52 protein-coding genes and 2 tRNA genes (1 of these 54 running past the window's edge) are annotated in these 57,671 nt (G+C 47.8%); 26 read left to right on the plus strand and 28 right to left on the minus strand.

From position 1 onward, the window contains the following. Positions 1-538 precede the first annotated feature (538 nt). A complete protein-coding gene (locus tag NDI44_RS18755; RefSeq protein ID WP_190413944.1) occupies positions 539-958 on the minus strand; it encodes a universal stress protein in 420 nt (139 codons plus the stop codon). A 19-nt stretch (positions 959-977) separates the two neighbouring features. After that, positions 978-2,285: a histidinol dehydrogenase gene (gene hisD / locus NDI44_RS18760; protein WP_190413946.1), complete on the minus strand. Its 1,308-nt coding sequence runs from the start codon at positions 2,283-2,285 to the stop codon at positions 978-980. A 204-nt stretch (positions 2,286-2,489) separates the two neighbouring features. Here hisD and rpsT point away from each other — a divergent pair, with 204 nt between their 5' ends. The 5 genes from rpsT to NDI44_RS18785 all read left to right on the plus strand — a co-directional run bounded on the left by rpsT (position 2,490) and on the right by NDI44_RS18785 (position 14,060). Further along, positions 2,490-2,822, plus strand: coding sequence for a 30S ribosomal protein S20 (gene rpsT, locus NDI44_RS18765; RefSeq protein WP_190413948.1), 333 nt, complete (start codon positions 2,490-2,492; stop codon positions 2,820-2,822). Positions 2,823-2,936: 114 nt separating this feature from the next. Then, complete coding sequence (locus NDI44_RS18770) at positions 2,937-3,737, plus strand: YchF/TatD family DNA exonuclease (protein WP_190414142.1); 801 nt, start codon at positions 2,937-2,939, stop codon at positions 3,735-3,737. Between the two features lie 736 nt (positions 3,738-4,473). Beyond that, positions 4,474-7,791, plus strand: coding sequence for a DNA-directed RNA polymerase subunit beta (gene rpoB / locus NDI44_RS18775; RefSeq protein ID WP_190413949.1), 3,318 nt, complete (start codon positions 4,474-4,476; stop codon positions 7,789-7,791). A gap of 92 nt (positions 7,792-7,883) precedes the next feature. Then, positions 7,884-9,761: a DNA-directed RNA polymerase subunit gamma gene (locus NDI44_RS18780; protein ID WP_190413951.1), complete on the plus strand. Its 1,878-nt coding sequence runs from the start codon at positions 7,884-7,886 to the stop codon at positions 9,759-9,761. Positions 9,762-9,986: 225 nt separating this feature from the next. Then, positions 9,987-14,060 (plus strand): DNA-directed RNA polymerase subunit beta', encoded by a 4,074-nt coding sequence (locus NDI44_RS18785; protein ID WP_190413953.1) that lies wholly within the window; start codon positions 9,987-9,989, stop codon positions 14,058-14,060. 244 nt (positions 14,061-14,304) lie between these two features. Here the strand turns inward: NDI44_RS18785 and NDI44_RS18790 are convergent, their stop codons facing one another. Next, positions 14,305-15,528: an HhoA/HhoB/HtrA family serine endopeptidase gene (locus NDI44_RS18790; RefSeq protein WP_190413955.1), complete on the minus strand. Its 1,224-nt coding sequence runs from the start codon at positions 15,526-15,528 to the stop codon at positions 14,305-14,307. Between the two features lie 270 nt (positions 15,529-15,798). Here NDI44_RS18790 and NDI44_RS18795 point away from each other — a divergent pair, with 270 nt between their 5' ends. Then, complete coding sequence (locus tag NDI44_RS18795) at positions 15,799-16,164, plus strand: metal-sensitive transcriptional regulator (protein ID WP_190413957.1); 366 nt, start codon at positions 15,799-15,801, stop codon at positions 16,162-16,164. A gap of 85 nt (positions 16,165-16,249) precedes the next feature. Here NDI44_RS18795 and NDI44_RS18800 read toward each other — a convergent pair whose 3' ends face one another. Beyond that, entirely contained in the window at positions 16,250-16,492 is a 243-nt protein-coding gene (locus tag NDI44_RS18800; protein ID WP_190413959.1) for a hypothetical protein, read from the minus strand. Positions 16,493-17,638: 1,146 nt separating this feature from the next. Beyond that, positions 17,639-17,818 carry a hypothetical protein gene (locus NDI44_RS18805; protein ID WP_190413961.1) on the minus strand — a complete coding sequence of 60 codons (180 nt, stop codon included), beginning with the start codon at positions 17,816-17,818 and terminating at the stop codon, positions 17,639-17,641. A 41-nt stretch (positions 17,819-17,859) separates the two neighbouring features. Here NDI44_RS18805 and menH point away from each other — a divergent pair, with 41 nt between their 5' ends. The 3 genes from menH (at position 17,860) to NDI44_RS18820 (ending at position 19,872) form a co-directional block, all read left to right on the plus strand. Beyond that, positions 17,860-18,669, plus strand: coding sequence for a 2-succinyl-6-hydroxy-2,4-cyclohexadiene-1-carboxylate synthase (gene menH / locus NDI44_RS18810; protein WP_190413963.1), 810 nt, complete (start codon positions 17,860-17,862; stop codon positions 18,667-18,669). A gap of 317 nt (positions 18,670-18,986) precedes the next feature. Next, positions 18,987-19,373 carry a VOC family protein gene (locus NDI44_RS18815; protein WP_190413965.1) on the plus strand — a complete coding sequence of 129 codons (387 nt, stop codon included), beginning with the start codon at positions 18,987-18,989 and terminating at the stop codon, positions 19,371-19,373. A gap of 292 nt (positions 19,374-19,665) precedes the next feature. Continuing rightward, positions 19,666-19,872, plus strand: a complete 207-nt coding sequence (locus NDI44_RS18820) for a hypothetical protein (RefSeq protein WP_190413967.1) — start codon at positions 19,666-19,668, stop codon at positions 19,870-19,872. Positions 19,873-19,990: 118 nt separating this feature from the next. On the opposite strand, the gene NDI44_RS18825 is transcribed toward NDI44_RS18820, so the two are convergent. Beyond that, entirely contained in the window at positions 19,991-20,695 is a 705-nt protein-coding gene (locus tag NDI44_RS18825) for a glycoside hydrolase family protein (protein ID WP_242037113.1), read from the minus strand. A 2-nt stretch (positions 20,696-20,697) separates the two neighbouring features. After that, positions 20,698-21,360: an NAD(P)H-binding protein gene (locus tag NDI44_RS18830; RefSeq protein ID WP_190413968.1), complete on the minus strand. Its 663-nt coding sequence runs from the start codon at positions 21,358-21,360 to the stop codon at positions 20,698-20,700. Positions 21,361-21,665: 305 nt separating this feature from the next. Here NDI44_RS18830 and NDI44_RS18835 point away from each other — a divergent pair, with 305 nt between their 5' ends. After that, positions 21,666-22,289 (plus strand): DUF1997 domain-containing protein, encoded by a 624-nt coding sequence (locus NDI44_RS18835; RefSeq protein WP_347276911.1) that lies wholly within the window; start codon positions 21,666-21,668, stop codon positions 22,287-22,289. Positions 22,290-22,342: 53 nt separating this feature from the next. Here NDI44_RS18835 and NDI44_RS18840 read toward each other — a convergent pair whose 3' ends face one another. Continuing rightward, the gene (locus NDI44_RS18840) at positions 22,343-22,813 is read right to left on the minus strand and encodes a DUF4079 domain-containing protein (protein WP_190413972.1); all 471 of its coding nucleotides are present in this window, start codon (positions 22,811-22,813) and stop codon (positions 22,343-22,345) included. 152 nt (positions 22,814-22,965) lie between these two features. Here NDI44_RS18840 and NDI44_RS18845 point away from each other — a divergent pair, with 152 nt between their 5' ends. Both NDI44_RS18845 and NDI44_RS18850 read left to right on the plus strand, forming a co-directional pair. Further along, a complete protein-coding gene (locus NDI44_RS18845) occupies positions 22,966-23,724 on the plus strand; it encodes a ZIP family metal transporter (RefSeq protein ID WP_190413973.1) in 759 nt (252 codons plus the stop codon). Positions 23,725-23,796: 72 nt separating this feature from the next. Then, entirely contained in the window at positions 23,797-25,275 is a 1,479-nt protein-coding gene (locus NDI44_RS18850) for an ankyrin repeat domain-containing protein (RefSeq protein ID WP_190413975.1), read from the plus strand. Positions 25,276-25,412: 137 nt separating this feature from the next. On the opposite strand, the gene NDI44_RS18855 is transcribed toward NDI44_RS18850, so the two are convergent. Next, a complete protein-coding gene (locus NDI44_RS18855; RefSeq protein WP_190413977.1) occupies positions 25,413-25,583 on the minus strand; it encodes a hypothetical protein in 171 nt (56 codons plus the stop codon). 705 nt (positions 25,584-26,288) lie between these two features. Between NDI44_RS18855 and NDI44_RS18860 the strand changes: the two genes are divergently transcribed. Then, positions 26,289-27,215 carry a PEP-CTERM sorting domain-containing protein gene (locus tag NDI44_RS18860; RefSeq protein ID WP_190413978.1) on the plus strand — a complete coding sequence of 309 codons (927 nt, stop codon included), beginning with the start codon at positions 26,289-26,291 and terminating at the stop codon, positions 27,213-27,215. 197 nt (positions 27,216-27,412) lie between these two features. Then, the gene (locus NDI44_RS18865; RefSeq protein ID WP_190413980.1) at positions 27,413-29,233 is read left to right on the plus strand and encodes an HTTM domain-containing protein; all 1,821 of its coding nucleotides are present in this window, start codon (positions 27,413-27,415) and stop codon (positions 29,231-29,233) included. A 225-nt stretch (positions 29,234-29,458) separates the two neighbouring features. Here the strand turns inward: NDI44_RS18865 and NDI44_RS18870 are convergent, their stop codons facing one another. Then, the gene (locus NDI44_RS18870) at positions 29,459-30,379 is read right to left on the minus strand and encodes a 2OG-Fe(II) oxygenase (protein ID WP_190413982.1); all 921 of its coding nucleotides are present in this window, start codon (positions 30,377-30,379) and stop codon (positions 29,459-29,461) included. Positions 30,380-30,621: 242 nt separating this feature from the next. On the opposite strand from NDI44_RS18870, the gene NDI44_RS18875 reads away from it, so the two are divergent. After that, positions 30,622-32,550 (plus strand): sugar phosphate nucleotidyltransferase, encoded by a 1,929-nt coding sequence (locus tag NDI44_RS18875; protein ID WP_190413984.1) that lies wholly within the window; start codon positions 30,622-30,624, stop codon positions 32,548-32,550. Positions 32,551-32,627: 77 nt separating this feature from the next. Here NDI44_RS18875 and purH read toward each other — a convergent pair whose 3' ends face one another. The 4 genes from purH to NDI44_RS18895 form a co-directional block, all read right to left on the minus strand. Next, positions 32,628-34,181 carry a bifunctional phosphoribosylaminoimidazolecarboxamide formyltransferase/IMP cyclohydrolase gene (gene purH, locus NDI44_RS18880; protein ID WP_190414146.1) on the minus strand — a complete coding sequence of 518 codons (1,554 nt, stop codon included), beginning with the start codon at positions 34,179-34,181 and terminating at the stop codon, positions 32,628-32,630. 298 nt (positions 34,182-34,479) lie between these two features. Continuing rightward, positions 34,480-35,004: a photosystem I reaction center subunit XI gene (locus NDI44_RS18885; RefSeq protein WP_190413986.1), complete on the minus strand. Its 525-nt coding sequence runs from the start codon at positions 35,002-35,004 to the stop codon at positions 34,480-34,482. A 114-nt stretch (positions 35,005-35,118) separates the two neighbouring features. Next, entirely contained in the window at positions 35,119-35,247 is a 129-nt protein-coding gene (locus NDI44_RS18890; protein WP_190413988.1) for a photosystem I reaction center subunit IX, read from the minus strand. Between the two features lie 36 nt (positions 35,248-35,283). Beyond that, the gene (locus NDI44_RS18895) at positions 35,284-35,781 is read right to left on the minus strand and encodes a Photosystem I reaction center subunit III (protein ID WP_190413990.1); all 498 of its coding nucleotides are present in this window, start codon (positions 35,779-35,781) and stop codon (positions 35,284-35,286) included. A 102-nt stretch (positions 35,782-35,883) separates the two neighbouring features. Between NDI44_RS18895 and tsaD the strand changes: the two genes are divergently transcribed. Further along, on the plus strand, positions 35,884-36,933 hold the full coding sequence (tsaD, locus tag NDI44_RS18900; protein WP_190413992.1) for a tRNA (adenosine(37)-N6)-threonylcarbamoyltransferase complex transferase subunit TsaD: 1,050 nt from the start codon (positions 35,884-35,886) through the stop codon (positions 36,931-36,933). Between the two features lie 98 nt (positions 36,934-37,031). On the opposite strand, the gene NDI44_RS18905 is transcribed toward tsaD, so the two are convergent. From NDI44_RS18905 to NDI44_RS18915, 3 genes are all read right to left on the minus strand, one after another. Further along, entirely contained in the window at positions 37,032-37,403 is a 372-nt protein-coding gene (locus NDI44_RS18905; protein ID WP_190413995.1) for a hypothetical protein, read from the minus strand. Between the two features lie 202 nt (positions 37,404-37,605). After that, positions 37,606-38,574: an alpha/beta hydrolase gene (locus NDI44_RS18910; RefSeq protein WP_190413996.1), complete on the minus strand. Its 969-nt coding sequence runs from the start codon at positions 38,572-38,574 to the stop codon at positions 37,606-37,608. Between the two features lie 154 nt (positions 38,575-38,728). Beyond that, entirely contained in the window at positions 38,729-39,454 is a 726-nt protein-coding gene (locus NDI44_RS18915; protein WP_190414000.1) for a hypothetical protein, read from the minus strand. Positions 39,455-40,383: 929 nt separating this feature from the next. On the opposite strand from NDI44_RS18915, the gene NDI44_RS18920 reads away from it, so the two are divergent. Continuing rightward, positions 40,384-40,911, plus strand: a complete 528-nt coding sequence (locus NDI44_RS18920) for a GNAT family N-acetyltransferase (protein ID WP_190414148.1) — start codon at positions 40,384-40,386, stop codon at positions 40,909-40,911. Between the two features lie 126 nt (positions 40,912-41,037). Then, positions 41,038-41,111 (plus strand) — tRNA-Pro (locus tag NDI44_RS18925). 3 nt (positions 41,112-41,114) lie between these two features. On the opposite strand, the gene NDI44_RS18930 is transcribed toward NDI44_RS18925, so the two are convergent. After that, on the minus strand, positions 41,115-41,291 hold the full coding sequence (locus tag NDI44_RS18930; RefSeq protein ID WP_190414004.1) for a hypothetical protein: 177 nt from the start codon (positions 41,289-41,291) through the stop codon (positions 41,115-41,117). 330 nt (positions 41,292-41,621) lie between these two features. Here NDI44_RS18930 and NDI44_RS18935 point away from each other — a divergent pair, with 330 nt between their 5' ends. From NDI44_RS18935 to NDI44_RS18950, 4 genes are all read left to right on the plus strand, one after another. Next, entirely contained in the window at positions 41,622-42,395 is a 774-nt protein-coding gene (locus tag NDI44_RS18935) for a Tic22 family protein (RefSeq protein WP_190414006.1), read from the plus strand. 106 nt (positions 42,396-42,501) lie between these two features. Beyond that, positions 42,502-43,404, plus strand: a complete 903-nt coding sequence (gene prmC / locus NDI44_RS18940; protein WP_190414008.1) for a peptide chain release factor N(5)-glutamine methyltransferase — start codon at positions 42,502-42,504, stop codon at positions 43,402-43,404. A 42-nt stretch (positions 43,405-43,446) separates the two neighbouring features. Next, positions 43,447-44,034, plus strand: coding sequence for an L-threonylcarbamoyladenylate synthase (locus tag NDI44_RS18945; RefSeq protein WP_190414010.1), 588 nt, complete (start codon positions 43,447-43,449; stop codon positions 44,032-44,034). 37 nt (positions 44,035-44,071) lie between these two features. After that, complete coding sequence (locus NDI44_RS18950; protein ID WP_190414012.1) at positions 44,072-44,914, plus strand: sensor histidine kinase; 843 nt, start codon at positions 44,072-44,074, stop codon at positions 44,912-44,914. Here NDI44_RS18950 and NDI44_RS18955 read toward each other — a convergent pair. The 4 genes from NDI44_RS18955 to rplU form a co-directional block, all read right to left on the minus strand. Then, entirely contained in the window at positions 44,898-45,359 is a 462-nt protein-coding gene (locus NDI44_RS18955) for a GNAT family N-acetyltransferase (RefSeq protein ID WP_190414014.1), read from the minus strand. The genes NDI44_RS18950 and NDI44_RS18955 overlap by 17 nt on opposite strands. Positions 45,360-45,629: 270 nt before the next feature. Continuing rightward, positions 45,630-46,607 (minus strand): porphobilinogen synthase, encoded by a 978-nt coding sequence (hemB, locus tag NDI44_RS18960; RefSeq protein WP_190414016.1) that lies wholly within the window; start codon positions 46,605-46,607, stop codon positions 45,630-45,632. 236 nt (positions 46,608-46,843) lie between these two features. Beyond that, entirely contained in the window at positions 46,844-47,149 is a 306-nt protein-coding gene (rpmA, locus tag NDI44_RS18965; RefSeq protein WP_190414018.1) for a 50S ribosomal protein L27, read from the minus strand. A gap of 51 nt (positions 47,150-47,200) precedes the next feature. Continuing rightward, positions 47,201-47,644 carry a 50S ribosomal protein L21 gene (gene rplU / locus NDI44_RS18970; protein ID WP_190414020.1) on the minus strand — a complete coding sequence of 148 codons (444 nt, stop codon included), beginning with the start codon at positions 47,642-47,644 and terminating at the stop codon, positions 47,201-47,203. Between the two features lie 319 nt (positions 47,645-47,963). Here rplU and NDI44_RS18975 point away from each other — a divergent pair, with 319 nt between their 5' ends. Further along, positions 47,964-50,945 (plus strand): pentapeptide repeat-containing protein, encoded by a 2,982-nt coding sequence (locus tag NDI44_RS18975; RefSeq protein ID WP_190414023.1) that lies wholly within the window; start codon positions 47,964-47,966, stop codon positions 50,943-50,945. A 138-nt stretch (positions 50,946-51,083) separates the two neighbouring features. Here NDI44_RS18975 and NDI44_RS18980 read toward each other — a convergent pair whose 3' ends face one another. Both NDI44_RS18980 and NDI44_RS18985 read right to left on the minus strand, forming a co-directional pair. Continuing rightward, positions 51,084-51,677 (minus strand): MarC family protein, encoded by a 594-nt coding sequence (locus NDI44_RS18980; RefSeq protein WP_190414150.1) that lies wholly within the window; start codon positions 51,675-51,677, stop codon positions 51,084-51,086. 361 nt (positions 51,678-52,038) lie between these two features. Next, positions 52,039-52,251 carry a hypothetical protein gene (locus NDI44_RS18985; protein ID WP_190414152.1) on the minus strand — a complete coding sequence of 71 codons (213 nt, stop codon included), beginning with the start codon at positions 52,249-52,251 and terminating at the stop codon, positions 52,039-52,041. 259 nt (positions 52,252-52,510) lie between these two features. Here NDI44_RS18985 and NDI44_RS18990 point away from each other — a divergent pair, with 259 nt between their 5' ends. Beyond that, a complete protein-coding gene (locus NDI44_RS18990) occupies positions 52,511-53,323 on the plus strand; it encodes a carbon-nitrogen hydrolase family protein (protein WP_190414025.1) in 813 nt (270 codons plus the stop codon). A gap of 211 nt (positions 53,324-53,534) precedes the next feature. Here NDI44_RS18990 and NDI44_RS18995 read toward each other — a convergent pair whose 3' ends face one another. From NDI44_RS18995 to NDI44_RS19010, 4 genes are all read right to left on the minus strand, one after another. Continuing rightward, entirely contained in the window at positions 53,535-53,660 is a 126-nt protein-coding gene (locus NDI44_RS18995; protein WP_277877627.1) for a hypothetical protein, read from the minus strand. Positions 53,661-53,838: 178 nt separating this feature from the next. Then, positions 53,839-54,918, minus strand: a complete 1,080-nt coding sequence (fba, locus tag NDI44_RS19000; RefSeq protein WP_190414027.1) for a class II fructose-bisphosphate aldolase — start codon at positions 54,916-54,918, stop codon at positions 53,839-53,841. Between the two features lie 367 nt (positions 54,919-55,285). Further along, a tRNA-Lys gene (locus NDI44_RS19005) sits at positions 55,286-55,357 on the minus strand. An 83-nt stretch (positions 55,358-55,440) separates the two neighbouring features. Further along, complete coding sequence (locus NDI44_RS19010; RefSeq protein ID WP_190414029.1) at positions 55,441-56,310, minus strand: aldose epimerase; 870 nt, start codon at positions 56,308-56,310, stop codon at positions 55,441-55,443. A 350-nt stretch (positions 56,311-56,660) separates the two neighbouring features. Between NDI44_RS19010 and NDI44_RS19015 the strand changes: the two genes are divergently transcribed. Both NDI44_RS19015 and NDI44_RS19020 read left to right on the plus strand, forming a co-directional pair. Next, entirely contained in the window at positions 56,661-56,903 is a 243-nt protein-coding gene (locus tag NDI44_RS19015) for a hypothetical protein (protein ID WP_190414030.1), read from the plus strand. Between the two features lie 726 nt (positions 56,904-57,629). Next, positions 57,630-57,671 carry the 5' end (the start) of a DUF6679 family protein gene (locus NDI44_RS19020; RefSeq protein ID WP_190414032.1) on the plus strand. Its footprint extends 270 nt past the window's final position, so the window shows 42 of its 312 coding nt (coding positions 1-42); its start codon is at positions 57,630-57,632; the stop codon falls past the right edge of the window.

Consider the following 57,671-nt stretch of genomic DNA (forward strand, 5'->3'; position numbering starts at 1 on the left):
TTTCGGACAGCGATGTCTTTCCGTTTTATGGAGTGGGTGAACGCTAATCGAGATGTATTCTCAGCCTATAAAGCTGCTTTGGGTTTTATTTGGGCTTGAAATCTGTTTAAGTCCCGCTAGAAAGTATTAGGGGCTAGGAATTATACAAAGTTCCTCTTAGGCTGAAATTAATGCTAAATCCAGCACTCCAAACTAAGTTAAAGAGGCACGTTTATGGACGGTTTTCAGTATGTAATTCCTGGCTTAGAACAGTTCTTCCAATCAGAACCGCAACCAGTTACTTCAAATTCATCGAAGGAAAAAGAAAAGGGTAAGGCTGACATCAAGGATAATTCAGGGTCTCAGAATATAGAATCTGAGCCTGAATAATTCTCTTAATTAGCATTCAATCTATCCAGCAAATGGAATGCGCGGCTAAATAAAAAAAGTCCGCCTGAACGGACTAAGAATAATTAATCATGCTAAAACCTGCGTAGGCAAGTTTTGTCTGTATAGTCGCGAATTCTATCCGCCAGGGCTTCTTTTTTAATTTTTATGCCTACTTCACCACCAGCACGGAACAAGGGGCATCAGCAACAACTTGGCTGCTGACAGAACCCTCTATAATTCGCTTCAAACCCGTTAAACCCCGACTGCCAATCACAATCAAGTCAGCTTGATAAATATTCGCAAGTCGGATTATTTCTTCAGCGGGGTCGCCAGTGACGATTTCTAGTTCGCTGTGGCAGGGTAGAGCAGCCTGATAAGATTCCATCTGCTTTTCAATCTGCCGATAGGGCAGATCCTCCGGACAGGCATGAGGCTTATCAACAGCAATTTCCACCTCAGACCCCGAAGAAGGAATCACATGGGAAAGGATGATTTTGGTCGTTGGCTGTAGTTGGAGTTCTTCCAGGGACTGAATCACTCCCTCCGAAAGCTCTGAACTGTCGAGAGCCACCAGAATAATTTTTAGCACCCCAAAATCTCCTTATTCGTTATTCGTCAGACCTCTTCTCGATTCGCAGCCGCACGGAGTCAGCGTGGGAAGTCAAACCCTCGGCTTGGGCAAGAATCTGGATAGCGTTGCCAAACTTCTGGAGCGCTGTCGGCGAGTACTGTATCAGACTGGAGTGTTTCAGAAACGTTTCAACTCCCAGTGCTGAAGCGTAACGAGCAGCGCCGGAGGTAGGCAGCGTGTGATTCGGCCCTGCTAAGTAGTCTCCCACAGCTTCGGGCGTTGAGGAACCCAAGAAGATAGCACCCGCGTGGCGAATTTTTTCCAGCAGATCCCAAGGTTCTTGGACTTCCAGTTCCAAGTGTTCGGGGGCGAACTCGTTGGAGAGGTCAGCAGCAACCAACAGAGAGTCAACCACCACAATTAAACCGTAATGAGCGATCGCTTTCTCTGTCAGTAGCCGTCGCGGATGATCTTCCAATTGACGTTCTACTTCTAGCTGTACTTTCTTCGCCAACCCAGCTTCTGTTGTCAGGAGAATTGCTGCTGCCATCGGATCGTGTTCCGCTTGCGCCAACATATCTGCCGCCACATAGACGGGATTGGCGTTTTCATCGGCAATAATCAGTACCTCAGAAGGCCCTGCCAGCGAGTCAATCCCCACGGTGCCATATACGAGCTTTTTCGCCAGGGTGACGTAGATATTACCGGGACCAGTGATGACATCTACCTTAGGAATGGTTTCGGTGCCATAAGCCAAAGCCGCGATCGCTTGAGCGCCGCCAATCCGATAAATTTCTTGCACCCCAGCTTCCTGGGCTGCCACTAGCACCGCGGCATTAATCGTTTTTTCTTGCCCTGGTGGCGTCACCATGACAATTCTCGGCACACCCGCTACCTTCGCAGGGATGGCGTTCATTAATACCGTACTTGGATAGGACGCTCGACCGCCAGGAACGTAAAGCCCTGCTCGATCTACCGGCGTGTAACGCTTCCCCAAAACAATCTCATCGTCCCCAAATTGAACCCAAGATTTCGGGACGCGCTGCCGGTGGAATGCTTCTATTTGTTGACGTGCCAGTTGAATCGCGTTGAGTAACTCCTGGGACACCTGTTGATAGGCAGCATCCAGTTCTGAGCCACTAACGCGCAGCTGTTCGGAATTCAAAGTTTGTCGATCGAATTCAGCCGTGTAGTGCAGCAGAGCTTTGTCGCCCTGGCGCTTCACAGCCTGTAAGACTTCCCGAACAGTTGCCTCTTTATGAACAATCTGGTCGTCATGGGTGCGATCGCAGATACGCCGCAGTTCAGTTCTTGCCTCAGATACCTGAGTAATGATTCGCAGCATGGAGTCGGAATCACCATCTAGGAATTACCCGCCTGAGTTCAGGTATATCACTATCCTCATCCCTTGAGATGAGGAAGCCTATTCCCTATACTCGTTTCTATAGCTTAACCTGGATTTTTCAAGGGATCGCTATAATTTATGGAGAGATGGTATATTAATCTATCTAGTTCTGTTTGTTAACTGTACAGAGTTTTCTTCAAGACTGTGGCCAATACTAAGTCAGCCCTAAAGCGAGTCCAAGTAGCCGAACGCAACCGGCTGCGTAACAAGACCTATAAATCAGCCGTAAAAACGCTGATGAAGAGTTATCTTGCAGCCGTCCAAACCCACGCAGCCAACCCCACTGCGGAATCGCTGCAAGAAGTACAGCGGCGGATGTCAGAGGTCTACAGCAAGATTGATAAAGCGGTAAAGCGGGGGGTGTTGCATACCAACAACGGTGCCCGGAAAAAATCCAATCTCGCCAAGGCGCTCAAACGCGCGCAGCCCCAGCTAGAAACTTCAACCCCGGCTTTGTCGGATGCTTCTGCTTCCTAGCTGCTAGCCGCTCGTCAGTAGTCAGCAGTCAGTTGTTTATCGAAAGCGGTGGTAGGTAGAATTCCCACTACCCGTTACCCACTACCCAATGCTTGATGACCAATGACTGAACAGATACAGTTGTTCGATACCCACGTCCATATAAACTTCGATCTCTTCCAGTCCGATCTGGAAGAGATTAAAGCTCGGTGGTGCGAAGCGGGGGTCGTTCGGCTGGTGCATTCGTGCGTGGAACCTACGGAGTTTTCAAGCATTCAATCACTGGCAAACCGATTTCCAGAACTTTACTTCGCCGTGGGGTTACATCCCCTCGATACCGAGAAGTGGGCATCAGAAACTGCCGAACAAATTCGTTCGCTGGCGAGTTCTGACCAGCGAGTGGTAGCAATTGGCGAAATGGGTCTGGATTTTTATAAAGCGGAAGATAGGGAGCGGCAAATAGAAGTATTTGAAGCACAGCTAGCGATCGCGCAGCAACTTGATTTGCCTGTAATTATTCATTGCCGAGATGCTGCTGCGACCATGCACGAACTGTTGCAAGATTTCTGGAAGCGCACGGGTCCTGTGCGGGGCGTCATGCACTGCTGGGGGGGTACTCCGGAAGAAATGCAATGGTTCTTGGATTTGGGTTTCTATATTAGTATCAGCGGCATCGTAACGTTTAAAAACGCCACTCAAGTTCAGGAATCGGCGAGGAGAATCCCCAGCGATCGCCTCCTAATTGAAACCGACTGCCCCTTCCTCGCACCCGTTCCCAAGCGTGGCAAACGTAACGAACCTTCCTACGTCCGATATGTCGCCGAGTGTGTTGCCCATCTGAGGGGGGTCTCTTTAGCGACTCTAGCCACGCAAACCACCCAGAATGCCTGTAATCTGTTTCGACTTTCCGTACCTCAGCCTTGTGCTGCGATTTAGTGCCCAATTCTAAGGGCTTTTATCCATGCCGCGTGCCGCGTACCGTACCCGTTCTGAGTGCTGTAGACACTGGAAAGGCAGGGAGAACCACGACAGAGACATCCATCCCCCGAAGACAATAACTTTTGGTGGAAAATCTCTTTTCTCCCTTCTGGGTTTCATTACCCCAATTTAGAGGTAGGTGTCAACAAAGAAAGTCAATTTGCGACATAATATTTAAAAGACCCTCTATGAACAGAATTCTTGCGAGCAAACTGGGATGGCTGCCTGCTCCACCTAAACAGACTTCATACCCCTGCAATCACTGTCCTTATACCTGGTAAAGAAGCACTAAATATTATCTTTGAGCAAACAAGCCAAAGCGAACTGCTGGTTCGCGTATAAAACCAACGAAAAACAACCCTGAGACGTTTCCTTCCCTGCTAGTGGGGACTAAACGGCTCATTTTGTTCTTGCCAATCGCTTGTCCTTGGGGACGAGTGAGGCATACTTCGCCGCTACTGCTTACTTTGGCACGAATTCCATCCCGCTAGATGGGAAGGATCTAAAGATGAAGGACGAATTCAAAACCATCAAAGATGGAGGACGAATCAATTCAGGATTCATCCTTACTAACGGATGACTTTTGAGTTCTAGACGATCGGGTTGATTGGGAAGTCGGGTCTCCCCACTGGCATTCTTCTTAAACCCCCCCTTACGACAGGTAATTCCTGAATTCTTTTGCAAGAGGAAAAGCATGACTAATCAGACCTCCACTCCAGTTGCTTACATGTTGCCAGACCTGGTAGAAATTCAGCGAGCCAGCTTCCGCTGGTTCCTGGAAGAAGGTCTGATTGAGGAACTTAACAGCTTTTCGCCGATTACCGATTACACCGGCAAGCTGGAGTTGCACTTCTTGGGCAAAGACTACAAACTCAAGCGACCCAAGTACGATGTAGATGAAGCCAAGCGTCGGGATGCAAGCTATGCCGTACAAATGTACGTTCCGACGCGGCTCATTAATAAAGAAGACGGCACGATTAAAGAGCAAGAAGTCTTCATCGGCGATTTGCCCCTAATGACCGACCGAGGCACATTTATTATTAATGGTGCCGAGCGGGTGATCGTTAACCAAATCGTGCGAAGCCCCGGAGTTTATTACAAATCGGAAACCGACAAAAACGGACGCCGTACCTACTCAGCTTCTCTTATTCCCAACCGGGGCGCGTGGCTGAAGTTTGAAACCGATAAAAACGACTTAGTGTGGGTACGAATCGATAAGACGCGCAAACTGTCGGCACAGGTATTACTCAAGAGCTTGGGGCTTTCCGACTCTGAGATTTTTGATGCGTTGCGTCATCCAGAATATTTCCAGAAGACCATTGAGAAAGAAGGGCAGTTTTCCGAAGAAGAAGCGCTCATGGAGCTATATCGGAAACTACGACCCGGTGAACCACCAACGGTTTCTGGCGGACAGCAGTTGTTGGAATCGCGCTTCTTCGATCCGAAGCGTTACGACCTGGGTCGCGTTGGTCGCTATAAGCTGAACAAGAAGCTGCGGCTCTCCGTGCCGGATACAGTGCGCGTGCTGACCCCAACCGATATTCTGGCAGCGGTAGACTACTTGATCAACTTGGAATATGACATCGGGATTACCGATGATATCGACCACTTGGGGAACCGAAGAGTGCGCTCAGTAGGCGAACTATTGCAAAACCAAGTGCGCGTCGGCTTGAACCGCTTAGAGCGGATTATCCGGGAGCGGATGACCGTTTCGGATGCCGAAACCCTAACACCCGCTTCTTTGGTAAACCCGAAGCCTTTGGTAGCGGCGATTAAGGAGTTTTTCGGCTCCTCCCAGTTGTCCCAGTTTATGGATCAGACAAATCCCTTAGCGGAATTGACTCACAAGCGGCGACTCTCAGCGTTAGGTCCGGGAGGACTAACGCGGGAACGCGCAGGGTTCGCCGTGCGGGATATTCATCCGAGCCACTACGGGCGGATTTGCCCGATTGAGACGCCAGAAGGACCGAACGCTGGATTGATCGGCTCTTTGGCAACTCATGCGCGGGTGAATGCCTATGGATTTGTAGAGACGCCGTTCTGGAAGGTAGAAAACGGACGGGTACTCAAGGAACAAGCGCCGGTATATATGACGGCAGATGAAGAAGACGATCTGCAAGTCGCGCCAGGGGACATCCCGATGGATGTGGATGGATGGATCTTGGGAGAATCGGTAGCGGTGAGATATCGCCAAGATTTCACCACCACGACACCCGACATGGTGGATTATGTAGCGGTGTCGCCGGTGCAGATTATTTCGGTTGCCACATCGTTGATTCCCTTTTTGGAACACGACGATGCCAACCGAGCGTTGATGGGATCGAACATGCAGCGGCAGGCAGTGCCGTTATTGAAGCCAGAGCGACCCCTAGTCGGGACTGGCTTGGAAGCCCAGGCGGCGCGGGACTCCGGGATGGTCGTGGTTGCCAAATACGACGGGGAAGTCACCTTTGTGGATGCGACGCGGATCGCAGTGCGGAGTTTCGACGAAACCGGGGAACCCAACGGACCGCAGATCGAGTATGAGTTGCAGAAGTATCAGCGCTCAAACCAAGATACCTGCTTGAATCAGCGACCCTTAGTGTATGAAGGCGATCGCATCGTTGCCGGACAGGTACTTGCCGACGGTTCTGCTACCGAAGGGGGCGAACTGGCTTTGGGGCAGAATATCCTGGTAGCGTATATGCCTTGGGAAGGCTACAACTACGAGGACGCGATCTTAATCAGCGAACGGCTGGTTTACGACGATGTCTACACCAGCATCCACATTGAAAAGTACGAAATCGAGGCGCGGCAAACCAAGCTAGGACCCGAAGAAATTACGCGGGAAATCCCTAACGTCGGGGAAGATAGCTTGCGAAGCCTGGATGAAACCGGGATTATCCGAATTGGAGCCTGGGTAGAAGCTGGGGACATTCTGGTAGGAAAGGTGACGCCCAAAGGGGAATCCGACCAGCCACCGGAAGAGAAACTGCTGCGGGCAATTTTCGGTGAAAAGGCGCGGGATGTACGCGACAACTCCCTGCGAGTGCCCAACGGAGAGAAAGGGCGCGTGGTAGACGTGCGCGTCTTCACCCGCGAACAGGGCGACGAACTGCCCCCCGGAGCGAACATGGTGGTGCGTGTCTACGTCGCGCAGAAGCGCAAAATCCAAGTGGGCGACAAGATGGCGGGACGGCACGGTAATAAGGGAATTATTTCCCGGATATTACCCGCCGAAGATATGCCCTACCTGCCAGATGGAACCCCCGTGGACATCGTGCTCAATCCACTCGGAGTGCCCTCACGGATGAATGTGGGGCAGGTGTTTGAGTGCTTGCTGGGATGGGCTGGTGAGAACTTAAATGTCCGCTTCAAAGTGATTCCCTTTGATGAAATGCACGGAGCGGAAAAAAGCCGCGAGTCGGTGCATGGAAAGTTGGAGGAGGCGAGGAAGAAGACCGGGAAGAACTGGCTGTTTAACCCTGATGAAGCCGGAAAGCTCCGAGTCTTTGATGGGCGTACTGGGGAAGCCTTTGACCGTCCGATTACCGTGGGCAAGGCGTATATGCTGAAGCTAGTACACCTGGTAGACGACAAGATCCACGCCCGTTCTACGGGACCCTACTCTTTGGTGACGCAGCAACCCTTGGGAGGCAAAGCGCAGCAGGGCGGACAGCGATTTGGCGAAATGGAAGTGTGGGCGCTGGAAGCTTTTGGCGCTGCCTACATTTTGCAGGAGTTGCTGACGGTGAAATCCGACGATATGCAGGGGCGAAACGAAGCGCTGAATGCGATCGTCAAAGGCAAGGCGATTCCGCGACCGGGAACACCAGAATCGTTCAAGGTGTTGATGCGAGAACTGCAATCTCTATGTTTAGATATTGCCGTCCATAAGGTGGAGACGACCGAGGACGGAACCACGGGACACGTAGAGGTTGACTTGATGGCGGATGTGTCAAATCGCCGGACGCCGACGCGACCCACCTATGAATCTCTCAGCCGCGAGGAACTGGAAGAAGACGAAGTTTAATCAATGAAAAATGGAAAATTAAAAATTAAAAATTAGGAATTCTTTAATTTTTAATTTTTCATTTTTAATTTTTAATTGGAGCGCAGCGACAGATGAGACATCAGCTAGAACAGCGGTTTGACTACGTCAAAATTGCTCTGGCATCGCCAAAGCGAATTCAGGATTGGGGGCAAAGAAACCTGCCCAATGGTCAAGTGGTGGGTGAGGTTACGAAACCCGAAACGATTAATTACCGGACGCTCAAACCAGAAATGGATGGCCTTTTCTGCGAGCGCATTTTTGGTCCCGCAAAAGATTGGGAATGCCACTGCGGCAAGTACAAGCGGGTGCGCCACAGAGGTATTGTCTGCGAACGCTGCGGCGTAGAAGTGACAGAATCGCGGGTGCGTCGTCACCGTATGGGCTACATTAAGCTAGCGGCACCTGTGGCTCACGTTTGGTATCTCAAGGGCATTCCCAGCTATATGTCGATTCTGCTGGATATGCCCCTGCGGGATGTGGAGCAGATTGTCTATTTCAATGCCTATGTGGTACTCAGTCCTGGCAACGCGGAGAATCTCAGTTACAAGCAGTTGCTGACGGAAGATCAGTGGCTGGAAATTGAGGAGCAGCTCTATAGCGAAGATTCTACCCTGCAAGGTGTCGAGGTGGGAATTGGTGCTGAGGCGCTGCAACGTCTCTTGCAGGACATTAACTTGGAAGCAGAGGCTGAGTCGCAACGAGAGGAAATTGCCAATGCGAAGGGTCAGAAGCGGGCGAAACTGATTAAGCGCCTGAGAGTGATTGACAACTTCATCGCGACTGGTTCTAAGCCAGAGTGGATGGTGCTGTCGGTGATTCCGGTAATTCCGCCAGATTTGCGTCCAATGGTGCAGCTGGATGGCGGCAGATTTGCCACTTCTGACTTGAATGACTTGTATCGTCGGGTAATTAACCGCAACAACCGCTTAGCACGGCTCCAAGAAATCTTGGCACCGGAAATCATTGTTCGCAACGAGAAGCGGATGTTGCAAGAAGCTGTGGATGCGCTTATCGATAATGGTCGTCGGGGACGGACGGTAGTAGGAGCCAATAATCGACCCCTGAAATCTCTGTCAGACATTATTGAAGGTAAGCAGGGACGCTTCCGGCAAAACCTGTTGGGTAAGCGAGTAGACTACTCCGGACGTTCTGTAATTGTGGTGGGACCAAAGCTAAAAATCCACCAATGCGGCTTGCCACGAGAAATGGCAATTGAGTTATTCCAACCGTTTGTAATTCACCGGCTGATTCGCGGCGGACTGGTCAATAATATCAAGGCAGCCAAGAAGCTGATTCAGCGCGGGGATGCCTCTGTGTGGGACGTGCTAGAGGAAGTAATTGCCGGACACCCGGTGATGCTAAACCGGGCACCAACGCTGCACCGTCTAGGGATTCAAGCGTTTGAGCCAATTCTGGTAGAAGGTCGAGCAATTCAGCTGCACCCACTGGTATGTCCGGCGTTCAACGCGGACTTCGATGGCGACCAGATGGCGGTTCACGTACCGCTTTCTTTGGAGGCTCAGGCAGAAGCGCGGTTACTGATGCTGGCTTCTAATAACATTCTCTCTCCAGCGACGGGCCGACCCATTGTAACGCCTAGCCAAGACATGGTATTAGGCTGCTATTACCTAACGGCAGAAAACCCAGCAGCGACCAAGGGTGCTGGAGGTTATTTCGCCAGCTTGGATGATGCGCTCTTAGCCTATGAGCAGTCTGCGGTAGATTTACACGCCTACATCTGGGTGCGCTTTGACGGGGTAGTAGAGAATGATAAACCGGATGCGGAGCCGGAAAAGGTGGAAACCTTAGCTGATGGCACCGTCTGGACAACCTACAACTTCCGTCGAGTGCGGCAAGACAAGGAAGGAAACGTCTTGACCCAATACATTCGGACGACGCCCGGTCGAATTATCTACAATAAGACGATTCAAGAGGCATTGGCAATATAAATCAGTGTTGAGGACGGAGTGATTGAGGATCGGGCAAAGAGTTTTGACTTTCTTCCTCACTCACGTCCTCGCTCCGGTGTTTTGTGTTCGCTTGTTCTGTGTTCGCTCAGTCCGCGAGTTGAATGGCCCTACGCGAATACGCCTCATCGCTCAGTCTTCTTTAAATACTCGTTTTGCGAGTAGAGCGCCGCTACGCTAACAGTCCTTATACCTCAGTCCTAACTTATGGCAGAGCAACCAGAAATCAAAAATATTTTTCATAATCGGATGGTGGACAAAGGGCAACTGAAGAAACTGGTTGCCTGGGCATTTACGCATTTCGGTAGTGCCCGCACCTCCCAAATGGCAGATCGCCTGAAAGATTTGGGCTTCCACTACGCGACTAAAGCGGGTGTCTCGATTAGTGTGGATGACTTGCAGGTGCCGGATTCTAAGCGGCAGTTGCTGGACGCTGCCGAAACTGAAATTCGCTCTACAGAAGCACGCTACACGCGGGGCGAAATCACCGAGGTGGAGCGCTTCCAAAAGGTTATCGATACCTGGAATAGTACCAGCGAAGCCCTAAAGGATGAGGTGGTTCGCAACTTTAGACAAAAAAATCCCCTGAATTCGGTCTATATGATGGCGTTTTCTGGGGCGCGGGGAAATATTTCTCAGGTGCGTCAGCTGGTGGGAATGCGTGGATTGATGGCAAACCCCCAGGGAGAGATTATTGGTCTGCCAATTAAGACGAATTTTCGGGAAGGTTTGACCGTCACGGAATATATTATCTCGTCTTATGGGGCACGGAAGGGATTGGTAGATACCGCTCTACGTACAGCGGATTCCGGCTATCTTACCCGCCGCCTGGTGGATGTGTCTCAGGATGTAATTGTTCGGGAAGTGGACTGCGGCACCCAGCGAGGGATTCGCTTACGCAGCATGACTTCGGACGATCGGGTGCTGATTCCTTTGTCCGATCGCCTGCTGGGTCGCGTTTTAGTAGAAGATGCGGTTCATCCCACCACGGGGGAAGTGGTCATGCCCCGCAATCAGCCGATGTCAGAAGAAATGGGGCTGAACATTGTTAAGGCTGGGATAGAAGAAGTTTTCGTGCGATCGCCCCTGACCTGCGAAGCCGCCCGTTCCGTGTGTCAACATTGTTACGGCTGGAGCCTCGCCCACGGACATCTCGTGGATCTGGGGGAAGCGGTGGGAATTATTGCCGCTCAGTCGATTGGCGAACCAGGCACCCAGCTCACCATGCGGACGTTCCACACTGGCGGCGTCTTCACTGGCGAAGTCGCGCGACAAGTCCGTGCGCCGATGACCGCCAAAGTGCGCTTCAGCCGAGGGATGCGGACGCGGGGACTGCGGACGCGGCACGGGGAAGATGCCTTGCTAGTGGAATCGACCAATGCGGAATTGATTCTCGATCCGGTAGACAGCACTCAGGAGCAAATCTCGATTCCGCTCACTCAAAATTCCACCCTATACTGTGTCAATGGCAGCACGGTAACGGCAGAACAGCTATTGGGTGAAGTTGCGATCGCTTCTTCCACTCGCGCCCATACAGAAAAAGCCGCCAAAGACGTTACCACTGACCTGGCAGGCGAAGTGAAGTTTGAAGGTCTGCTTCCAGAAGAAAAAACCGACCGCCAGGGGAACACCACCCGGATTGCGGCGCGGGGTGGTTTGTTGTGGATTTTGTCTGGAGAAGTTTACAACCTACCTCCAGGTGCCGAAGCCGTCGTGCAGAACGGTAAAGTGGTGGATCGCAACGACGTACTCGCAGAAACCAAGTTGGTGAGCGAGCATGGTGGTGTCGTCCGGCTAAAAGCTGATGACGCTGGTTCGCGGGGACGAGAAATTGAAATTATCACCGCTAGCGTGCTGTTAGACCAAGCACGGGTGCGAATGGAAGCGACTCAAGGCCGCGACCATTATGTAATTTATACCGCCGACAATCAGCGCTTTTCCCTGAAGGCCACCCCAGGGACAAAAGTTCAAAACCACCAGGTAGTAGCCGATTTAATTGACGATCGCTATAACACCCAGACCGGGGGAATTATCAAATACGCCGGTGTGGAAGTTGCCAAAAAAGCCAAGGCAAAACAAGGATACGAAGTCATCAAAGGCGGCACCTTGCTGTGGATTCCAGAAGAATCCCATGAAGTGAACAAGGATATCTCCCTCCTGCAAGTGGAAGACGGTCAATACGTAGAAGCCATGACAGAGGTCGTCAAAGATATCTTCTGTCAAACAGCTGGGATAGTGGAAGTAACCCAGAAAAACGATATCCTACGGGAAATCGTGATTAAGCCCGGTGAACTACATTTGGTCGATGACCCAGAAGCAGTGATGGGAACAGATGGATCGCTGTTCTATCCCGGACAGGAAGTTATGCCAGGGCTGACGGTTAGCGAGTTGCGCTATACCGAATTTGTGGAAACCCCTGAAGGCCCTGCATTGTTGCTGCGTCCGGTGACTGAGTTTCACGTTCCCGATGAGCCGAGCGTACCGTCTCAAGCTTCTATTTCTGGCAGGGGACGTTACAAGATTGAGCTGCGGGCAGTTCAGCGGCTTCCTTATAAAGATGGGGAACGGGTGAAGTCCATCGGAGGGCTGGAACTGCTGCGGACGCAATTGGTTCTGGAAATTGGCTATGGAACTGAAAGTGAGAGCAGTTCTGAGAGCATCGGTGCTTTGGAACTACTAGCGGCGGATATTGAGTTGCTGCCAATTGAAGGAAAGGGAGTTGAAGCAAAAGGCAAGGACGACGAAGAAAGCTCCGCGCTTTCAACCGTAAGTTCTGAACTTTCGCCTCGGACTTCAGAAATGCGTTTACAGCTCTTGGTTTCGGAATCTCTGGTGATTCGTCGGGATACAGCGGCAGATCCACTTTCTGGCAGTACCCATACACGGATTATGGTGACTGACGGTCAGCAGATCGAGCCAGGAGCCGTTGTGGCTCGCACGGAAATTCAGTGCAAGGATGCCGGAGAAGTCCGGGGGATTCGCGCTGGAGAAGCCTCGATTCGCCGGGTGCTGCTGGTTCGGGATACCGATCGGATAAGTGTTGATACGAAAGGCGCTAAACCCACCGTAAAAGTGGGAGCGCTGTTAGTAGCAGGGACTGAGATCGCCTCTGGCGTACTTGCCCCAGAGTCGGGTCAAATTTCCGCCATCTTGGAGGATTCGATCCAGATGCGTCTGGCTCGTCCTTATCGCGTGTCTTCCGGAGCCGTCTTGCATATCGATGATGGAGACTTGGTGCAGCGGGGTGACAACCTAGTGCTGCTAGTCTTTGAGCGGGCGAAAACTGGGGATATCATCCAAGGTTTGCCACGTATTGAAGAACTGCTGGAGGCACGGAAGCCAAAAGAAGCGTGTATTTTGGCACGGCGTTCGGGAACGGCTCAGGTCGTTTACGGACCTCAGCAGGACGCAGAGGAGATTAAAGTCATTGAATCGGACGGCGTCGTGGCTGACTATCCCCTCGGCCCCGGACAGAACGTCATTGTGGGAGATGACATGGTTGTAGAGACTGCGGAGGCGCTAACCGATGGTCCTGCCAACCCCCATGAAATTCTAGAGATTTTCTTTGAGCATTACCGGGAAACGATGGGAGTCTACGAAGCGGCGCTGATGGCGTTGCAGAAGGTTCAGACTTTCCTGGTGAATGAAGTGCAGTCGGTTTATCAATCTCAGGGGATTGATATTTCTGATAAGCATATTGAGGTGATTGTGCGCCAGATGACCTCGAAAGTCCGGGTGGATGATGGCGGCGACACCACGATGCTGCCGGGAGAGTTGGTGGAACTGCGGCAGATTGAGCAAGTGAATGAAGCGATGGCAATTACTGGCGGGGCACCGGCGCAATATACGCCGATGTTGCTGGGGATTACCAAGGCATCGCTGAATACAGATAGCTTTATTTCTGCGGCATCTTTCCAGGAAACGACGCGGGTTCTCACCGAAGCCGCAATTGAAGGCAAATCTGACTGGCTGCGCGGTCTGAAGGAGAATGTGATCATTGGGCGACTGATTCCGGCAGGAACCGGGTTCAATGCCTATGAGGACAGCATCAGCTCAGATGTTGATATGTCAGCATCTGGCTTCGGTTCCGGACTGGATGTTGAGGAGGACGCGCTGGACGTGGTGCTGGATGACCGAACAGCTCGTGCTTACAGCCCAGGTCTTGGATTTGAAGAACGGCCTACTTATGGAATGGGCGGCGCTATCTCTCCAGTTCTTGATGATGACGACGACCTCATTGACGATGTTGAGGATGACGACGACTTTGAGGACGACGACTAGAGAGTAATGAGTACCGAGAACTGAAGAGAGAGTAGAAAGAGGAGATAAAAAGTAGTAAACGCGGTGTGCAACTTTCTGTATTTCTCCCCTTAAAAAGGGCGGTTAAGAAAGTTAAGAAAAAGTTGCAGACGTTAGAAAAGGAATAGAGAAGAGAATATTCTCTTCTCTATTCCTTTTTACTTTTAATTCACTCAATCCTCAGGTCTCAAGCACTCAGTCCTCACCTCTCAGCCCTCAGCACTAATTAAGACTGTTCTTGCAATTCACCAGCGCGGACGCTAATGGATGTCGCTTGGTTGGCGCGCTGCACCTTCATCTGTATAACCTGACCGACACGGCTATTCTCGACAATTCTCTGCAACTCGGCGGCAGTCTTCACGGGTTGCCCATCAATCTCCAAAATCACATCCCCCCGGCGCATTCCACTTTTGGCAGCTGGGGTATTTGGCAACACTCGCACGACTAGGACGCCGTTGATTTCTGGCACCTGTAGGGGAGCATTGGGGTCGCTGTTGTTTTCAGCCGCTACTTGGGGCGTTAGGGTTGCCATTTGAACGCCGAGATAGGGATGAGCGACTCTTTCTCCACGCGCCAGCTGAACAGAAATTGTTTTGGCTTGATTAATCGGAATTGCAAAGCCTATCCCCATTGCGTCAGCACGAATCGCCGTGTTGATGCCAATTACTTCACCCTGTTGATTTAAGAGTGGTCCACCGGAGTTACCTGGATTAATCGCTGCATCGGTTTGAATGAAATCCAATCGCTTGTCAGGAATCCCCACAGCGGCACTGGAGCGTTTAAGGGTACTGATAATTCCCAAGGTGACGGTGTTATCCAATCCTAATGGATTGCCGACTGCGATCGCCCAGTCACCCACTTGCACTTCGTTAGAATCTCCAAGAGGTGCCACGGGTAAGTCGCTACCTCCATCGATTTTGACCACCGCCAAATCCGTTACCGGATCGGCACCTTGTACCTTCCCCTCTATTGTGCGTCCATCCTTAAGGGTGACAGTCACCTTATCCGCCTGATTGACCACATGGGAATTTGTCAAAATAATCCCACTCTTGTCAATAATGAAACCAGAGCCTTGACCGCGTAGGCGCTCTTGCATCGGCCCTCTGGGCAACTCTTCACCAAAAAAACGCCGGAAGAAGGGGTCGTCAAACAACGGATCGATGTTACGGTTGACTGTGCGCTCGGTATCAATTCTGACGACTGCCGCTCCTACCCGATTCACCGCTGCGGTGACAAAACTGCCAGTTGCAGCAGTATTGGGAATTCTAGAAATACTGCTTTGCGCTACCAGCTCTGATGCCCCTGGAGTAAGTGCAACTTCTTTGGGAGCAGGGCCAGCCTGAGACGGCAAGACACGATAAGCGCCAAACGCCAAAATGCCTCCTAGAAAGGTGGCAATTACATAGGTACTGACTTGACGCAGAAACCGAAAAAACTTTGGAAATTGCATAGCATCAATTTTCTAGCTTTGTGATGATCTATCTGGTAACAAAAATATCCCTATAGTTATTTTTACAGGTGAAACGACTGAACTTAGGCTCAAGCACTGATGCGGTTTTCCCTACATCTCAAATTTCTATAAACATAAAGACGCATTCTTTGAGGCGACACATTAGCGTAGGGGCACGAAGTGGAGTGTAGTACAATTTTTCATCTCTAGAAGAGCAGATACTTAAATAGGCTACGATGTGGAATACAAATGCTGCCTTATTGACTCTCCATGATTGGATCGAATCCGCTAACTGACGAAACCTTGCCCGTCCACGGTCGTTCACATACCCACGAGCATGGGGATGAAGAGTCTCCCCATCATCATGTCCACAGCGAAGAATCACTGCGGCGGGTTGTTAATCGCTTGTCTCGGATTGAAGGACACGTCCGAGGCATCAAAAATATGGTGCAGGAAAGCGAATCCTGCCCCAAAGTTCTCGTGCAGATTGCTGCTGTGCGGGGTGCCCTAGATCGGGTGGCGCGGATAATTTTGGATGAACATTTAACTGAGTGTATTGCCCGCGCAGCTGAAGAAGGCAATATTGAAGTTGAAATTGAAAAGCTAAAAGAAGCTTTGGATCGATTTTTGCCTTAGTTTAGTTAGATTACAAAACTGGCTTCCCTTTGCGTGGAAGCCAGAAAAAAACATTGGTATCGAAGACAACGATATAGCTAGGGATTTACTTATGCTTGTGCAGCAACTTATCAACAAGCACCTCTTGGTCGTCTTCACTCAAGCTGTCCCAATCCAGCCCCCGTTCAGCACTCAAGACGCGCATCTGCTGCTCTTTCTCTGTTAACCTATCTGTGCCATTCATCTTTCTTTCCGAGGCGAGGGTGTCCAAGAGTATGGATTTATCCTCCTGTGGCAGTTGTTTAACTAAGTCAATTACCTGCCTAATTGTCAATTCTATCTTTGGCATGATTATTCCCTCGGTAGTTTATGAAATTGATATCTGAAACCACAGCGACAATCATGACGGGGTGGCAGTTGTGGCTGAAATGAAGAAGCGAACATCTACGACACGTCGGGAAGAGCTGATTTGAGATTTTTGCTCAAGAGACGCGAAGACACAAAGGCAACTACTATGAAAAGTTCGCAAATTCTTTCAGCTCAACTATTTGTGAGAGTACCACAAGTAAGAAGCTAGCTGCTGTCTCATCCCTTTGGAAAAGGACTAGCGATCCTTCAATTTTTCTTCTCTCAAGTGCTTGTAAATGCTGATGTCTCAAATTTTCAGAATTCAATGTTTTTGGAGGTATTTTTTAGCACATATAGAAGTACAATTTTCACATTTTTACGACTTTTAATTTTGTTAAAGCTATTTTAATGAAGAGCCTTTAGATAATATATTTTTATTGTTTATTTTACTAAATGTAAAAAAGCGAGCTTGAATTTTTTTGACAATAAAAGCCATACAATTCTAAACATTGTCTGCGTTTTGATTCACCTCCTAAGTTGCTTACACATGGAAAATGTTTAGCTATGCGATAGATTGGCAATTGGCTTTAAACGTAAACCTTTATTTATCACAATATTGTATAAAACTGTGCTTAAATCAGCTTTTACAGGTTGTCGAGTCTACGGGGATCGACTTAAAATGAATTAAGCATGATTATAAACTATCGGCATTAGTTAACATAGACTGCTTTTTTAATTTGTTTAAATTAATAGAACCAACGATTGGTATTAGTAACGACTAAAAATAAAATATATTTTTATATGAATATATTTTGATAAAATTAAAAAATAGAATAATTACTTTGTTTTTTGCTTAAAAAATTTAGCAAAAAATCAACCTTAAAAATAACAATAATCAGTGAATAAAACAATAACATTTAAATATGTACCAAAATATCTTGATTATGTGAATTCACTGAGATAGGAATAGTTAGTATTTTTTGTCATAGTATTGACTTTTATTAGCCTAATATTTACTTTAGAAACGTAGCATAATTACCAATAAAAACAATAAGACAATTTAATGCTTAAGTAAGAAGTAATAAAAAATATTAATGTTTTTAGTGATGGCACTATGTTGGGGAAGTTGGAGGAAGCGATCGCACGGTTAACCTGGTTCGATTGCCTCTGTACACAGGGATAGCAAAACCTTCCTAATTCCGGAGTCGGAATTGCCAACGAATAGAGCAGTATAAATTCTACTGCATTGCTTGTAGCTCCAGTCAGGATAGCGATCGCAACTGATAGTGTTGGTGACAGAGGATGCGATCGCTATCCTGACGTGCATTACGATTAAGCAAATCAGATTTGAGCAAACAGTTGTAGAGGATGACGTTTGATTATCAATTTCACTATTCTTTGAGCGGTAGCGCAGATAAACCGATAATCCTGTTTTTACATGGCTTTATGGGTGACTGCAACGAATTTAATCAAGTTATCTCATTTTTGTCTGACCAATTTTGTTGTCTTGCTGTTGACCTTCCAGGTCATGGACAAACTAAGGTTATGGGTGGAGACGAGTGCTATGAAATGGCAAATACTGCCCAGGCTTTGCTCAACCTGCTAGAACAGTTAAGCATTGAAAAATGTTTTTTGGTTGGCTATTCGATGGGTGGACGATTGGCTTTATATTTGACCCTTCATTTCCCCGAACGTTTTCCTAAAGTTGTCTTGGAATCGGCATCTCCTGGGTTGAAGACCGAAGAGGAACGATGGAAGCGACTCCAGCGGGATCTAGAATTATCGCAGGAATTAGTAACGATTGATTTTTCAGAATTTTTAACAAATTGGTATCATCAGCCGCTTTTTGTTTCTCTCAAAAAACATCCGAAATTTGAGCAAATAATAGAGTCTCGGCTACAAAATAATCCCTTTGAATTGGCTAAGTCCCTAAGTAATTTGAGTACTGGATGCCAACCTTCTTTATGGGAAGCGCTCAAACAAAACCAAAACCCTATGCTTTTGCTAGTGGGTGAATATGATAACAAGTTTAGAATCATTAACTCAGAAATGGCGAAACTGTGTAAAGCAGCTAAGGTTAATTTAATTAGTAATTGTGGGCATAATATTCATGTAGAAAATCCAAGAGTATTTTTTGACAAAATTAGCCAGTTTTTAGCTAAACCTGTATCAATTTAATAATATTTGTTAAGGTAATGCTTACCCTAAATACCATTTGGGTTTTGAGGCGCTGCCTTAACGCTCCCTCAATCGGGCTTAAAAAGGAAAGCTAAGAAATTTATATGTTACAAACAAAATGATAAATACCCCGCCTCCGCTTTTAGGTAGGAGGCTGGGGCGAGATTCTAAATGATAGCTATTTAAACCAATTTTATATTATAAAAAATACGGTAATTTGCAGCTTTAATTAGTTTAAATTATTAATTTGCCTTTTCCGAAGTAAAGTATTATCAGAAATGTAGTTTATTGGTTGCCGTTGTGCGGAATTTCATTTTATGGAAACAATAGGAATTCATCATGCCGCGATTATTTGCTCTAACTATGAAAAATCTAAAAAGTTTTATGTAGAGGTTTTAGGATTCTCAATTATCCAAGAAACCTTTAGAGAAGAAAGAAATTCTTACAAATTAGATTTGAGAGTTGGTCGCGGCGATCAAATTGAGCTTTTTTCATTTCCTAATCCTCCTCAAAGATTAAGTCACCCTGAAGCTTGCGGATTGAGGCATTTAGCGTTTGCTGTCAAAAATATAGATGAAGCTGTTTACTATTTAAAAAACCAAGGAGTGCAGGTAGAAGATATTAGACTTGATGAGATGACTGGCAAGCGGTTTACATTCTTTAGCGATCCAGACGGATTACCTTTAGAAATCTATGAAAAATAGCTTTATAGGCGCTTAAACTTATGTTGGCTAATCAATACTTGGTTTTTCTCTGACATCAAGCTCTTAAGGAGCTTTTAAGCTTAAGAAAATTATCACTGCTTTGGCAAACGTTGTTAAGTTTTTTTCTTAAAAACTTAACAACGTCCGGAAAAAAAGGAGCAAAAGCAAGGGTTTCTACGGAGAAAGGCGATCGCTTTCATCAAAAGTCCCTTAAAAAAACGGTGGGAACAGTCTATTAATTCAACTATCTATAGTAATAGATTGTTCGACCTCACCTCCTTTGGAGTCCGCCATGAATCTCCACCGCCCAGCTTTGTGCTTACTACCCGGTTTCAAAAAAAGTACAAGCAAAGGTTTCACAACCTTTGACTTAATCGCTCATATTTTTCTAATTGGGCTGGTGGTAATGGCTATGCCGATTTTTTTCAACACGTCAGCTCCAGAAGGAGGTGTTGCCTCTTCTAACCGCAAAACGTTGCTGATTCGGATGAATTTCTAGGAAGTCTACGTTACAAACAATGAGGGGAAAGATATCTTAGGGCAAGCTGAAGAGTGTGATGGATACTAAAGTTCACTGAACTAGATTAAATTTGGAAACCCGCACTCGCGTCGGTTTTTTATCCAAAAGTTTGTAGCTCTTCTTTTAGCATTTGCTCATAAATTTCTGGCAACTTCCCACTCATAGAGTTGGTTTCTATCCCATAGCCCAGACTTGTCCAAGTGCCAGATAGCAGCCGCAACACCTTTTTTAGTTTCCCTTGGCGCAGCAACTTGGAAATGTCTACTTTCCAGGCTTTCCGGTCACTCAGCCACGCATAAACTACAGCGTCCTGAAATTGTGGCTCAAAGCTATAAGAGTGCCAAAACATAAATTCTGAAGGCTGCGGGTGATAGCGCTGAGCCTTCTCAAGCCACGTCGTGTTGAGCATCTGATAGCGACCAGCAGCAGTAGAACATTTTCCCGTATTAGGGCCAACACCAATCGGGATGCACATCTGGGGATGCTGGCTGAGGTCTTGGACATACTGACCGCCATAGATGACCCGATAAGGCTGGGCAACATTTGCTTCACTAGCAGAAATTGTCCGCATCAAGGCACGGATATAAGGATCGCCCCCTTGCATTGCCAAGGGAGCGGTACCGTTTCCGTTCAGTGGAGCCACCGACGAGTTTCCGTAGGAGAAGCCGCGATCGCGCAGCTTCTCCCAGTCTTTAAGATAAAGCAACAAGCACAGCACCGCCGTCATGCTCAGCATCCCGATGAGAAAACTCCCGATCGCTGAAAACATCCCGGCGAGAAAACGCCCGATGGCTGAGAACATAATTAGGCCACACTGGCAAACATCTGCTCCCAGCTTTTTTCAGGAGCCTCTGCCTTGGTAATGATTTCAACAATTTTATTGCGAGCCGATGGTTGAAATAGCGCTTCGACACACACTTTCGCGACCTTAGTACGGGGAATGCTGCCACTTAAAGACAGAGTGTCAGCCTTGTACATAGCGATTGGCTCTGAGTTCTCTTCGTTTTTGAGGCCTCCCGGTCGCACAATTGTGTAGGTCAACCCGCTTTTCTGAATATATTCCTCTGCTTGCTTCTTCCACACCAGAACTAGCCAGAATAGATTCAGTGGGTGCAAAACTTGAGAAGCACCAATTGAAGAAACCAGCACAAAATGCTCGATTCCCTTTGCCTTGGCGGCATCCACTAGATTTTTAGTGCCTTCGTAGTCCACCTTGTAGGGTCCAGTCGGGTCAAAGCCAGGGCTAGCACCCGTGGCGCACAGTAGAACCGTACTATCACCTAGGGCAGAAGAGAGGCTTTCTGGCTGTAAAACATCGCCAACTACCAATTCAGCGGCATCTGGTAGAATCTGTCTAGCTTTTTCGATGTCTCGAACTAACGCTCGAACAGGTATATTCCGCTGCACCAGCTCTTGTACAATCCGACGACCTGTCTCCCCCGTTGCCCCTGCTACAAATGCTTTCATTCATTTCTCCGTAAATTACCCGTGTCCAGTCTTTAGAATCGCAAGCTATGCTGAGTGGACAGAGAATTTTTTTTGGTTGGCAGTAAACTCTAACTTTTTAATTGTAGAAACTCAAAGGCGTTGTCGTCTTTTGTTGAAGAATTAGAATTTATGGAAACAATTCAGCCCATTGTGGGAATCCTGTATATAGAAAAACGGCAACCAGCGCAGGAGAGCAGGTGATGCAGTCGCAATTCTACGATCGTCAACCGTTTGAGGTACCGTTTGAGGTTAACTCAGGAATGTTGAATCCAGTATCCAGTCTCATGGATGCCGACAACGCAGCCATAGAAGCCGCGAGTACAAATGAAACGACTCGATTTCATACTCACTTTGAGAGCTGCATGGAGATGTATGCCGATGCCGAAACGGTTGCTAAGTATCTAGATACTCACCACGGTTGGTTCTGCCGCTGCGCTCACCCCATGCAAGTAGAACCCCTAGGAGAGAATGGTTATGCTTTGGTAATCGGGCGTTTTGGTGCGTTTGGTTATGAGGTGGAGCCAAAAATTGGCTTAGAACTGTTGCCACGGGATCAAGGTGTTTATCGAGTTCGGACAGTACCCGTTCCGAATTACGGGACTCCAGGCTATGACGTTGACTATGAGTCGGCGATGACATTAGTGGAAGTACCGGCAGATAGATTCGCCCCACATCAGGTATCTGCGATCACCTATGTTGAGTGGCATCTGGACTTGTCCGTTTATATTCAGTTTCCCAAGTTTATTCACAAGTTGCCTAAGTCTGTGATTCAAAATACGGGCGATCGCCTATTAGCGCAAATTGTGCGACAAGTTTCTAAGTCTCTCACCCCCAAAGTCCAGGAAGACTTTCATACCAGTCTGGGCTTGCCCGTGCCTAAAAAAGCCAAGAAAAGGGCTAATGGCTAAATCCCTAATGGCTAATGGCTAATTGCTATTAGCCATTAGCATCCTCCCAAAGGCTACATCTTGCTGATGATCCTTTGCAAAATTTCCACACCGCTGACAGCTTGCCAGCCAAACAGTCCCAAAAGCACAACATTTAAAAAAATGTGACTGTAACGCGCCCAATTGTGACCTTTTTGCATATAGGGAGAGAGTGCAGCAGAAACTGCTATCATCCCGGTCATGCCTAAGCCTGCCAGCAGGTGCGGTCCGAAAAAGAGTTTTCCATTATTGATATAGGTAACGCCCATGCCAATTAGGGTGCCTATCACCATCAACGCCAACAGCAATGAACCAACTTGGTAGTGCCGGACGTTAAACCTGCCTTTGATTAGCTCTTTTTTGGCTTCCCCTTCAGCATTGCGAGTGCGTCGGACGAGAATGCCCAGATATAGGGCATAGAGGGATGTGCCCAGTAGCACCCACATCAAGGCGGGGTGAATAAAATTAAGCCAGGGTTTAATCGATACGGGGATTTCCAAGCTCATAAGATTCGGCTCATTAAGGAACTTTATAAAACTTATCATAATGGCTGTCTACCTTTGGGTAGTCGTCATTACCGCGCCATAACCTCAGATGATTGAGTAGTAGAAAATCTGCTAAACATTGCAGGACAGGAATTTCTGAAGGAGGGCAGCTGATGTTGCCAGTCTGGTTACAGGCAGGTTTCTGGGGATTGGTGGGTGGATCGGCGTTGCTATTCGGAGCCGGGTTGGGATATTTTGTGCGAATTTCCCCGCAAGCGATCGCAGCCGTGATGGCTTTCGGTGCTGGTGTGCTGATCTCGGCGTTATCTTTTGAGCTAATGGATGAGGCTTATCGGCGGGGTGGCTTCGATTCAACAGCAATTGGTTTCTTAAGTGGTGCTGCTGTCTACACAGGGGCAAACTGGTATCTGAATTATCAGGGTGCCAAGCATCGCAAGCGCTCTGGTAACCAACAAAAATCAGAAGAAGAGGCAAGTGGGAGCGGTTTAGCGATCGCTATCGGTGCCTTGCTGGATGGCATTCCGGAATCAATTGCGATCGGGGTCAGCATGATTCAAGGAGGAGTTGTTAGCTGGGTGACGGTAGCAGCCGTTTTCCTCTCGAATCTTCCCGAAGGACTCTCCAGCGCCGCTAGCATGAAGAAAGCAGGTCGTTCAGCTCGCTATATCTTCGGCGTGTGGGCAGCGATCGCGATTCTTTCTGGTATCGCAGCGCTTTTGGGCGATGTCATCTTCAGTCACTTCTCTGAAGAAATTATCGCCGCAACTACCGCCGTGGCAGCAGGCGCAATTCTGGCAATGATATCAGACACCATGATTCCAGAAGCTTTCGAGCAAGCCCATGATTTTGCTGGACTAATCACCGTTGTTGGCTTCCTCGTCGCCTTTGTCCTCTCCAAGCTTGGGGGTTAAGCGACACCATCCTCTCAAAAGTATAATTTGAGGTGAAGTTGGCAATGCTGCGGAGGGGATCGGGCAACAGCGGTGAGTGCAAATCAAGACTTAATTAGGGCGGCGAAGCGGGGAGAACTTCAGCGGGTAAAAGCGCTAATCGCCGCTGGCGCTGATGTCAGTGCGACAGACCGGGAGGGCACCACTGCTTTGATGTTTGCCGCCCAGAACGGCTACACCGAGATTGTCAGACTTTTACTGGAGGCTGGTGCAAACGTCAATCAACTTAGACAACGATATCGTCTGACGGCTTTGATGATAGCGGCGGCAGCGAATCAGATTGACGTAGTTAGAATGTTAGCTTCCATTGGAGCTGATGTGAATGCCGCTAACGAGGATGGCAGCACAGCGCTGATGGTGGCGGCGCTGAAAGGTCATGTTGAGGTGGTGCAAATCTTGCTGGATGCGGGTGCCCAAGTCAATGTCAAAGACAACGTTGAGGATACAGCTTTGATGTTGGCGGCGCAGGAGGGCAAAACTAGCGTGGTGCAAGCCTTATTAGATGCTGGTGCTGAAGTGAATGGGAGGAGAGAGAATGATGGTGTCTCTCCCTTATTTCTCGCTGCTGGACTCGGACACGCTGAGACGGTGCAGGTTTTGTTAGAGCGAGGGGCAGATGCGAATGCCGAAACCAAAGATGGTAGAAGCCCCCTAAGACACGCTGCTGAGTTTGGTCGTTTAGAAGTGACTCAGCGGTTGTTAGCGAAAGGCGCTAATGTGAATGCGAAAGACAAAGAAGGTGAAACCGCTTTAACTCTAGCAATCGATCGAGTTCATCCGGCTGTGGTGAGAGCATTGCTGGAGGGCGGTGCTGATGTGAATGCTCAAAACTCGGATGGCGGAAGCGCGCTGATGGCTGCGGCAGCGATCGCTAACACGGATATTGTGACGGCGCTACTCGATCGCGGCGCGGATATCAATGCCAAAGATAAAGATGATGAGACCGCTTTAAACTTTGCCGTTGTCGAAGGTCATGCTGATGTTGTAGAAATTCTCCTCAACCGAGGGGCGGATGTCCAGTCGCGAAATAAGCTGGGCGATACCGCTTTGATGGTGGCAGCATTGCATGGTCAGGGGGCGATTGTGGAAGCTCTGTTAAGAAAGGGCGCGAATTCTAACGCGGGGAATCTGGGTGAGACAGCGTTAACCGTGGCAGCATCGCAGGGACACGCTGACACGGTGAAAGTGCTGCTGGAGGGTGGATCTAAGCCCAATACACGAGTCAACGACGGGAAATGTGCCCTCATCAAGGCAGCTGAGCAGGGGCACGCGGGGGTGATGCAAGGGCTACTCTCGTCGGGAGCGGATATCAATCTTCAAGATGATGCGGGTGCAACTGCTTTAATGTGGGCTGTTCAGCGGGGTCATGCGAATGCCGTGCAGGTATTGCTGAAAGCTGGTGCGGATGTGAATTTGAAAAACCGGGGTGGCTACACGGCTTTGGCGATCGCCCAAATGAATCGATACAGAGAGATCGCGCGATCGCTCAAAGCATCTGGGGCTGTAGATTAACGCTTAAAAGCCTGTAGATGGTGCCAAGGAGTAAGGAAGTAGAGTGCAAGGCGGCGACACGCGATCGCGTGCCCAGCACTCTTACAGCATTTGTTGTAGAAATCTCTGCGAATCAATATTAAGCGGTAAATCGCTAATCAATTAGTGTGGAATGCTACTTTTCCATAACGGCTTTCCCTGCAATGCCGCTGAATCAAGACGACACTCCCTGTAGCAAGCTGAGGGATCGTTTTAGCACCCGGATCGGTGTGAGCGATCGCGCGATCTTCGTGTAGTTGTAGGTTGGGTTGAGGAACGAAACCCAACACACAGAAGCATTTGTTAAGCTTCGCTCCTTAATTCAACCTACCTTTGCTCTGAATTTTTAGCTTCTTCGGGAACCGTATTAGAAACTGCCTCGGCAACCGATTGTAAGTAGCCAGAACTGGCTACACAAGAATCATCTGGGCTTAAATAAACAACACGAGTGGGAACTCAAACGAGTCTGCGCTGTTCTATCTGTTTGAGGATGGCGTAAGCGATGAAAACGCTTTAAATTTCGCAGTGAAAAACAGCGATCGCCTTCTTAAAAAGCATCAATCATTTACGTGAAATCCTCATAGATTGTAAAGGAACGATAAAGAAAAATGCCTGTTTATTTAAAGCTATCAATAAGTTACGTATAAACCCTGATATTTAATTTTAAGAAACTATAAACTTAATCTATTTTTATATAAATTTATTATAAAGCCTCAGTATAAACACCTTGCTTTAAATTAGAAGCTAACAAACTGCTTCGTTTTAACTAGGTAAATAAACTAAGTAAAATCTTCATCAGTAGAATCATGAAGTAGCGATAAAGAGCGTTGCCATTTTATTTAAAGATATCGAGAAACTACTGAGAATCTATTGTGGCTTAGAGGAGCCACTGATATATTGCGTACATTAGCTGAGCGTGAAGTATGCAGAGCTAAAGAAAAGGCATTATCTACAAACTCAATTAAACTTGCATCTTAACCAAGGAGATTTCATCAATGAAAGTAACTTCATTTTTACCTTCCGTTTTAGCAGCATCTGGCATTGCTATTACATCCTCTTTTCTAGTACCAAGCTCGGCACAAGCCTTCGGCATATCTTTTGATAGCACAAGTAAATCTTCTAATAACCAAGCCACTGGCGCATCAGCTTTTGTAGACTTCAGTTTTACTAAGGAAGGAGACAACGTTCGGCTTGGGCTGAATATCTCTAACACTACTGGTAAACCTCTTTTTGGAGAAAAAGCCACTAAGTCTAAACTGACAGGTGTTGCGTTCGATCTCCTGCCAGGTTTGTCCGTAGTTAGCAACTCCTACATAGGCGGCACGTTCTTCCCTGTACTGTTACAAAACGTTGATTTTCAGCCTTTTAGTAATAAAGTCGGTAATTTTAGCGTTGGTCTTGCTGATAACGACAACTTTGAAGGTGGCAGTCCTCAGAATGCTCTTCCTGAGGGCAAGAACACGTTTGCCAGCTTTTTATTGAGTGGTACAAACCTCGATGCTGCCACACTTGAAAGCCAGTTCCTGGCTGGATTTCAGAATAAATCCCTTCAGGCGGCAGTTCGCTTCCAAGACGTAAATGCTGGTGCTGGGAGTGACAAATTGCTAGGTGGTACTGTTACCGGAGGCGGCACCACTGGCGGCGGCACCACTGGCGGCGGCACCACTGGCGGCGGCACCACTGGCGGGGAAACCACTGGCGGCGGCACCACTGGCGGGGAAACCACTGGCGGCGGCACCACTGGCGGGGAAACCACTGGCGGCGGCACCACTGGCGGGGAAACCACTGGCGGCACCACTGGCGGGGAAACCACTGGCGGGGACAATGGTGGTTCAACAAAGGTACCAGAACCAGGCACTGTGGCAGCTCTAGCCTTAATGGTTGGAGGACTGAGAGTAGTACGCCGTCGGAAATCTAACTAAACCATTCATTGATTAAATAGTCATTGTTTCGGTAAGCAATGGGGGTTGGAAGTTTAGTTGAACTTCCAACCCTAATTTTTGCTAACAAGGTGTTTCTGTATCGGTGGCACTGTAATTTGGATAATGAATGGCGATTTTGGCGACTTTTATAGAGATTTTAGTTATAACCGAATTGTCAATTAAGGGGCTAACGTTCTATGTTCTCCAAGGAGAAAAAATTTAAAAGTGGCTTTGAGAGGAAGCTAGAGGAACTGTTTGGCTTGGACTTGCGATCGCTCGCGTTGTTTCGCATCGGTCTAGCGTTGCTCGTCGTTACCGATCTGATTAATCGTTCTAAGGATCTCAAAGCTCACTACACTGATTTTGGCATCCTTCCCCGCGCCCCACTGGTTGAACAATTCTTAAATCCTTGGTTCTGGTCAGTACATTTATTCAGCGGACAAGCTTTATTTCAAAGTTTTCTATTCTTATTTGCTGGATTTATTGCCTTTGCACTGTTAATCGGTTATCGGACAAGATTTGTCACTATCGTATCCTGGGCACTCTTAGTTTCCCTTCATAGTCGAAACCCGATGGTACTCAGTGCTGGAGACATCGAATTTCGCTTGTTGCTATTTTGGGCAATGTTTTTGCCGTTAGGGGCGTCTTATTCGGTGGATAGCGCCCTCAATTCATCCTCAAAAGCTTTGTCGGAGCGCATTTTGTCCGGTGCAACGGTCGCCTTGACACTACAAATCTGCTTTGTCTACTGGTTTACATGGGCGCTGAAGTCCGATCCGATCTGGTGGAAAGAAGGCAGCGCCGTTTATTATGCCTTGAACATCGATCAGTTTGCGACCCCCATCGGTCAATTTTTCTTAGGATTTCCGCCGCCACTGCTCGTCTTTTTAACCTACACCACGCTGGGGATTGAGTTATTAGGGCCATTTTTACTGTTCATCCCCATCCGTACCAGCTTTTTCCGCTTGTGTGCGGTGGCGACATTTATCCTGTTACATCTCGGTTTTGGACTAGGACTAACGCTGGGTCTTTTTCCGTTTATTAGCGCGATCGCTTGGCTAATTTTCATCCCTAGCGAGTTTTGGAATGGGATCTCCCAGCGCCTGCAAACTCCGCAACGTCAGGGACTAAAAATCTACTATGACGGAGAGTGCGGTTTCTGCAAAAAGACCGTATACCTGCTCCGCACCTTCTTAGTATTGCCAGGAACGCCACTGCTTTTAGCGCAGGATGACCCGGAAATTTTCGCGGACATGAAAACGCACAATTCCTGGGTAGTGGTCGATTGGCAAGGATACAAGCATTTCAAATTTAAAGCGATCGCCTACGTCTGTCACCTATCACCCTTACTTCGACCTCTGACTCCCTTGTTGGAATGGCGTCCTGTCTTGTCTGTGGGTACGAAAGCCTACGAAATCATTGCCAACAATCGCCGCGCCGCCTCTAAAGTCACGACTCCTTTAAAGTTTCGTCCTCTGGAAGTGCGTTCTTCGTTGTTAACAGATATTATCGCCTTCCTCTTATTGCTTTGCGTCTCTTTGTGGAATCTCAGGACAATTGCTCCCTCTATCTTTAAGCTGCCAAGCGTGGTTAACTGGGTGACGCTTGTGTTGAGATTAGACCAAAAATGGAGTATGTTTGCTCCCTATCCACTTAAAGATGATGGCTGGTATGTCATTCCAGGTCAGCTTAAAGACGGCACTGAAATAGATGTTTTTAAAAATGGCATACCTGTAACTTGGGAAAAGCCGCGTCTTGTGTCTGCGACTTATCCAAACGAGCGTTGGCGCAAATACATGATGAATCTTTGGAGCAAGGACAATTCCAAATATCGTCTTTACTATGGGCGATATCTTTGCCGAAATTGGAATTCTCAGCACCAAGGGTCACAGCAGCTTGATACCTTTTCTATTTACTTTATGCGTGAAAACACCCTACCAAATTATCAAACTCCAACGGTAAAAAAGGTTCGCATTTGGAAGCATTCCTGCTTTAATCCATCCTCAGAAGATAACTAAGCTGATGTGCATTTCCAAATGCACATCAGCCTTATAGTATGCGTTTTTTCGTCGCGTATACACTGGGAGTATTCTACGTTTACCAGAATTTACCTAGACCCTGGAGGATGCAGCTACAAAAACGTAGCCTGACGGAGACAGGCTAATTCTTTAAATGGTCAATTAACCGGACTTGATATTAGACCGCGGAGGCGGTCTTTGTTCGTGTAGCTGCGACTTTAGTCGTTACGCATTATTTACTTGACGACGCACCCAGCCATTAATGGTGAATCGACTGTCTGCGAAAGCTTTAGAAGGACAAACCACAGGCAACACTTCGTGTAAATAGCGGCTCAGGAAAAACACAATGCTGTTGTTTTTCGGTTCAACTGTTTTAAACGAGTCTGATTGTACGTAAAAATTGTTTTCCACCTTACTGTCGTAAATCAGCAACTCTCCGCCAGAAAAGGGCTTCGGTTCGCGATAAAAGTAATAAACATAAGTTAATTCTCTAGTGATAGTTTCAGGGCTGCCATTATCGTTATGAATTTTGAAATAATTCCCGTCATTATGGGAAGTTAACTGACTTTCAATATCGGAAACTTTAAAAGAAGGTATCCCTAGCTTTCTGAAGACATTTGGGAGAATCGCTTTAATTCGATTGACTACCAATTCAGAAAATTCAGGGAAGTAATAGAGAACCATTGAGCGACGATAGTCAGCCTCGTTTGTTGAAGTGCTAGTAGAAACAAAGTTTGACTCTTGTTCCCAAACGTAATTAAGTAAGCGGTTCTTTTCCTCTAAAGTTAAGAAATTATCAATTTGCACATATTCAGAAGGTAAAATATTTGGTAAAAAATCTACAGATTGAGGTGGTGGCTCTTCTATTGGCGGCAAGTTTTGTTGCACGTACAGGGGTGGTTCCGTAACGATACCAACCAAGCGATCGCTCGAAAAAGACAGAGCCGCATGACCCTCATTAATGGGAATCTGAAACAAACAAGAAAATACCGCTTCCTGCTTTTGGGATTGAGCCACAATTGTCTTCAGCAGACTGTGGAGGACGGGTGAATCTGACTTGAGATAAATGGTGTACTCATGCCCTCCCGTTAGGAGAAGCTGAACTTTTACATCCTGGACGTTAGGCTGCTGTGGAGCCGATTGCATAAACGTTTCCTCTTCGATGTTGAAAAATTGAAGAAACTATCTTTGGGCTTTCTCCCTAGCTTCAGAGCAATTTTAACCAGTCGGTGCGATGTATTGACTGGTACCGATACCCAACGGGGTGCAAAAAGCCGAATCATCGCGATAGATAAATCGCGTAGATAAAAAGAGCGATCGCTTCAACGCTTGCTCACCACCCAGAGTAGTTTATTACTAGAGGGTGCGAAGATAGCAGCATGAAATTTATGAAAATTTTTGTTCCAGGTCGCCTGTGTCTGTTTGGCGAACACAGCGATTGGGCGGGAGACTATCGCCGCATCAATCCGAATTTAGAAAAAGGCTATACGCTGATCGTTGGGACTAATCAGGGGCTTTATGCCGAGGTTAAGCCTCATCCTACTCATCTGATTTTTCACGCTTCCCTGAGTGACGGCACCCGGAAAACGCTGACTCTGCCGATGGACGCCGAGGTTTTGCTTGCCGAAGCTGAAAAAGGTGATTTCTTTAGTTATGCCGCTGGCGTTACCTACCAGTTTGTGGCTCGTTACCGAGTGGACGGACTGGAAATCGACAATTATCTGACAGATTTGCCAGTTAAGAAAGGTCTTTCCTCCAGTGCTGCGCTGTGCGTCCTCGTAGCTCGTGCTTTCAATCGCGTGTATGACTTAAAGATGACCCTCCGAGACGAAATGGAGTTGGCTTATCAGGGGGAGATTACCACGCCTTCTCGCTGCGGACGGATGGATCAAGCGTGTGCTTATGGCGATCGCCCGATCCTGATGGTTTTTGATGGCGATCGCTCGGATGTCGTCGAACTAAAAGTGCCCAAAAATCTATTCTTTGTAATCGTGGATCTCGGTGCTGGAAAAAATACCCAGGAAATACTCAGTAACTTGAATCAGTGTTATCCTTTCGCCTGTAACGAATCCCAAGAGAATGTCCAAAAATATCTTGGCTCCATCAGTTCTCAAATTACTCAAGAAGCAGTTAACGCCTTGCAAAAAGGAGATGCTGAAAAAATTGGTATCTTGATGAAGAAGGCACAAACCGAATTTGATAAGCATCTAATTCCCGTCTGTCCTGAGCAATTAACAGCTCCCATCCTGCATAAAATCCTTGATTATGAACCCATTCAGCCCTACATTTGGGGAGGGAAAGGTGTTGGTTCGCAAGGGGATGGTACAGCACAATTTATCGTTAAAGACGAAGAAAGCCAGCAAAAAGTCATTGAAATTATTGAACGGGATTTTCCTCAAATGCAAGGTTTAAAGCTAACACTTCATGCACGCAAAGTTCGCAAAGCTATCATTCCAGCCGGAGGTTTCGGAACTCGTTTATTTCCAGCTACCAAGGCGGTGAAAAAGGAATTTTTCCCGATTATCGATCGAGAGGGTCGTGCCAAGCCGGTAATTCTAGCAATTGTGGAAGAAGCCATCAGCGCTGGTATAGAAGAAATCGGGATTGTAGTGCAACCAGGCGATCGCGCCCTGTTTGAGGAGTTCTTTAAGGTTCCACCTCCCAGCGAACTTTTCAAGAAATTATCGCCGCAAAATCAGGAATATAGCCAGTATCTACAAGATTTAGGCAGCAAAATTACATTTTTGAATCAAGACAAACCAGAAGGCTATGGTTATGCTGTATTCTATGCCAAAGAATGGGTGAAAGATGAGCCATTTCTGCTGATGCTGGGCGATCATGTTTACTCATCGGACACTGAAACATCATGTGCAGGTCAACTTTTAGATGTTTACAAAAAAGTTAATCAAAGTGTTGTTAGTTTGACTAAGCTTCCAGCAGAAAGCCTTTATAAATCTGGCTGTGTTACAGGCATTTGGCAGGACTCAAGCTCAATCCTTTCAGTAACTCAACTTGCAGAAAAGCCCACAATTGAGTATGCACGCCAGCATCTTCGTGTAGAGGGAATGGCAGAAGATCAATTCTTATGTATATTCGGTTTATATGTACTCACACCGAAAATATTTGAATTTCTCGAAAATAATATTAAAAACAACTTCCGCGACGAAAAAGGCGAATTTCAGTTAACATCCTGTCTCGATCAATTGCAACAGCAAGAGGGAATGACCGGATATATTGTCAACGGTAAGTGTTATGACACCGGATTGCCAGATCCCTATCGCCAGACAATGATTGATTTTAGAAATGCACAGCAGTAGTTAAAAGGGTGAGCGATCGCGATAAAGCATCTGAACCCCGGCGATCGCTACCTCCCTCTGATTCTTTCTGTGACTACTTAATGCAAGAAGTGACGGATACCTGTCAACACCATCACTAAACCAAGCTCATTAGCAGCCTTAATCGAATCTTGATCGCGCAGGCTGCCTCCCGGCTGAACAATCGCTACAATTCCCGCCGCCGCTGCTGTCCGCACCGAGTCATCGAAGGGGAAAAAACCATCGCTGGCAAGCGTGGCACCTGAGGATTTTTCTCCAGCTTGTTCTAAGGCAATTTTGACCGAACCGACGCGATTCATTTGCCCAGCACCCACACCTAAAGTAGTGCGATCGCGCGTTACAACAATCGCGTTAGATTTAACGTGTTTGCAAACTTTCCAGGCGAATAGTAATTCTTCCAGTTGTTCTGGCGTTGGTTGCTTTTCTGTGACGACTTGCCACTGGCTGGCGTTTTCCACCACGTCATCAGAAGCTTGGACGAGGAAACCACCGGCAATAACCTTAACTGTATTTTCTGGCCCAGCTGCCAAGTCTGGCAAAGTCAAAACCCGCACCTTAGACTTAGCCGCCAGAATTTCCTGTGCCTCTGGTTCGCATCCCGGTGCCACGACGCATTCTAAAAATGTTTTGGTCAGTGCTGTCGCTGTGGAGGCGTCAATCGGCTGATTTAGCGCCACAATCCCACCGAAAGCCGAAACCGAATCAGCATTAAAAGCTTTTTCATAAGCCTCCGACAAGCTATTTCCTAAACCTACGCCGCAGGGATTATTGTGCTTGATAATCGTCGCGGCTGGGGTATCGGGAAACTCGGCAATAATCCGCCGCGCTGCTTCCAAATCCACTAAGTTGTTATAACTCAGTTCTTTTCCCTGAAGTTTAGTCGCCGCCGCCCATCCAGACGCAACTGCCCCAGTTTGATACCATGCGGCAGGTTGATGGGGGTTTTCCCCATATCGTAGAGATTGCAACTGTTGTCCAGAAAGGTCAAATTGGGTGGGTAGGGGCGATGTATGCGCCTCGACAGGGGATTGATGGGTGAGATAGGTCGCGATCGCCCTGTCATACCCCGCCGTATGCTCAAAAGCCTCTCGTGCCCTAGCCAGACGGAACTCAAAGGACACCTCCCCGCCCTGTTGCTGCAATTCCTGCAAGTAGGCATCGTACTGGGCTGGGTTAGACAAAACTGTTAGATGTTGGAAGTTTTTTGCAGAAGCCCGTATCATCGCTGGGCCACCAATGTCAATCTGCTCAATCGCTTCCGGCAATGTGACTTCGGCTTTCGCAATCGTCTGCTCAAAAGGGTAAAGATTTACTACTACCAAATCAATCGGGCGAATTTGGTTCGCCTCCAAATCTGCCAAATCTTCGGGCACATCCCGACGCGCCAAAATCCCGCCATGAATTCGGGGATGCAGCGTTTTGACTCGCCCCCCCAAAATCTCCGGAGAACCCGTGTAATCTGAAACTTTTGTCACGGGTAGCCCAGCATCTTTAAGGGCTTTAGCCGTTCCACCACTGCTGATTAAATCAAACTCAAATTCTTCAACCAACTGACGGGCAAAATCGATTAGCCCAGTTTTATCAGATACACTCAGCAGTGCTAGACGCGCCATAACTTCTAAAGTCCCTCTTTTTCCAACCTTACTCAGGATAAATGCGATCGCTCTCATGCACAAACAGAGAACCCTGCCCTCACGGCATGGGCAGGGTTCTTGATTCAAAGCGAAGTGAGGAGTTTAAGATAACCGCTTGCCTGGTGGCAAGAAAACGGTTGGTCAGTGGTTTGCCTCAGCCACGACGCCACGCATTTCTGGTTAAACAGATGGGTGGACGCGCAGTGGTAAGCCAGTCGTAACGAACGCTAGAAGACTTGTATAACAGGTGTTTCCAAGCTAGCGATCGCTACTGCTACTACCCAATTTTGAACAGACCTTGAAGCAGTTCCAAATTGGAAATCAGCAGGTAGGCGATTCCCGCACCACCAACTCCACCAATCAGAAAATTACTCGCAAACTCGTTCCAGCCTTCCTGACTATTGAGGGCGTCTGGAGGACGGGGCGTGGTAATCGTTTTAGTGGGGTTGGGGGGATTGCTAGAAGCGTAGAGGGATAGCCCAATCGTCAAAATGATAATCAAGCCAACCGTTGACAGCAAACCTGCCAGGTTCGCGACATCTGTATCGCGCAGAGGACCCAGTTTGGCGAAGGGACCAATCAACCAATAACCATGAGCCATACCAATTTCTAATGCTCGGCGTCCGGGTGACAGCCCTTTGCGATAGGCTGGCAAGTTATTGATGTAAGCCTCTGTGAAACCGGAAGAATTAATCGGCGTTGCTAAATTGCCAATTTGCGGATCGCCAGCTTCATGGACAACTTCCCGATTTCTGGGGTCGTTACGACGATCTTTCGAGTCGCTTATTGCTTGCACTTGCATAATTTCTTCACCTTTTGATGAGCTAGTGCCACTAATTATCGTTGGGTTAAAACTGGAGATGCTTCTATCGTTTGATACAGCATTTTTTAACCAGTCTTGAAAATCCTGCGATCTTTACGGCATTGGATGGAAAAGCAGGTCAGGGAAAATGTAGATAAAGACAGCCAAGAGACTAGCCTGAAGGGATAGCCACACAATAGCCAGAACCGGAGCTAGGGAAAGATACTTGAGGAAATACTGCATGAATCATTCTCCAAAACAGTCAATAATTCAACGTAACTAGCGAATTGAGACAGGAATCTCATCTTCTTTTGCAGTCAATTCACCCGTGAGCAATTCTTTGACTGCTGCCAAAGGCCAAGTGAAGCCACTTAGCATAAAACCAACAGCCCGGGGAACATCCAGTTGGATTTCTTTATACTCTGGGTTTGCCTCTTTTTTCACCGATTGAATATAGGCACGACCAACCCAACCAATCCAACCCGCAATATACAGGAACAGAATGCTGGGAATGATAAAGTCACCGGCACGATCCAGGCGACCATCTACAACCAAGTGGGGTAAACCCTCTGGGCCACACATTGCCTGAGAATAACGTTCAAAACGCTTGCGCCCTGAATCGGGGTCGAAGTTGGTATTGCGGGCGGTTGCAGCACGTTGCTGAAAAGCCTTGGACTGGCTGCATGGCACCAGACCTGATACGTTATCAGCCGATGCCGTTGGGGCAACGCTAAACCAAATACAAAGGGCAAAAATCAAAGCCAACAATCGTTTCATGGGATTGTTTCCTTTTGTTACAAAACGAAAACTTTTATGTACAAAACAAGGTCATTGTTTGTACGGAAGCAATCATGTATCGATATATTAAAGTACCAGTGAATGTCAACAGTATTAGCGATTGAAACAAGTTGTGACGAAACGGCGGTAGCGATCGTAAAGAATCGTCAAATTTGCAGTAGCATCGTCGCCTCACAAATCCCTGTTCATCGGCAGTATGGCGGGGTTGTGCCAGAAATTGCTTCCCGTCAACACGTCGAAATAATTAACAATTGTTTAGACAAAGCACTCGAAGAAGCGCAGATGGAGTGGGCGTCAATTGATGGTATTGCGGCAACCTGCGCCCCTGGTTTGGTGGGGGCATTGTTGGTGGGGCTGACGGCTGCCAAAACTCTTGCGATTGTCCATCGGAAACCGTTTGTCGGAGTCCATCATCTGGAAGGCCACATATACGCTACTTATTTGAGCGAACCTTCTTTACAGCCGCCTTTTTTATGTCTGCTGGTTTCGGGCGGACACACCAGCTTAATTTATGTAAAAGATTGTGGTGTGTACGAGACACTAGGAGAAACTCGCGATGATGCCGCTGGTGAAGCCTTCGATAAGGTGGCGCGGTTGTTAAATCTGGGTTATCCGGGTGGGCCTGTCATTGACCAACTCGCCCAAGTGGGGAATCCGCAAGCCTATCCTTTGCCGGAAGGGAATGTCGGGGTGCCAGGGGGCGGCTATCATCCCTATGACTCTAGTTTTAGTGGCTTAAAAACAGCTGTGCTGAGACTGGTGCAAAAATTGCAGCAGGAATCTCCGTCGCTGCCAGTGAATGACATTGCGGCGAGTTTCCAGGAAAGCGTAGCGCGAAGTCTGACGCGAAGGGCGATCGCCTGCGCCCTCGACTACGGTCTTGACACCATTGCCATCGGTGGCGGTGTCGCCGCCAACAGTGGACTGAGAAAACACCTGCAAGTCGCTACTGCACAGCGAAACCTGCGGGTGCTATTCCCCCCGCTAAAATTCTGCACCGACAACGCCGCCATGATTGCCTGTGCTGCCACCGATCATTTGAATCGGGGTCATACTTCCCGATTGACTTTGGGCGTTCAGTCCCGGCTGCCAATTACTGATGTTATGCAGCTTTACCAAACTTCACAGTAGAAGTTTGCATCCAGTTTTGAGGCGCGAGGATGCAATATTTTTCGGACAAAGCGATCGCGCAATTTCTAAACAGACCTTAAATCAGTCGATTCTCTCGATCATTTTGATGAGTAAGGATGCAATACTTTGGATAGCGCGATCGCCCGGTTTCTGTCTGAAAGCTGCTGCAAATTCAGCTGATTATTCTCATCTAAAAGATTTTCTTTCTGCAAAAGCTCATAAATTGTTAAAGACAGCAGCATTTCTACCTGATTCGCCCGACTGCTGAGCCAATGATGAGTCTCTGCATCCGAGGGAAAGCGCTCAATACACTCATTTGTGTAACGGCGAAACTCTCTGACATCATTTAAAAGCCGAACCAAATAACTAGGACACTCGCAAGCAATTACATCGGCTGCCTCGCAGATAGCCAGCAGATGTTCGTCAGTCAACTCCGAAGAAATTTGAATAGTCTGTTTTGGATCGATCATAATTTCAGCACAAGTATCAGGAAAGCCTTAGATTCATCAGTTGATTGTTCCCTTGCCACTCAGACTAATTACTACTCTTCTGGGAGCGCTCATCGCGATCGCAGTCAAAATCTAAGAAGCGAAAATCAATATCGTTTTTTTGCAGGCACCCCTTTAATCTTAATAAAATTTAAAGATTTATGGTGCCAACAAAACATCTACCTTAAGCGAAGTTGCTAGAATCCGGATAATTAGCTATAATTTTGCGAATTTCGGTAGCAACTGCCTCTGGCTGCTCCACCATCGATAGATGTCCGCAGTCCGGAATTTCCATCACGTTCTCACCACAACCCTGAAATAACGGGTGAAAGCTTGCTAAGTGGCGCACATACTTCGGTTCCATTACCCTATCTTTAGCACCAGCAATAAAATAAACCGGCTGTTTTAGCCGTGACACCACCTGCGGTAAGCGATTGACCTCCGCTTCCGTCGTCGAATCCAGTAAAGTCCCCAGCGCCGCTTCCGGATGAGCAGTAATAAAATCAATCAGTCGCTGTCGTCCCCAGCACCGAGCAATTGGGCGCGCCACTTGCGCCCGTGTAAAAGGCAAATCAATCCCCGGTACATAGCACAGCCAATGGGGACGCCGTTTCAGAAGCTGCTGACCCGCAGCCCGAAATCGCTCGAAAGCCTCCTTCAGATAAATGCCACCTCCAGCATTAATGCAGACAACCCCCTTAACAGAATCAGGTTGCTGGTCTGCCGCCCAAAGGGCAATGCTGCCACCCAACGAATGACCAATCAGCCAAGCACTAGAAATATTCAGCTTCTGCAACAAAATACCGACTTCTTTGGCATAAGCAGCTGGAGTGTAATTCGAGAGGCTCAACGTAAGAGGCTCTGAAGAGCGAAGAAAGTTCTCCTCTGGCTGACTCTCGCGGACGACTTGCCGACTCTGCACCGGCATTTCTTGACGGGTGAACCCATAATTATCTAGAGGCTGAGAATCACCAAACCCCCGCAAGTCGTAAGACAAACACTGATAATCTGGTGCTATCTGCTCAATCAGGGGTTGCCAGTACCGACGGCTGAGGAGCCAGCCGTGGATAAAGACCAAAACAGGGGTAGATGATGCAATGGGAGGCGTCAAATCGTAGGTGTGCCGAACTCCCAGGATTTCGATAGTTGCCATATTTTGATCCTATCCCGAAGTTCTACCAGATTGGTCAAGAAGTCATTGTTATTGGTCATGGCCTACCCCTGCCTTACGAAACGTCTGCTTGTCGGCGCGATCACTTCGAGAAGCGTAAAGTAGGACTATTGGACAAAAGACGAATGGCTAAACATTAAAATCTGCGCCCTAGCAATCGCTGACGCACGCTTTCAGCAATTTTTTGACCTAAATATTCCGGAATCACACTTTCGTTCGGTCCCAACAAGTAAAGAATCAAGCGGGTGCGTCCTCGCCAGACTAGCAAATTGGCATTGACCACCAGCAAATCCTCTTGCCAGATAGCGTACATCACCTTATAAAACAGACCCGGTTGGTTATCCGCCTCAATTAACAGCGCCGGAAGATGGAAAACAGGGTCTACATAAAATTCCGTTTCTACCTGCTCCAAACCGGCATCCAGATTAAATTCCACTGCCAGCATCTCTTCTACTTCAAAGCGCCCAGCCAAAGCTTCCCGAATGGCGCGACAGACATTTTCCGAGGTTTTGTCTGTCAGTGCTTTGCTACCACGAGACACCACCAGTTTGATGAAAACTAGCATCGGAGGAGCGATTTGACCATATAGACTGAGACTGTGAATGGTCAGCCCGTATGCAGCCAGAACCCCAAAAATATCACTTAGCAGAAAAGATTGATTGCGGTAAGCAAAATGTAGGGCGCTTTTATTGCCTTCGGGTTTCAGCTCAATAACCGCTCTGGTGGTTTTATAGAGCCGATAGGCAAGCCTCAAGTTTTGTAGCTGAATCTCACTGCTGACAAACTGCTCGTAGAACTGAGGAAACGCCCGATTAAAGCGCTTCAGAAGTTCTAGTGTGGATGATTTCAAACCCGTGGCCATATATAGGGCTAAGACTCGCTTGCCAGGTTAAAAGCATTTTGGGAGATAGAGCCAAGTGCCCTTCGCCAAAGAACCTTCTCTTATGGTTAATCTCTCACAAATTTTCCTAAAAAAATTATCCACTCGATACCAACTCCCGGTGGAGTTGAGTAGATTGGTGCAAATAAAGATAACCGGTGCAAGTTCTCCCTTGCCCCTTAGTGAAATAACTCAACATTCGTCGTATCATGACTAGCTGCCCGTACATGATTTTCTTTGTTTTTGCTCACCTGTGCCAACGCGATGTGGCATCCAGGAAGTAACCAGTCAAAAGCTGCCTCTGTTTCTCAGTTCTTCTGTTGCTCTTGTCTCCAGTCATCAGCCAAAAACTTGTGCCTAGCTGCACGATGGCTTGGCGAGACGGTAGCTTCTCCCGACCGACAATTCAAGGAAATCGGGATTGCTGTGGAGCTGCGGAGTATTAACCCGTAGAATTCAGTCTAACTAATGTATTGCCAGTATTGCCGAATGCGCCCTAAACCACACAATGCCGCACCCGCTCCAGATCGGGGAGTGCGTGTAATGGTTTAAAAGGTAGCGCAATTGTGTTATCATTTTTTTCGTGATGTTTGGGCTAGATTCGTTGAAATAAGAGGGATGGAGATACTGAGACTGTATCACTCTCCAAGAGTGTACGTGACTCCCCCGCGTCAATTGATTGCACGAGATTGATTCGTTCCTCAGATTGCTTCGTTTCTCGCAACCGAACACCGGAAGTAAATCCTGTAGAGATTAGATATTTGGTACTTGCAGGGAAACCTGAAAGTGTTGGAATTGGTCTCTTCGATCAGGAAGTCTCAGATCGCGTGTTAGCACGCGGTGCGAAGCACGGTTGGGAATTCCCCAGACTGCTGGGAACTGGAGAATGTAAATACCTTAACCACACCTGCATGGGTTTTTGGAAAAGCTTGTTTAGCGGTTCTGATGGTAGCACTGCGTCGAAGCCGACGCTGGGGGAGGGGGATGTTGTAGAAGGTACAGGCGATCGCACGGGCAGCGGCTCTCGGATATTTTTCAGCACCGAACGCGACATTGACCTTTATGAACTCGAAGAACTCTGCGATGCGGTCGGGTGGTCCCGGCGTCCGCTACGCAAGGTCAAGAAAGCAATCGAACATAGTTTTTTAGTCGTTTCGATGTGGGAAGTGCGAGGAACCCAGCGACGGCTAGTAGGTTTTTCCCGCGCCACTTCCGATCATGCCTTCAATGCCACCATTTGGGATGTGGTAGTTCACCCGGATTTTCAAGGGAAAGGACTGGGAAAGGCGTTGATGAAGTACGCGATCAAGAAGCTACGCAGTGAAGACATTAGCAACATTACTCTGTTCGCTGACCCCCAGGTGGTGGATTTCTACCGGGGACTGAATTTTATTGCCGACCCGGAAGGAATTAAAGGGATGTTTTGGTATCCAGATTAGTTCGTGAATTCTTTACTCCAAATATCGGCTAAATAAGCTATAATAACCAGAGGTCGCTGGCAAGGCGTGTCAGGGGGATTAAACACCCAAGACCCGATCGGCTGATAGCCCATCGCTGAATTTCACCGGGATGTAGCGCAGCTTGGTAGCGCGCCTGCTTTGGGAGCAGGATGCCGCAGGTTCAAATCCTGTCATCCCGATTTTTAGTAGTAAAAAGAGTTAGCCCCAAACCAGCCAAGGTTAGAGGGAATCTCAATAATTTTCGGGTGTGATGTCTGACACCCTGCTGAAATTCCCTTGAGGACTTCGGGAGGTGATTCATACAGATTTTTCCCTAGTAAATTGGGAGATAAGTTGGCTGACGATTGCCTGGAACTCATCCTAATCTTACATAGTCATAGAGGGTTACAATTCGCGATTCATTCCCTCAGTAATTTGGGAATTCCATTTCCGAGTATGCAGCATTGAGAATGAATAAATAGCGAGTTCAGGCATCAAATTGACCTTTGGTGCCAGGAATTAGGACATGGGGAGTTAAACAGTTCAAAAATGACAGTCGCAACAAAACAGTAGAATCGATAAAGTTTAGTTGGAAATAAACTTAGACCCATTCATTCGGGTACTGCTAGAGCGAAGAAACATTATCGCCTTGTCTCGACTCTATTATTGGTAAGGCGGGGTATTCAACGAAAAATTTTGAGGGAATTGTAATGAGATCATTAGTTCGATTGAGCGCAACACTGGGTTTAGTGGGAAGTGTTGTACTGGGAGCGCTGCCCGGTTTGGAAACGCTGCGGGCACTGGCATTGCCAGAACAACAGGTTCTAGAAAAGTTGCAAGCTGTGCCCGTGTTTACGATCACCGATCCTCAAGGTTCTCCATTAGTTGCTTCAGTGAATGAGGGCCAAAAGAAGACCGCAGTGGCAGGTGTTTTTATCAGCCAGCAAGATGCCCAAACATTTATCGAACGGTTGAAGAAACAAAATGCTCAACTAGCAAGTACGGTGAAGGTGGTACCCGTATCGCTGGGAGACGTTTACAAACTGGATCAAGCGAATGCAGCCAAGCCAGATGGTCTGGATTTTGCTTTCGTACCCACCCAGCAGCAGGTAGATTCAGCAAAAGCCATCCTGAGTCAAAGCGGCAAACCCGTGCAAAATTTTGATGGGGTTCCTTTGTTTGTGGCAAGAGGCGGAAAGGATAAGGGGTATTTGACCCTACAACGAGACAATAAACCCATCATTCCTTTCTTCTTTAGCAAAGAAGAATTACAGAGTATGCTGGATCGATTCAAACAGCAACAGCCAGCTCTGGCATCTACAGTGGAAATTCAGGTGGTGAATCTGGAGGGTGTAATTGAAACTTTACGCACCAGCAATAATCAGCAGCTGAACAACATTGTACTGGTTCCACCCAAAGCGTCAGTAGACTTTGTGCGATCGCGTGGTCCTGCCCCCGCGAATTCTCAGCAACAACGTCGCTAAAGCGGTAAATAGACAAAAGAATCAAAGATAAAAGATAAAGTATGAAGGATAAACTTCATACTTTATCTTTTATCTTTTTTCCTTGATTCTGGCGTTTTCCTTGGGTATGGTTTCAGGTATAGAACTTTGGAAGTGGCGAAACTGGGCGCGGGATGCTGCCAAATCCGCGGACGTTGACCCAACAGAAGTAGACTGGTTGCTGCGAGAAGTCGCCGCTCTAGATCGGTTGGCGCTGCGGTTGGAGTCTTTCAAAGACAAAACCCAGATAAAATTACCGATGCCGTTGCCGGAGTTAACCCAGATGTGGCAACGGCGTCTGGATGAGCGGTTGCCAGTTCAGTACCTGGCTGGTATTGCTCCCTGGCGTCATTTTTCTCTGTTTGTTTCACCAGCAGTATTGATTCCGCGACCAGAAACAGAATATTTGATTGATTTGGCGGTTACCGCTGCGGCTCAGGGCGGAGCCTCGCCGCCTTTAGAGCAAGGACATTGGGCAGATTTAGGAACTGGCAGTGGCGCGATCGCTCTCGGACTCGCAGATGCCTTTCCATCTGCCACTCTCCACGCGGTTGATTATAGTCCGGCTGCTCTAGCGATCGCCCAACAGAATGCCCAGCGACTGGGTTTAGCGGCTCGCATTCAGTTTTACCAAGGTTCTTGGTGGCAGCCATTGTCCGCCCTAAAAGATCAGCTCAGCGGCATGGTATCAAACCCACCTTATATTCCCAGTCATTTGCTGCCTTCCCTGCAACCGGAAGTAGCGAAACACGAACCACACCTCGCCCTCGACGGCGGCACAGATGGCTTAGATTGCATCCGCCATTTGGTAGAAACAGCGCCAGACTATCTGCGACCGGGCGGTATTTGGTTGATTGAGATGATGGCGGGACAAGCCGATACAGTTGTTCAACTGTTGCAAGATCGAGGCAGTTTCTGCAAAATTCAAATTCACGCCGATTTAGCTGGGATTGAACGCTTTGCCTTAGCCTATCGGAAACCCGATGAGTGATGAATTTGAGGGGATTTATTCAAAACTCAAAACTCTAAAAAAATGACACAAGTTTCAATGGCAGCCTTGATAGAAGGCGCTCGTTCTGGGAGTTTGGTTAGCTTTCCCACCGATACTGTACCAGCACTGGCAGTGCAGCCGGATCGGTCAGAGTTAATTTTTGCAGCAAAGCAGCGGCGGCAAGATAAACCGCTGATTTTAATGGGCGCAAACGCTTTAGATTTGTGGCCTTTTGTCCAGGGAGGTCCGGCTGAATGGCAGATTTGGCAACAAGTTGCTGACCAATATTGGCCTGGTGCTTTGACTTTAGTATTACCAGCCTCAGCGTGCGTTCCCAAATCGATGAATCCATCTGATCCGGCTACGATTGGGTTGCGCGTGCCGAATTCTGGCGTCGCGCTCTCAATTCTGTCGCAAACTGGCCCCTTAGCAACTACTAGCGCCAACCGTTCGGGGGAGCCACCTTTAGAAACGATGGCAGAAATCGCAGCTCAGTTTCCCGATGTCCTGACGCTATTCTCCTCGGAGGAGGAAACAACACCGACGGCTGGCGTTCCTTCCACCGTCGCCAAATGGACGGGCAGCGGCTGGGAAATCTTGAGGCAAGGAGCGGTTAAATTGGTAGTTTAATCGACTCAGCTAATCAGCAAAACTGGTAATTATATTTATGTCCCAAGACGCGAATCCGGACGTGACAGCCATCCTGGAGGAACTCAAGCAAACCCAGATGGCGTACCACATGGCAACAGAAATGAGCCAGTTTAAAGCTGGGTTTTTGGCGAGGACTTCCCATGAATTGCGATCGCCCCTCAACAGTTTGATTGGCTTGCATCAGTTGATTTTGTCTGATTTGTGTGACAACCCAGAAGAAGAACGAGAGTTTATTGCTCAGGCTCACGCCTCCGCGCTGAAGCTGATGCAGCTCATAGACGAAATTATCGCCGTTGCCAAAACTCAACACGGCACCAGTCGGATAGAGATTCAACCCGTCGAGCTTGCCAAGGTTCTAGAGGAAGTCTACAACTTGACTCACCTGCAAGCAGCGAATCGGAGTATCCGCCTTGAGGTATCGCCACCCGATCGAGAGATTTACGTTCTGGCAGATCCGCGACGATTGCAGCAGGTGCTGCTAAATCTGGTCGATACCGCGATCGCTCGCATGAATGAAGGCAACATTCGGGTTTGGGTTCCCTCCTCACCAGCATCTGGGTACATCCACATCTGGATTGATGCCGAGTGCCCCGTCAGCGTCTGGAGCGAGCCAGTTGATTTGCTCAAAGAGCAAAAGACGTCGGAATTGGGAGGGGCACCCAGAAAAGGAGCACCCCGACAAATGCCACAGCTATCCGAGGGGATGAACTTACTGATTGCTCAAACCCTCATCGAAGTGATGCAGGGACGCCTGGAAGTAGTGGCAGCGCAACCAGCAGATGCCTCTAATACTTCAGCCGCCCAGAATCTCACCCGGCTTCAGTTTTCGCTTCCCCTAGTGCCTATTGAGACGACATAACCTGGGCAGGCAGAGGCTCGGTCAGCGGCTGGTTGTTATACAGCACCATCGTCGTACTGGGGTTGCTACATTCAAAACCGATGCGCGTGTAAAAGCCCTGTTGATAAGTCGTCATCAGGTAGACCCGCTCTACCCGACTGACACGAGGATGGCTCAAGACTGTTTCCACCAACTTGCGTCCGAGTCCTGCACCTTGGTATGCCGGATGTACGACCACATCCCAGATAGTGGCACGATAGATACCATCGGAAGTCGCTCTGGCAAATCCAATCAGCTTGTTTTCATCCCAGACGCTAATCACTGGATCGCTATTGGCGATCGCAACTTCTAAATCTTCAATTCGCCGGTTCTGTGCCCAGAAGGCAGCCAAGTGAAACAGCTCTTGCAGTTGTTGAAAGTCGATTTGTGATTTACGGTCACAAAATTGAATATGACTGCAATCCATCGTCATCAATAATTTAGAGTCTCGTACTGGCTCATTCTACTCATCAACAAGCTAGGGATTGGTGTTCAATTGCACCGAATTCCCATAATTTACAGCTTTTTTAGCGAAATCTACCGTTTAGCTTACTCACACCCAAACAGAAATCTGTATCGGCAGAGAGATTTCCTTTGAACACAAGTATCTAATTAATTATGCTCTATAAAGTCTGAAGGATGAAAATGCCTAAGTCTAAGCTAATCTACTGGTTTTTTCATCCTTCATCCTGACTCCCTACAGCCAACGGGCGGCATCCTTTGCGTGGTAGGTGAGAATCAAATCGGCTCCAGCCCGCTTGAAGCTGGTTAAAGTTTCCATCACGACTCGCTGTTCGTCAATCCAACCATTGAGGGCGGCGGCTTTCACCATCGCGTATTCGCCGGAGACATTGTAGGCGGCTACCGGCAAGTTGCTGGCTTCTTTCACCCGCCAGATGATGTCCATATAGGCAAGCGCCGGTTTCACCATCAGCATATCTGCCCCTTCTGCAATATCGAGTTCGATTTCTTTGAGGGCTTCGCGGGCATTCCCGGGGTCCATCTGGTAAGTTCTGCGATCGCCAAACTGCGGTGTTGAATCAGCCGCATCGCGGAAAGGGCCATAATAAGCCGAAGCATATTTGGCAGCGTAAGAAAGAATCGGTGTATCTTGGAATCCTGCTGCATCCAATCCTTCCCGAATCGCCTGCACAAAACCGTCCATCATCCCAGACGGAGCGATAATATCAGCGCCAGCCTTGGCTTGAGAAACTGCTGTTTTCTTGAGCAATTCCAGCGTTGGGTCGTTCAATACCCGCCCCGTCAAGTCGCCCACTTCCAAATAACCACAGTGACCGTGACTGGTATATTCGCACAAGCAAGTATCGGCAATGACAACTAAATCCGGCACCGCTTCTTTCACTGCGGTGGCAGCTTTTTGGACAATTCCGCAATCGTGCCACGCACCTGTAGCATCTACATCCTTATCTGCGGGAATGCCAAAAAGAATGATCGCGGGAATGCCGAGGTCATAGACTTCTTTTGCCTCTTCCACAATTTTGTCTACCGACAGCTGGTAGACCCCTGGCATCGATTTCACTTCCTTAGCAATGCCCTCTCCCGGCACGGCAAACAGAGGGTAGATTAGGTCACTCGTGGCAAGAACCGTTTCACGCACCATCCGGCGCAGCTGGGTTGAGGTACGAAGGCGGCGAGGGCGATGAATGGGAAACATGGCGTCTGTGTAGTGAATAGTTGTTAGTAACTAAAGCAGTCTAAAAAAGTAACAATTTGTCACATTGAGCCAAGCAAAATATTGAGATGAAATTTTTCGCTGGCACTCAGAATCACATATTACGTTTATTTTGACCAACCAGCGCGATCGCTGATAAAAAAATGCCGAATAAAAGGAGGGGCAATTTATAAATTGCCCCTCCTTTCTTAATCTATCCAACTACTAGGTCTGGATACTTATACCTGAGCCGGAACGGGTGCATTCTCAGGGGATGCTTCCGCCGCTGCTGGCACAGCGTAAACGCTTACCTTCTTGCGGCTTCTGTCCTTCCGTTCAAAGGTCACGATGCCATCAATGAGGGCAAACAAGGTATAGTCTTTGCCCACACCGACATTATTGCCAGGGTGAAACGAAGTTCCCCGCTGACGCACCAAAATACTGCCTGCTCTCACGGTCTGACCGCCGAAACGCTTGACGCCTAAGCGTTGAGCATTAGAATCACGACCGTTGCGAGTACTACCTGTACCTTTCTTATGAGCCATAATTTCCTCACTTGTCCTTACTACTTACTATTCTGCTGTAGTCTCAGCGATTTACTCGGTCGCAGCGGTCTCGGTATCTGTCTCATCAACAACCACCGTTGCCACAGCTTCTTGAGCTTCTTCTGATTCGTCAGCGGCGGCGGTTTGGGAAGCCTGTTGTTCGGAAGCTACCACTGAGCCATTGAGGCTGATGGAGTTAATCATCAGCTGGGTGATTTCCTGGCGATGCCCTTTCTTGCGGCGGGTTTTCTTTTTGGGCTTCATCTTGTAGACGATGACCTTCTTACCGCGCCGGTGTCTCATCACCGTGCATTCTACCGTCGCCCCTTCGATGAAAGGTTGACCGATGGTCACATCGCCGTCGTTCTGAACGAACAAAACCTTATCAATGGTAACTTGCGTATCGGGTTCCGAGGGAAGCAGTTCGATGTCGTAAAAGCGACCTGGTTCGACTCTTAGCTGTTTGCCGCCAGTTTCAATAATTGCGTAACTCATGGGATAGTCCTAGGGGTTGCCGTACAGGTAGCTGAATAGGAGATTGTCAGTTGTCTTTTGTCTTTAAATTCAGTCTTTAGATTCGCTTCTATAGACCCATGACTAATGACTTCTTGACCAATGACCAATCAGCTTTTGGAATGTCTCAACCTGATCCGAGCAGGAATAGACAGACAATCTTTCATCATCCATGATTACCTGGAACTGTGTCAAGTGAGCGATCGCGCTTTCTTCAGAAAATATGAGAAATACCCAACTGAGGGCAGATGCTTAATCGTTAAGTTATCTTCGACTCATCAGCACGGAGAATAGCGATCGCATGACGAACCTCAAAGAGATTTGGCAGTTTTTGAACACTGATATTCGGGAACTAGGGAAACCTGGAGATGTCGCTGAGACAGGGACAGAGGTTACTAAATTCGCGCTGGAATTCGGGCTGGCTTTAGGTTTGTTCTCTGCAATTGCGGGTTCTGCGGGAATTCCTATTGCTATAGCAGGGCTATCAGGGACGAAACTAGCGATTCAAGGCGTGAGGCTGTACCGCAAAAAGACGAATCAAGAGCCATCCCTAGAAGAATGGGTAGCGATCGCATCTCCCCTGGCTTATCTAGAAAGCTTTAATGAATTGGTGCAAAGTAATGACTTATTACAGCAAGTCAATTTACAACCAGCCAATCTAGAGCCAGCAAGTGCAACGCCTCCATCAAATATCGCCCAACAGCAAAGCGAAAAGCTGGGAGAATTTCAACTAGATGAGCATCTCGCTAGAAACGTCCTCACCTGCTTCCACGAATCGGAATTAGCCCAAGTTTTAAATCAGGTTTTGTCTAACCAACTGCAACAAGCAAGAATAAATAAGCACGATGCTGAGATTTTAACAAGTTGGGTAGCTTGGAAGACTCATCAACACCTGAAAAAAGCCTTGGAAGATGCTGAGGATTCTGTCAGACAACGGGCAGAATTGTATTTAGCTGGCAGGCGACAAGAATCGGACAAATACTATAGTATCAAAACTTATTTAGCTGAGCAGATTGCTCCAAAGCCGCTAGAGAAAGTATTTGCTGAAAGCTTCACTTTCAAAGATATTTACGTGCCATTGAAAGCACAGCCAGTAAATGCAAATGGTGAACTTGATGAGGATGCGGAACCGTTTGAGATCGAAGGTTGGGCAAAGGCAATGCTAGCAGATGCTCAGAAACAAGACAAAGTGATGTTTATCCAAGGGGGGCCGGGAAGAGGAAAAAGTGTTTTTTGTCGGATGTTTGCCGACTGGGTGCGGCAGCATTTGCATCCAGTTTGGACACCAATCTTGATTCGGTTGCGGGATATCAGGACATTTGAAAAGAGTTTTGAAAAAACTTTGCAAGCAGCAGTAGATTGTAAATTCGCTAAAAATGATGATGGCTGGTTAACCGATAGAAATACCCGATTTTTGTTTCTCTTGGATGGATTTGATGAATTAATGATGGAGAGAGGAACCAGCCAGGAATTAAAGGATTTTCTCTGGCAAGTAGATGATTTCCAAGGTAGCTGTCAGCGGAATTCGGAAAAAGGACATCGGGTGATAATTACAGGCAGACCTTTGGCGCTACAAGGAATCCAAGGAAGAATGCCTCCCAACATGGAACGAGTGGAACTGTTGCCGATGGATGACGAACTCCAACAGCAGTGGTTTAGCAAATGGGAAACTCAAGTTGGAGGTGATAAAAATTCCGCATTTCAGCAATTTTTGCAAGATCAACGCTGTCCGGATAGAGTGAGGGAATTAGCCAAAGAGCCGCTATTGCTTTATCTATTGGCAGCGATGCACCGGGATGGCAAGTTGACGGTAGAGATGTTTGCGGGCGCTAGCGGTGTCAGGGCAAAAATTCTGATTTACGAGCAATCTTTAGAGTGGGTACTGACGGAACAACGTCCAGAATGGCTGAATCGAGAACTAACCGGACAGGAAACGGCAGGACTGCGACGCATTTTGGCAGAGGCGGGGTTGTGCGTCGTGCAGTCGGGCGGGGAATGTGCCGCAGTAAAAACAATCGAGTCACGGTTGAAGGACGATGAGAGCGCGATTGAGTTGATTCAACAAGCCAGAGAAAGACACGGCGAGGATGCGCTAAAAAATGCGTTGGCGGCTTTTTATCTACAGGCGGCGGCGGGTGACAAAGACGGTTATGTGGAGTTTGCCCACAAAAGTTTTGGGGAATTTTTGTGTGCGGAACGACTTAAAGAAAGTTTAGAAGACTGGACGCGACCGGGAATAAAACGAGAGTTTTATATCTCCACCGACCACATGGATCGGGAAATCTACGATTTATTTGGCTACGGCGGACTGACACCAGAAATTGTGGAATATTTAATGGCTTTGTTAGCTGCTAGTACAGAGTTTCAACCCGTAAAATTGTTCAAACGATTGGAGAGTTTTTATCTGCGTTGGTGCGATGGGCAATTCATTGATGCAACTCCAGAAAATCTGCCGCAGAAGAAGATGTTGCAAATGAGGGAGCAAACTTCAGAAACTAAGTGGCTTGGACTGCGACAGGTAGATATTTATGCAGGATTGAATATTACCATCTTACTTTTGGAGTTACACCGCTATGCTCAGTTAAAAGATGACTTAAAAGACAAAATTGCTTTCTTTCCCTGCGGTAAAAAAGACACTGAAAATTTTGATGATTATCGATTGCTTCGCATCATTGGTTACAGCAAATGTATCGGTATTAGAGGCTTTTTAGAAACAGTTGGTAAATTTCTCAGCCGTGCAGACTTAACTGGCGCAAACCTCAGCCGTGCAGACCTCACTGGCGCAAACCTTAGTGGCGCAATCTTCAGTAGCGGAAACCTCAGTGGCGCAAACCTCAGTGGTGCAAACCTCGCCGGGGCAAACCTTAGCGCAAACCTTGGTGGCACAATCTTCAGCGGCGCAGACCTCACTGGCGCAGACCTCACTGGCGCAAACCTCAACGGTGCAATCCTTAGAGATGCAGACCTAAGGGGCGCAAATCTTAGCCGCGCAGACTTCAGTCGCGCCATCCTCAATGATGCAGACTTAAGGGCTGCAAACCTCAATGGCGCTATCCTCAATGGCGTCTACCTCTGGGACGCAAACCTTAGGGGCACCATCCTCAGTCGCGCAGACCTTAGCCGCGCAAACCTCAGGGGTACAGACCTCAGCCGCACCATCGTCAATGATGCAAACCTCGAAAACATTTCTTGGGATGAGTATACGAAGTGGGAGAATGTTCAGAATTTGGCAACAGCCAAGAATGTGCCAAAAGCTTTAAAACAACAGCTAGGGTTGGGGTAAAGTCTTCGATCACTCTTATTTGTCGTGGTGGAAAGGTGATGCGATCGCCTACCTTATCACACAAACGCGATCGCCCTCTCTCCCCTCTTCCTTCGCGCCCTCTGCGTCTTGGCGGTTCGTAAAAAACGCGATCGCATTTTAAGTTAGAAACAGTTCCCGAATCCCAGCACTGCCGATTTCGATTGCCAGCGCTGCTAACAGAAAGCCTAAAAGTTGAGTAATAATCACCGCACCTTCTGCACCGAGCAAGTGGTCGATCCGGTTTGCCAGACGCACAATCAACCATGTCACCAGCATCGCAGAGACAATCCCAACCACCACGCTGAGATGAGCATTTGGAGATTCAGACATCAACAGCATCACCGTCGTTAGCGTTCCTGGCCCAGCTAACAGAGGCAATGCCATCGGAGTAATCGCGATATCGCGCTGCTGCTCGACAATCGGTGTATCTAGTTCTCCACGTAGCATTTGTAGGGCAACTAAGAGTAAAAGCAGTCCCCCAGCAACCCGCAAAGACCCCATACTGATTTCTAAGTAATTTAGAACTGCTTTACCCCCAAAAGCGAATATCAGCAGCACCCCTGTCGCTACAATACTTGCCCGATTCACTACATTGTCTCTTTGCTCCGGTTCCATGCCCTTCGTCAGGACTAAAAAGATCGGTGCATTGCCCAACGCATCTGCCAAGACAAACACAGCTACAAAAGTTTTAACCAGAACAGAGATATCCAGCTCCACAGTTGACCCTTAGAAAATATTTCCTCTAACCGTAACGTGGATGCCTTGCCGTTTCGCCATTCCGAAGGTTGATCTAAAACGAGTCAGCTGTCCCGTGCCAGCAGAAGATTCCAACTCACTCATAGAGTTGTCTTAGTGTCAACCAATAATATTCATTGTTATAATTTAAACCTCAATACAGTGAGAGAGCGATCGCTCAACCTCATCTGAGAAAGCGATCGCCCGGTTTTTCCCTCTTCCTGAAGTGCCTAGATCCAGTGAATACTTTCTTTAAGCTGCGGTGACAAACGCGCAAGTGTTGCGATAGCGCGTCCGCGTGGCGCTCTGCTAATGCAAAATAAGCGATCGCCCCCGTTTAAACTAAGGCAGAAACACGGCTAGAATGCAGCAATTCACGAGACTCTTGACGAACCCGACCTTCCATCGCCTCTTTTTGTAAGGTAATGAAAGCCATAAAGTCATCAAAGTCATACTTGGTTTTTAAAAGCTGACGTAGCTGCTCTTCGGCTTCAACCGTTAGATAGCCGGTTACCAAAGCTTGTTGCACAATTTTATTAATCCGACTCATTGCCATTGCTACCAGAACACACGATGATTTCAAAACAGCATCTTTGTCACTGAAGACGCGCATCCGGATGATTTGTGTCCGCATTCCTACTTAGCTGAGTAAATATCTCTCTAAATAAGTACCTTCGGTATAATCCACAGGATTGCTCGAACCAACCCTTCATCAATGCCTAGACACACAACAAAGGAATAATATATATTCTGATGTTCTCAGCTTCACCAGCATTTAGACTGATTTAGATGAAATTACGAGAGTGATAATGAAGCCCTATCTCGCCGCCGCCATACAAATGACAAGCCTGCCAGATGTGGAAAAAAATCTGGTTCAGGCAGAAGAACTCATCGAGCTTGCTGTGCGTCAGGGTGCTGAGTTAGTAGGCTTGCCAGAAAACTTCTCATTTTTAGGAGAAGAGAAGCAGAAGATAGCCCAATCGGAGGCGATCGCTACCCAGAGCGAAAAATTCCTCCGAACAATGGCTCAGCGCTTCCAAGTCACCATCTTGGGTGGCGGGTTTCCAGTTCCCGTTGACACCAACAAAGTCTACAACACCGCTTTGCTCATCGATCCTTCAGGGGAAGAACTCGCCTGCTACCAAAAAGTACATTTATTTGATGTTAATTTGCCCGACGGCAATACCTATCGAGAATCTAGCACTGTCATGGCTGGGATGCGCCTACCACCCGTTTATCCCTCCAAGCACTTGGGCAGTTTAGGACTCTCGGTGTGCTACGATGTCCGATTCCCAGAACTTTACCGGCACTTGGCGCAGATGGGAGCCGACATTTTATTTGTCCCCGCTGCTTTCACCGCCTACACTGGCAAAGATCACTGGCAAATCTTACTACAAGCCAGAGCGATCGAAAACACCTGCTATGTGATAGCACCGGCTCAGACTGGGCAGCATTACGCCCTGCGTCACACTCACGGACACGCGATGATTATTGACCCTTGGGGCGTTATTTTAGCGGATGCCGGAGATACGCCGGGAGTCGCGATCGCAGAAATTAACCCCTCTCGCCTAGAACAAATCCGCCGCCAAATGCCCTCCCTGCAACATCGGGTTTTTATCTGAGCCTTTTGGGAAAAAAATAGACCGGCGATGGCGCAAACTAATACCATTTTTCAGATTGAAAGATTCTAAATCTTTCAATCTTGTTTTAGCTTTGGTTTTCTAATCAAAAATCCCAAATCTAAAATCCAAAAATGTATAAAAGAAGCCTTCTTGTTAGACATTGCGCCAACCGCCGGTATTACCGAACGGCAAAGAAGCCGCATCGGGCACCTTACTTACCAGTATTCTTGCGCTTGGAAGGACTACTCTTTGGATTGCCAGTGACTTTCGGGGCGCTACCATCGCGTCTGGCGGGCTTACCTAAATCGGGAGAAGGTTTAAATTTATTGTTAGCCATAAGATTGACAAACTCTTAAAAAGCAACGCTATGCATTTATACAAAGCAGCTATTCCCTGTTCCTGAAAGTTTGCCAAAAAACTCTTCTTACACACAAAAAAACGGGTGGCTTGGAAGCCACCCGACAAGAAAAATTTCAAATTTTAGATACTAGATTTATCCAAAACCTAAACTTTTCTTAGACAGTTACAGTCTTCTTGGTAACAGCATTCAACTCGCCTTTGGCATACTTAGCAGCAAACTCATCCAAAGTCATCTGCTTAATCTTGGTACCTTGACCAGCAGCACCGAACTGGTGATAGCGATCGCTACAAACCTTCTGCATATACTTGATGGAAGGCTTGAGGAAGTGGCGGGGGTCAAATTCCTTAGTATTGCTAGCCAAGGCTTCGCGCACCGCCGCGGTAATCGCCAGACGGTTATCCGTGTCAATATTCACCTTACGGACACCGCTCTTAATGCCTTTTTGAATTTCTTCAACGGGTACGCCGTAGGTTTCCGGGATTGTACCGCCGTATTGGTTAATCAGGGCAAGTAAATCTTCGGGCACAGAGGAGGAACCGTGCATCACGAGGTGGGTGTTCGGCAAACGGCTGTGAATTTCTTCAATCCGGCTAATAGCCAGAATTTCGCCAGTCGGCTTGCGGGTGAACTTGTAAGCGCCGTGGCTGGTGCCAATCGCAACTGCCAAAGCATCCACGCCGGTTTGTTCTACGAAGGCAACGGCTTCGTCTGGGTCGGTCAACAGCTGGTCGTGAGAGAGAACTCCTTCTGCACCGTGACCGTCTTCCTTATCACCCATGCCTGTTTCTAGAGAACCCAAGCAACCCAGTTCGCCTTCTACGCTGACGCCAATTGAGTGAGCGACTTCCACCACCTTGCGGGTGACTTCCACGTTGTACTCGAAGCTGGCTGGAGTCTTCGCATCTGCCTCTAAGGAGCCATCCATCATGACGCTGGTGAAACCGTGGCGCATGGCAGAGTAGCAAGTGCTTGGGGCATTACCATGATCCTGGTGCATGGCAATTGGGAGATGAGGGTAAGTTTCAACTGCCGCCAGAATCAGATGGCGTAGGAAATATTCTCCTGCATAGTTCCGAGCGCCACGAGAAGCTTGCAGAATCACGGGGCTATTTGCCTCGTGAGCAGCCTGCATGATGGCCTGGATCTGCTCCATGTTGTTAACGTTATAAGCTGGGATTCCATAATCATTCTCAGCTGCGTGATCCAACATCAGCCGCATGGGTACGAGCGCCATAAATAGTCCTCCTATTGACTCGTCGTCAGTTACTTTGTTCTGGACAGCGAAATTATTACAATAATCTTAAGATAGTTTACCAGTCTCTAGGGAATTATCTTGATAATTCCGAGATAAGCAGCCAATACTGCATTTATAAGATTGCCTGATGGTGGAGGTTTAGCAAGAGCATTAGGCTTTCTAACAGGGTTTTGGTTTTGCTCTCGTTTCCAATTTATGTCTGGGAATGCTTTCTCTAGAAGGCTGTACTCTCAATAACGTAGATTCTCCTGGTTCCAGCTAGAAAATGAGAAAACTAATCGTTTGCCAGAGCGCTTCTCGCTTCTTGTCTTAATTTTCTTTAGGTATTTTTTTGAGTATTTTTTTATGGGTCGCCCGGGATTCGAACCCGGAACTATTCGGTTAAAAGCCGAGTACTCTACCGTTGAGTTAGCGACCCGAAAACTTCAGTTGTTTAGACAACGTTTACAACGGTAACACAGATTACTGGAATTAGGAAAGGGGTTTTGAAAAAAAACTTTTTTATAAAAAAGTTACGGTCAAACGAACTGATGTCTCCAAACTGCCTCCCGGTTCTAGACGCAGTAGCTGCTCTCCGGTATTTAGAGCATTGCGGGGGGCACTCCAAGGCTCCATGCAGTAAAAGTCTTTGCCTTTGACCGTCCAGAAGACAAAGGTGGAATAAGGGTTGTCCCAACTAAGGGTGAGCTGCAACTGTCGGCTGGCGTCGGAGGCAGTGGCTTCTTGACCGCTCAACTGCTTAAAGGCGACATCAATTTCATCTTGGTTAAAGTCAAAGGCACCCGTGAAGGGATGGGTTTGGCGGGTGCGCTGATCTTGGTATTCGGCGGCGGGAATTCCAAACTTGATTCCGGTTTTTTCGGGTGTCCAGAAGTAAGGATGCAGACCCGTGGAGAAGGGCATCGGCTCGGCTGAGTGATTGGTGTAGCGCTGCCGAATCTCTAGCGTGTTACCCAACAGACAGTAAGTAAAGGCGAGTTGAAAGTCAAACGGGTAAACGGCACGTGTCTGGTCGTTGCTGTTAAGGACAAGGGTAAGGCTCACTAGGTCTTGAGTCACTTGGTCGGTGACTTCCCAAGGCATATCGCGTGCAAAGCCGTGTTGCTTGAGGGTGTAGGGCTGACCTTGATAGGTGTATTGACTTTCGGGTAAGTTGCCGCAGATGGGAAACAGAATCGGAATCCCGCCTCTAACGCTCAAGTCTGGATTGGCAAACCGCTCTGCATCTAGGTAGAGGATTTCTTGTCCTTGGATGCGTAGGCTAGTAACGATACCGCCTCGCTCTGGAACGACCTCTAGATGGGACTGAGCGGCTTGGTCTGAGAGGATGTAGGTTTTGTAGAGCTGCTGCTTAGTGGCGATCGCGTACACCCGTCTTTTTCCGTTTCTATTGAGGATTTGCTGATTGTCTCAAACTTTAACAAACATTTCTTGAAATTCCCATATCTACTTTACACATCCTTAACAGTCGCTGCACTAAGCTGTTTTATACGGTCAATCTATCTATAGGATTAAATCGACAGCTTGCTCAATAGAGAAGCAACCGCAGTAAACTCTTCTTTTGTCAAGCCTCCGCTTGGTTTTACCATTTGTGACCTCGATCACCTAAAAATACGGTCTAAAATCACAAAAAATGGCGGATTACCATCAATTCCTAATCTTGGAAAGTATTTCATACTCAAAGATAGATATCTCAGCAAATCAAGGATAAACAGGTCGCCATGATTCGCACACTTGTAAAGTCAGCTTTCCAAACAGGTTGCCTCAGCGTCGCTTCTGAAGGTCTGATTCGCCAAGTGTTAGTGATGAAAGGCTACCAATCGGCGGATTTAGAAGCTCTTGACACCCTACACCAGGCATTGAATGCCGGTAAGATTCAAAGAGAAGCACGGCAGAGCGTAGCGCTGATATCGCCTCGGATACAAGCCCTGAAACCGTTCTTTGATAACTACAAGGCATCGTAATCGCGGCACGGCTGCCAAAACGATAGAAAAACTTTGATCTCAGTAGAATTTTTATTTATTCGCTGCCGACCTGGGCCAAGAATTATTAGAATGATTAATAAGAACACCAATCTCAGCTAGGTGCGCTTCCTAAACAAAGCGAGAGTTAGGATGACTGAATTGACTGCTACAAGGTTGGACTGGTTGCCAGTCAAGGCTTTTTGTCACCAGTTGCCTTCCCATTACTCATCTCAAAAGACTCATTGATACTCGTAGCTGCCTTGATTCAAGTTTCCCTTAGTGGTAAAAACCCTGAATGAGGATGGGAGTGCGCGCATTCTACCAGAGGGAGTATCCTACAATCCCTATCTTAAATGCCGCAGGATTCAAGCTAAACTTTGAAATTAAATCGGCAATATCATCTAGAACGCTCACTTTGAACCCTTGTCCCTACCCTCGATTTCCACATCTTTCCAAAAATTGGCATGGGGCTGACCAAGAGGCTTCCTTGCCTATCCAAAATCGGCATTCCCAGGCTTTAGGGATGCAAAGCCTTGCGCCCCTAAGAAACCCAACCCAAATCCCACATTCCAGGCTTTTGGGAAAAATAGGTAAAGATAAGGACAGGAGCCTGGGAGAATGGCAGGATTCAACCCCGATTACGTTTGAGAGAAGCTGGATACCTAAAAAAAGGTATGCAGGCTCCATGAAGAATTGCACAACTTATCTGCTCAGGAGAAGCAACCCATGCTACACCGCAAGATTTATCAACTCTGTTGCGATGGTCGT

It is taken from the genome of Trichocoleus sp. DQ-A3 (assembly GCF_039961975.1).
Taxonomy (GTDB): Bacteria; Cyanobacteriota; Cyanobacteriia; order Cyanobacteriales; family FACHB-T130; genus FACHB-T130.

Excerpts from the sequence above, each read along its gene's own strand:
- hisD (WP_190413946.1), bottom strand. The coding sequence starts at position 2,285 with ATGCTGCGAATCATTACTCAGGTATCTGAGGCAAGAACTGAACTGCGG.
- rpoB (WP_190413949.1), top strand. The coding sequence starts at position 4,474 with ATGACTAATCAGACCTCCACTCCAGTTGCTTACATGTTGCCAGACCTG.
- NDI44_RS18780 (WP_190413951.1), top strand. The coding sequence starts at position 7,884 with ATGAGACATCAGCTAGAACAGCGGTTTGACTACGTCAAAATTGCTCTG.
- NDI44_RS18785 (WP_190413953.1), top strand. The coding sequence starts at position 9,987 with ATGGCAGAGCAACCAGAAATCAAAAATATTTTTCATAATCGGATGGTG.
- NDI44_RS18790 (WP_190413955.1), bottom strand. The coding sequence starts at position 15,528 with ATGCAATTTCCAAAGTTTTTTCGGTTTCTGCGTCAAGTCAGTACCTAT.
- NDI44_RS18795 (WP_190413957.1), top strand. The coding sequence starts at position 15,799 with ATGATTGGATCGAATCCGCTAACTGACGAAACCTTGCCCGTCCACGGT.
- NDI44_RS18800 (WP_190413959.1), bottom strand. The coding sequence starts at position 16,492 with ATGCCAAAGATAGAATTGACAATTAGGCAGGTAATTGACTTAGTTAAA.
- NDI44_RS18805 (WP_190413961.1), bottom strand. The coding sequence starts at position 17,818 with ATGCACGTCAGGATAGCGATCGCATCCTCTGTCACCAACACTATCAGT.
- menH (WP_190413963.1), top strand. The coding sequence starts at position 17,860 with ATGACGTTTGATTATCAATTTCACTATTCTTTGAGCGGTAGCGCAGAT.
- NDI44_RS18815 (WP_190413965.1), top strand. The coding sequence starts at position 18,987 with ATGGAAACAATAGGAATTCATCATGCCGCGATTATTTGCTCTAACTAT.
- NDI44_RS18820 (WP_190413967.1), top strand. The coding sequence starts at position 19,666 with ATGAATCTCCACCGCCCAGCTTTGTGCTTACTACCCGGTTTCAAAAAA.
- NDI44_RS18825 (WP_242037113.1), bottom strand. The coding sequence starts at position 20,695 with ATGTTCTCAGCCATCGGGCGTTTTCTCGCCGGGATGTTTTCAGCGATC.
- NDI44_RS18830 (WP_190413968.1), bottom strand. The coding sequence starts at position 21,360 with ATGAAAGCATTTGTAGCAGGGGCAACGGGGGAGACAGGTCGTCGGATT.
- NDI44_RS18835 (WP_347276911.1), top strand. The coding sequence starts at position 21,666 with ATGGATGCCGACAACGCAGCCATAGAAGCCGCGAGTACAAATGAAACG.
- NDI44_RS18840 (WP_190413972.1), bottom strand. The coding sequence starts at position 22,813 with ATGAGCTTGGAAATCCCCGTATCGATTAAACCCTGGCTTAATTTTATT.
- NDI44_RS18845 (WP_190413973.1), top strand. The coding sequence starts at position 22,966 with ATGTTGCCAGTCTGGTTACAGGCAGGTTTCTGGGGATTGGTGGGTGGA.
- NDI44_RS18860 (WP_190413978.1), top strand. The coding sequence starts at position 26,289 with ATGAAAGTAACTTCATTTTTACCTTCCGTTTTAGCAGCATCTGGCATT.
- NDI44_RS18865 (WP_190413980.1), top strand. The coding sequence starts at position 27,413 with ATGTTCTCCAAGGAGAAAAAATTTAAAAGTGGCTTTGAGAGGAAGCTA.
- NDI44_RS18870 (WP_190413982.1), bottom strand. The coding sequence starts at position 30,379 with ATGCAATCGGCTCCACAGCAGCCTAACGTCCAGGATGTAAAAGTTCAG.
- NDI44_RS18875 (WP_190413984.1), top strand. The coding sequence starts at position 30,622 with ATGAAAATTTTTGTTCCAGGTCGCCTGTGTCTGTTTGGCGAACACAGC.
- purH (WP_190414146.1), bottom strand. The coding sequence starts at position 34,181 with ATGGCGCGTCTAGCACTGCTGAGTGTATCTGATAAAACTGGGCTAATC.
- NDI44_RS18885 (WP_190413986.1), bottom strand. The coding sequence starts at position 35,004 with ATGCAAGTGCAAGCAATAAGCGACTCGAAAGATCGTCGTAACGACCCC.
- NDI44_RS18890 (WP_190413988.1), bottom strand. The coding sequence starts at position 35,247 with ATGCAGTATTTCCTCAAGTATCTTTCCCTAGCTCCGGTTCTGGCTATT.
- NDI44_RS18895 (WP_190413990.1), bottom strand. The coding sequence starts at position 35,781 with ATGAAACGATTGTTGGCTTTGATTTTTGCCCTTTGTATTTGGTTTAGC.
- tsaD (WP_190413992.1), top strand. The coding sequence starts at position 35,884 with ATGTCAACAGTATTAGCGATTGAAACAAGTTGTGACGAAACGGCGGTA.
- NDI44_RS18905 (WP_190413995.1), bottom strand. The coding sequence starts at position 37,403 with ATGATCGATCCAAAACAGACTATTCAAATTTCTTCGGAGTTGACTGAC.
- NDI44_RS18910 (WP_190413996.1), bottom strand. The coding sequence starts at position 38,574 with ATGGCAACTATCGAAATCCTGGGAGTTCGGCACACCTACGATTTGACG.
- NDI44_RS18915 (WP_190414000.1), bottom strand. The coding sequence starts at position 39,454 with ATGGCCACGGGTTTGAAATCATCCACACTAGAACTTCTGAAGCGCTTT.
- NDI44_RS18920 (WP_190414148.1), top strand. The coding sequence starts at position 40,384 with ATGGGTTTTTGGAAAAGCTTGTTTAGCGGTTCTGATGGTAGCACTGCG.
- NDI44_RS18930 (WP_190414004.1), bottom strand. The coding sequence starts at position 41,291 with ATGAGTTCCAGGCAATCGTCAGCCAACTTATCTCCCAATTTACTAGGG.
- NDI44_RS18935 (WP_190414006.1), top strand. The coding sequence starts at position 41,622 with ATGAGATCATTAGTTCGATTGAGCGCAACACTGGGTTTAGTGGGAAGT.
- prmC (WP_190414008.1), top strand. The coding sequence starts at position 42,502 with ATGGTTTCAGGTATAGAACTTTGGAAGTGGCGAAACTGGGCGCGGGAT.
- NDI44_RS18945 (WP_190414010.1), top strand. The coding sequence starts at position 43,447 with ATGACACAAGTTTCAATGGCAGCCTTGATAGAAGGCGCTCGTTCTGGG.
- NDI44_RS18950 (WP_190414012.1), top strand. The coding sequence starts at position 44,072 with ATGTCCCAAGACGCGAATCCGGACGTGACAGCCATCCTGGAGGAACTC.
- NDI44_RS18955 (WP_190414014.1), bottom strand. The coding sequence starts at position 45,359 with ATGGATTGCAGTCATATTCAATTTTGTGACCGTAAATCACAAATCGAC.
- hemB (WP_190414016.1), bottom strand. The coding sequence starts at position 46,607 with ATGTTTCCCATTCATCGCCCTCGCCGCCTTCGTACCTCAACCCAGCTG.
- rpmA (WP_190414018.1), bottom strand. The coding sequence starts at position 47,149 with ATGGCTCATAAGAAAGGTACAGGTAGTACTCGCAACGGTCGTGATTCT.
- rplU (WP_190414020.1), bottom strand. The coding sequence starts at position 47,644 with ATGAGTTACGCAATTATTGAAACTGGCGGCAAACAGCTAAGAGTCGAA.
- NDI44_RS18975 (WP_190414023.1), top strand. The coding sequence starts at position 47,964 with ATGACGAACCTCAAAGAGATTTGGCAGTTTTTGAACACTGATATTCGG.
- NDI44_RS18985 (WP_190414152.1), bottom strand. The coding sequence starts at position 52,251 with ATGAGTCGGATTAATAAAATTGTGCAACAAGCTTTGGTAACCGGCTAT.
- NDI44_RS18990 (WP_190414025.1), top strand. The coding sequence starts at position 52,511 with ATGAAGCCCTATCTCGCCGCCGCCATACAAATGACAAGCCTGCCAGAT.
- NDI44_RS18995 (WP_277877627.1), bottom strand. The coding sequence starts at position 53,660 with ATGGCTAACAATAAATTTAAACCTTCTCCCGATTTAGGTAAGCCCGCC.
- fba (WP_190414027.1), bottom strand. The coding sequence starts at position 54,918 with ATGGCGCTCGTACCCATGCGGCTGATGTTGGATCACGCAGCTGAGAAT.
- NDI44_RS19015 (WP_190414030.1), top strand. The coding sequence starts at position 56,661 with ATGATTCGCACACTTGTAAAGTCAGCTTTCCAAACAGGTTGCCTCAGC.